This is a genomic window from Paralcaligenes ginsengisoli, from assembly GCF_054781135.1.
The window spans coordinates 1-56781 of sequence record NZ_BAAGUZ010000026.1 but is presented as its reverse complement, the minus strand read 5'-3'; the positions used below and the strand labels follow the sequence as shown (position 1 = coordinate 56781).

General features: G+C 58.3%; 55 protein-coding genes (1 of these 55 only partly in view). 19 read left to right on the top strand and 36 right to left on the bottom strand.

Annotation, left to right across the window (positions count from 1 at the left end; translation table 11 throughout):
• The 3 genes in view from ACYVIS_RS12775 to ACYVIS_RS12765 are tightly spaced (at most 34 nt apart) and all read right to left on the bottom strand, a layout consistent with a single transcriptional unit that may run on beyond the window.
• Nucleotides 1–190: the beginning of a Bug family tripartite tricarboxylate transporter substrate binding protein gene (locus tag ACYVIS_RS12775; RefSeq protein ID WP_460874129.1), read on the bottom strand. Its footprint begins 779 nt before the window's first position; the window shows 190 of its 969 coding nt (coding positions 1–190); it begins with the start codon at nucleotides 188–190; the stop codon falls past the left edge of the window.
• Nucleotides 191–224: 34 nt separating this feature from the next.
• Nucleotides 225–554, bottom strand: a complete 330-nt coding sequence (locus ACYVIS_RS12770; protein ID WP_460874128.1) for an AtuA-related protein — start codon at nucleotides 552–554, stop codon at nucleotides 225–227.
• A gap of 27 nt (nucleotides 555–581) precedes the next feature.
• Nucleotides 582–1925 carry an acyclic terpene utilization AtuA family protein gene (locus ACYVIS_RS12765; protein WP_460874127.1) on the bottom strand — a complete coding sequence of 448 codons (1344 nt, stop codon included), beginning with the start codon at nucleotides 1923–1925 and terminating at the stop codon, nucleotides 582–584.
• Between the two features lie 86 nt (nucleotides 1926–2011).
• Between ACYVIS_RS12765 and ACYVIS_RS12760 the strand changes: the two genes are divergently transcribed.
• The 13 genes from ACYVIS_RS12760 to ACYVIS_RS12700 all read left to right on the top strand — a co-directional run bounded on the left by ACYVIS_RS12760 (nucleotide 2012) and on the right by ACYVIS_RS12700 (nucleotide 14890).
• Nucleotides 2012–2914, top strand: a complete 903-nt coding sequence (locus ACYVIS_RS12760) for a LysR substrate-binding domain-containing protein (RefSeq protein ID WP_460874126.1) — start codon at nucleotides 2012–2014, stop codon at nucleotides 2912–2914.
• A gap of 172 nt (nucleotides 2915–3086) precedes the next feature.
• Complete coding sequence (locus ACYVIS_RS12755) at nucleotides 3087–4256, top strand: benzoate/H(+) symporter BenE family transporter (protein WP_232743417.1); 1170 nt, start codon at nucleotides 3087–3089, stop codon at nucleotides 4254–4256.
• Between the two features lie 16 nt (nucleotides 4257–4272).
• Entirely contained in the window at nucleotides 4273–4512 is a 240-nt protein-coding gene (locus tag ACYVIS_RS12750) for a DUF3820 family protein (RefSeq protein ID WP_232743418.1), read from the top strand.
• 79 nt (nucleotides 4513–4591) lie between these two features.
• The gene (locus ACYVIS_RS12745) at nucleotides 4592–5815 is read left to right on the top strand and encodes a PrpF domain-containing protein (protein WP_460874125.1); all 1224 of its coding nucleotides are present in this window, start codon (nucleotides 4592–4594) and stop codon (nucleotides 5813–5815) included.
• Nucleotides 5816–5824: 9 nt separating this feature from the next.
• Complete coding sequence (locus tag ACYVIS_RS12740; RefSeq protein ID WP_460874124.1) at nucleotides 5825–7345, top strand: MDR family MFS transporter; 1521 nt, start codon at nucleotides 5825–5827, stop codon at nucleotides 7343–7345.
• Nucleotides 7346–7353: 8 nt separating this feature from the next.
• A complete protein-coding gene (locus tag ACYVIS_RS12735; RefSeq protein ID WP_460874123.1) occupies nucleotides 7354–7776 on the top strand; it encodes a PaaI family thioesterase in 423 nt (140 codons plus the stop codon).
• Nucleotides 7777–7841: 65 nt separating this feature from the next.
• Entirely contained in the window at nucleotides 7842–8996 is a 1155-nt protein-coding gene (locus ACYVIS_RS12730) for an acyl-CoA dehydrogenase family protein (RefSeq protein ID WP_232743422.1), read from the top strand.
• Nucleotides 8997–9158: 162 nt separating this feature from the next.
• Nucleotides 9159–10631 (top strand): inorganic phosphate transporter, encoded by a 1473-nt coding sequence (locus ACYVIS_RS12725; protein WP_460874122.1) that lies wholly within the window; start codon nucleotides 9159–9161, stop codon nucleotides 10629–10631.
• A 141-nt stretch (nucleotides 10632–10772) separates the two neighbouring features.
• On the top strand, nucleotides 10773–11009 hold the full coding sequence (locus ACYVIS_RS12720) for an acyl carrier protein (protein WP_232743424.1): 237 nt from the start codon (nucleotides 10773–10775) through the stop codon (nucleotides 11007–11009).
• Complete coding sequence (locus ACYVIS_RS12715; protein ID WP_460874121.1) at nucleotides 10990–12174, top strand: D-alanyl-lipoteichoic acid biosynthesis protein DltD; 1185 nt, start codon at nucleotides 10990–10992, stop codon at nucleotides 12172–12174. Before ACYVIS_RS12720 ends, ACYVIS_RS12715 begins: the two co-directional genes overlap by 20 nt.
• On the top strand, nucleotides 12171–12296 hold the full coding sequence (locus ACYVIS_RS12710; RefSeq protein ID WP_255696629.1) for a hypothetical protein: 126 nt from the start codon (nucleotides 12171–12173) through the stop codon (nucleotides 12294–12296). The genes ACYVIS_RS12715 and ACYVIS_RS12710 overlap by 4 nt, the downstream gene beginning before the upstream one ends.
• Nucleotides 12297–12301: 5 nt before the next feature.
• A complete protein-coding gene (locus ACYVIS_RS12705; RefSeq protein WP_232743426.1) occupies nucleotides 12302–13429 on the top strand; it encodes an MBOAT family O-acyltransferase in 1128 nt (375 codons plus the stop codon).
• A gap of 9 nt (nucleotides 13430–13438) precedes the next feature.
• A complete protein-coding gene (locus tag ACYVIS_RS12700; RefSeq protein ID WP_460874120.1) occupies nucleotides 13439–14890 on the top strand; it encodes a D-alanine--poly(phosphoribitol) ligase in 1452 nt (483 codons plus the stop codon).
• 21 nt (nucleotides 14891–14911) lie between these two features.
• Here ACYVIS_RS12700 and ACYVIS_RS12695 read toward each other — a convergent pair whose 3' ends face one another.
• From ACYVIS_RS12695 to ACYVIS_RS12665, 7 genes are all read right to left on the bottom strand, one after another.
• Entirely contained in the window at nucleotides 14912–16306 is a 1395-nt protein-coding gene (locus tag ACYVIS_RS12695; protein WP_460874119.1) for a YVTN family beta-propeller repeat protein, read from the bottom strand.
• Between the two features lie 102 nt (nucleotides 16307–16408).
• Nucleotides 16409–17224 (bottom strand): creatininase family protein, encoded by an 816-nt coding sequence (locus ACYVIS_RS12690; protein WP_460874118.1) that lies wholly within the window; start codon nucleotides 17222–17224, stop codon nucleotides 16409–16411.
• A 122-nt stretch (nucleotides 17225–17346) separates the two neighbouring features.
• Nucleotides 17347–17967: a glutathione S-transferase family protein gene (locus ACYVIS_RS12685; RefSeq protein ID WP_460874117.1), complete on the bottom strand. Its 621-nt coding sequence runs from the start codon at nucleotides 17965–17967 to the stop codon at nucleotides 17347–17349.
• 76 nt (nucleotides 17968–18043) lie between these two features.
• Complete coding sequence (locus ACYVIS_RS12680; RefSeq protein WP_232743433.1) at nucleotides 18044–18850, bottom strand: ABC transporter permease subunit; 807 nt, start codon at nucleotides 18848–18850, stop codon at nucleotides 18044–18046.
• Complete coding sequence (locus ACYVIS_RS12675; RefSeq protein WP_460874116.1) at nucleotides 18847–19767, bottom strand: ABC transporter permease subunit; 921 nt, start codon at nucleotides 19765–19767, stop codon at nucleotides 18847–18849. The genes ACYVIS_RS12680 and ACYVIS_RS12675 overlap by 4 nt, the downstream gene beginning before the upstream one ends.
• Nucleotides 19764–20894 (bottom strand): ABC transporter ATP-binding protein, encoded by a 1131-nt coding sequence (locus ACYVIS_RS12670; RefSeq protein WP_232743435.1) that lies wholly within the window; start codon nucleotides 20892–20894, stop codon nucleotides 19764–19766. The genes ACYVIS_RS12675 and ACYVIS_RS12670 overlap by 4 nt, the downstream gene beginning before the upstream one ends.
• A gap of 5 nt (nucleotides 20895–20899) precedes the next feature.
• The gene (locus ACYVIS_RS12665; protein ID WP_370635947.1) at nucleotides 20900–21985 is read right to left on the bottom strand and encodes a polyamine ABC transporter substrate-binding protein; all 1086 of its coding nucleotides are present in this window, start codon (nucleotides 21983–21985) and stop codon (nucleotides 20900–20902) included.
• 267 nt (nucleotides 21986–22252) lie between these two features.
• Between ACYVIS_RS12665 and ACYVIS_RS12660 the strand changes: the two genes are divergently transcribed.
• Genes ACYVIS_RS12660 through ACYVIS_RS12650 form a run of 3 tightly spaced genes read left to right on the top strand, consistent with a single transcriptional unit; the run spans nucleotide 22253 to nucleotide 24001 of the window.
• Nucleotides 22253–22627 carry a COG4315 family predicted lipoprotein gene (locus ACYVIS_RS12660; protein WP_232743437.1) on the top strand — a complete coding sequence of 125 codons (375 nt, stop codon included), beginning with the start codon at nucleotides 22253–22255 and terminating at the stop codon, nucleotides 22625–22627.
• Nucleotides 22628–22640: 13 nt separating this feature from the next.
• On the top strand, nucleotides 22641–23165 hold the full coding sequence (locus tag ACYVIS_RS12655; RefSeq protein WP_460874115.1) for an RNA polymerase sigma factor: 525 nt from the start codon (nucleotides 22641–22643) through the stop codon (nucleotides 23163–23165).
• Nucleotides 23162–24001, top strand: coding sequence for an anti-sigma factor family protein (locus ACYVIS_RS12650; protein WP_232743439.1), 840 nt, complete (start codon nucleotides 23162–23164; stop codon nucleotides 23999–24001). The genes ACYVIS_RS12655 and ACYVIS_RS12650 overlap by 4 nt, the downstream gene beginning before the upstream one ends.
• A 49-nt stretch (nucleotides 24002–24050) precedes the next feature.
• Here ACYVIS_RS12650 and hpaH read toward each other — a convergent pair whose 3' ends face one another.
• From hpaH to ACYVIS_RS12625, 5 genes are read right to left on the bottom strand one after another with little or no spacing between them, the layout of a single operon-like run.
• The gene (gene hpaH / locus ACYVIS_RS12645) at nucleotides 24051–24833 is read right to left on the bottom strand and encodes a 2-oxo-hept-4-ene-1,7-dioate hydratase (protein ID WP_460874114.1); all 783 of its coding nucleotides are present in this window, start codon (nucleotides 24831–24833) and stop codon (nucleotides 24051–24053) included.
• An 8-nt stretch (nucleotides 24834–24841) separates the two neighbouring features.
• Nucleotides 24842–25702, bottom strand: a complete 861-nt coding sequence (locus ACYVIS_RS12640) for a fumarylacetoacetate hydrolase family protein (RefSeq protein WP_460874113.1) — start codon at nucleotides 25700–25702, stop codon at nucleotides 24842–24844.
• A complete protein-coding gene (locus ACYVIS_RS12635) occupies nucleotides 25699–26571 on the bottom strand; it encodes an amidohydrolase family protein (RefSeq protein ID WP_460874112.1) in 873 nt (290 codons plus the stop codon). Before ACYVIS_RS12635 ends, ACYVIS_RS12640 begins: the two co-directional genes overlap by 4 nt.
• Before the next feature lie 9 nt (nucleotides 26572–26580).
• Nucleotides 26581–26961, bottom strand: coding sequence for a RidA family protein (locus ACYVIS_RS12630; RefSeq protein WP_460874111.1), 381 nt, complete (start codon nucleotides 26959–26961; stop codon nucleotides 26581–26583).
• A gap of 30 nt (nucleotides 26962–26991) precedes the next feature.
• Complete coding sequence (locus ACYVIS_RS12625; protein WP_460874136.1) at nucleotides 26992–27936, bottom strand: Bug family tripartite tricarboxylate transporter substrate binding protein; 945 nt, start codon at nucleotides 27934–27936, stop codon at nucleotides 26992–26994.
• Between the two features lie 294 nt (nucleotides 27937–28230).
• Here ACYVIS_RS12625 and ACYVIS_RS12620 point away from each other — a divergent pair, with 294 nt between their 5' ends.
• Nucleotides 28231–28869, top strand: a complete 639-nt coding sequence (locus ACYVIS_RS12620) for a flavin reductase family protein (protein ID WP_460874110.1) — start codon at nucleotides 28231–28233, stop codon at nucleotides 28867–28869.
• Complete coding sequence (locus ACYVIS_RS12615) at nucleotides 28866–29657, top strand: IclR family transcriptional regulator (RefSeq protein ID WP_460874109.1); 792 nt, start codon at nucleotides 28866–28868, stop codon at nucleotides 29655–29657. Before ACYVIS_RS12620 ends, ACYVIS_RS12615 begins: the two co-directional genes overlap by 4 nt.
• Nucleotides 29658–30558: 901 nt before the next feature.
• On the opposite strand, the gene ACYVIS_RS12610 is transcribed toward ACYVIS_RS12615, so the two are convergent.
• The 21 genes from ACYVIS_RS12610 to ndk form a co-directional block, all read right to left on the bottom strand.
• Complete coding sequence (locus ACYVIS_RS12610; protein WP_232743447.1) at nucleotides 30559–31104, bottom strand: NADPH-dependent FMN reductase; 546 nt, start codon at nucleotides 31102–31104, stop codon at nucleotides 30559–30561.
• A 77-nt stretch (nucleotides 31105–31181) separates the two neighbouring features.
• On the bottom strand, nucleotides 31182–32126 hold the full coding sequence (locus ACYVIS_RS12605) for a pirin family protein (protein ID WP_460874108.1): 945 nt from the start codon (nucleotides 32124–32126) through the stop codon (nucleotides 31182–31184).
• A 137-nt stretch (nucleotides 32127–32263) separates the two neighbouring features.
• Entirely contained in the window at nucleotides 32264–34540 is a 2277-nt protein-coding gene (rpoD, locus tag ACYVIS_RS12600; protein WP_232743449.1) for an RNA polymerase sigma factor RpoD, read from the bottom strand.
• A gap of 266 nt (nucleotides 34541–34806) precedes the next feature.
• Entirely contained in the window at nucleotides 34807–36711 is a 1905-nt protein-coding gene (dnaG, locus tag ACYVIS_RS12595) for a DNA primase (RefSeq protein WP_460874107.1), read from the bottom strand.
• Nucleotides 36708–36920 carry a 30S ribosomal protein S21 gene (gene rpsU, locus ACYVIS_RS12590; RefSeq protein ID WP_013742464.1) on the bottom strand — a complete coding sequence of 71 codons (213 nt, stop codon included), beginning with the start codon at nucleotides 36918–36920 and terminating at the stop codon, nucleotides 36708–36710. The genes dnaG and rpsU overlap by 4 nt, the downstream gene beginning before the upstream one ends.
• 71 nt (nucleotides 36921–36991) lie before the next feature.
• Entirely contained in the window at nucleotides 36992–37534 is a 543-nt protein-coding gene (locus ACYVIS_RS12585; protein ID WP_232743451.1) for a phosphoribosyltransferase, read from the bottom strand.
• A 179-nt stretch (nucleotides 37535–37713) separates the two neighbouring features.
• Complete coding sequence (locus tag ACYVIS_RS12580; RefSeq protein WP_232743452.1) at nucleotides 37714–39009, bottom strand: adenylosuccinate synthase; 1296 nt, start codon at nucleotides 39007–39009, stop codon at nucleotides 37714–37716.
• An 81-nt stretch (nucleotides 39010–39090) separates the two neighbouring features.
• Nucleotides 39091–40251, bottom strand: a complete 1161-nt coding sequence (locus ACYVIS_RS12575; RefSeq protein ID WP_232743453.1) for an ATP phosphoribosyltransferase regulatory subunit — start codon at nucleotides 40249–40251, stop codon at nucleotides 39091–39093.
• Nucleotides 40252–40518: 267 nt separating this feature from the next.
• On the bottom strand, nucleotides 40519–41406 hold the full coding sequence (hflC, locus tag ACYVIS_RS12570; protein WP_232743454.1) for a protease modulator HflC: 888 nt from the start codon (nucleotides 41404–41406) through the stop codon (nucleotides 40519–40521).
• A 10-nt stretch (nucleotides 41407–41416) separates the two neighbouring features.
• Entirely contained in the window at nucleotides 41417–42727 is a 1311-nt protein-coding gene (gene hflK, locus ACYVIS_RS12565; RefSeq protein WP_460874105.1) for an FtsH protease activity modulator HflK, read from the bottom strand.
• Nucleotides 42702–43799 carry a GTPase HflX gene (hflX, locus tag ACYVIS_RS12560; RefSeq protein ID WP_232743456.1) on the bottom strand — a complete coding sequence of 366 codons (1098 nt, stop codon included), beginning with the start codon at nucleotides 43797–43799 and terminating at the stop codon, nucleotides 42702–42704. Before hflX ends, hflK begins: the two co-directional genes overlap by 26 nt.
• 74 nt (nucleotides 43800–43873) lie before the next feature.
• On the bottom strand, nucleotides 43874–44110 hold the full coding sequence (hfq, locus tag ACYVIS_RS12555) for an RNA chaperone Hfq (protein WP_217965235.1): 237 nt from the start codon (nucleotides 44108–44110) through the stop codon (nucleotides 43874–43876).
• Nucleotides 44111–44227: 117 nt separating this feature from the next.
• Nucleotides 44228–45307 carry a histidinol-phosphate transaminase gene (gene hisC, locus ACYVIS_RS12550; protein WP_460874104.1) on the bottom strand — a complete coding sequence of 360 codons (1080 nt, stop codon included), beginning with the start codon at nucleotides 45305–45307 and terminating at the stop codon, nucleotides 44228–44230.
• Nucleotides 45308–46738 (bottom strand): ribosome biogenesis GTPase Der, encoded by a 1431-nt coding sequence (der, locus tag ACYVIS_RS12545; RefSeq protein ID WP_232744557.1) that lies wholly within the window; start codon nucleotides 46736–46738, stop codon nucleotides 45308–45310. It abuts the gene before it with no gap.
• Nucleotides 46739–46743: 5 nt separating this feature from the next.
• Nucleotides 46744–47901, bottom strand: a complete 1158-nt coding sequence (bamB, locus tag ACYVIS_RS12540) for an outer membrane protein assembly factor BamB (protein ID WP_232743458.1) — start codon at nucleotides 47899–47901, stop codon at nucleotides 46744–46746.
• A 4-nt stretch (nucleotides 47902–47905) separates the two neighbouring features.
• Nucleotides 47906–48541: a YfgM family protein gene (locus tag ACYVIS_RS12535; protein WP_232743459.1), complete on the bottom strand. Its 636-nt coding sequence runs from the start codon at nucleotides 48539–48541 to the stop codon at nucleotides 47906–47908.
• Between the two features lie 3 nt (nucleotides 48542–48544).
• On the bottom strand, nucleotides 48545–49834 hold the full coding sequence (hisS, locus tag ACYVIS_RS12530) for a histidine--tRNA ligase (protein ID WP_232743460.1): 1290 nt from the start codon (nucleotides 49832–49834) through the stop codon (nucleotides 48545–48547).
• A gap of 45 nt (nucleotides 49835–49879) precedes the next feature.
• Complete coding sequence (gene ispG / locus ACYVIS_RS12525; protein WP_232744558.1) at nucleotides 49880–51166, bottom strand: flavodoxin-dependent (E)-4-hydroxy-3-methylbut-2-enyl-diphosphate synthase; 1287 nt, start codon at nucleotides 51164–51166, stop codon at nucleotides 49880–49882.
• The gene (locus ACYVIS_RS12520; protein WP_232743461.1) at nucleotides 51166–51657 is read right to left on the bottom strand and encodes a helix-turn-helix domain-containing protein; all 492 of its coding nucleotides are present in this window, start codon (nucleotides 51655–51657) and stop codon (nucleotides 51166–51168) included. The genes ispG and ACYVIS_RS12520 overlap by 1 nt, the downstream gene beginning before the upstream one ends.
• Nucleotides 51654–52808, bottom strand: a complete 1155-nt coding sequence (gene rlmN / locus ACYVIS_RS12515) for a dual-specificity RNA methyltransferase RlmN (protein WP_232743462.1) — start codon at nucleotides 52806–52808, stop codon at nucleotides 51654–51656. Before rlmN ends, ACYVIS_RS12520 begins: the two co-directional genes overlap by 4 nt.
• 40 nt (nucleotides 52809–52848) lie before the next feature.
• Nucleotides 52849–53274 (bottom strand): nucleoside-diphosphate kinase, encoded by a 426-nt coding sequence (gene ndk, locus ACYVIS_RS12510; RefSeq protein ID WP_232743463.1) that lies wholly within the window; start codon nucleotides 53272–53274, stop codon nucleotides 52849–52851.
• A 534-nt stretch (nucleotides 53275–53808) separates the two neighbouring features.
• Here ndk and ACYVIS_RS12505 point away from each other — a divergent pair.
• Nucleotides 53809–56655: a valine--tRNA ligase gene (locus ACYVIS_RS12505; protein ID WP_460874103.1), complete on the top strand. Its 2847-nt coding sequence runs from the start codon at nucleotides 53809–53811 to the stop codon at nucleotides 56653–56655.
• Nucleotides 56656–56781 lie beyond the last annotated feature (126 nt).

The following is a 56781-nucleotide window of genomic DNA, read 5'->3' as shown; positions in this document are numbered from 1 at the left end:
AAGATTGGCCCAGGGCCGACTGCAACTGCTTGCCAACCAGCCGAGCCGCCATATCGGTGGCGCTGCCGGGCGGAAATGGCACAATCATGTGCACAGGCCGGGCGGGATATCCTTGAGCGAACGACGCATGTACGGCAACGCTGGCCCCCAGGGCCAGGCCCGCCATCTTGAGCAGGTTCAATAGTTTCATGATGTCTCCTTTTATGTGTTATTGATATATGTACTTATGTCCGTTGGCAAGCGACCAGAATTGGCAATGCAAGCAGGTGAAACGACAATGTCTTGCCATGCATGTCCAGATTGAGTGAATCATTCACTCCACCGTCCAGGACATCGTCCAGAACAAAGTTCATGGCCCCGATTTTTGGCAGCAGATACCTCACGACTCTGGCGGGTCGGCGATACGCAAAATGTTCCGCTACCCGCGATTCGGTCACCTGCTCCACCAGCAAATCGAAATCTTCCGGCTTGTAGGCGATCAGGCTGATATTGATGCGATTGCCTTTATCGCCCGTGCGTGCATGTGCGAGTTCGTATAACTGAATTTCATTCATGGCCAAGAGACTCTCAAGTTATAAATTTCAGGCTAGGAATTCAAAAGTGGCTGGGGCCTGATCCCTGGGCACCAGACAGGACTGGGTCAATAATCGCTGGCGCTTGGCTACGCGCACTCCTCCTCCCCCCGCCGGCCCGCCCGTCCATAGTGCGGTCACATCGCGCAACAAGCGATCGATGACCCGCACGTCTTCATGCTTGCCTGCAACACGCAGGCGTATATCCGTAGATTGCCCATCTGGAATGCTTTGCAGCAGGCGACCGGCATCGTCTCCGATTATGCTCAGCACGCCAATCAGATCGAAGCGCAGGTCCAGAACCTTGCCCATCCGCTTTTGCATCATATCCATTGCCAGGCGCGCACGCGCCTGGGCATTCGGACCCGCGTATGAGATCTCGCCTTCGCCGAACCACCCTCCATCGAAGAACACATTGGCCTTGAGCGTGGCTGTTCGGGCATGGCCGCGCACACCACTCAGCCTTACGCAATCCGGGCCCAGTTCGGTGACTTCAGCCTCGCTGATATCTGCCACGACATCGGGAGTAATGTAAGCCGCCGGATCATGCAACTCGTACAGCAGCTGTTCCTTGACCGTGCGCGCGTCGACCAGTCCGCCGGTGCCAGACGCCTTGGTGATGACGCAAGCGCCGTCCGGGGAGATCTCCGCAATGGGAAAGCCCACATCATGCATGCCGGGCACATCTTTCTTTCCCGGATCGGCAAAGTACCCGCCTGTAACTTGAGTGCCGCATTCCAGCAAATGGCCGGCCATGGTTGCTGCGGCAAGCAGATCCCAATCAGTCCGGCCCCAGCCGAAATGCGCAATGGCCGGCCCCAGGGCAAGCGATGGATCGGCTACCCGGCCCGTAACGACGATTTGCGCTCCGGCCTTGATGGCCCCGGCAATCTCGAACGCCCCCTGATACACGTTGGCGCATACAAAGCGATCGTCGTCAAAACCGCCGGGCAGACAGTCTCTTATAACTTGCCTTCCTGCCTTGCTGGATAAATCGTCGCCCGATACTACGGCGATTCGTGGCGGCACAAGGCCCAATTCGCGAGCCAATCGCCGGATCATCTGCGCCGCTCCCCGAGGATTGGCTGCACCAAAATTTCCAACAATGGTTATCCCATGATTCAGACAATCGGCAAGAACGGGCCGCAACTCCAATTCCAGCAATGGCTCGTAGCCCAACTCGGGATCAAGGCGCCGGGCCAGCTGTGCCGTGGCGAGAGTCCGTTCCGCAAGCATTTCGAACATAAGAGCGGCGGGGCCTCCCCGCTCTATCAGCGTGCGCACCACCGGGCCGGCGGCGTCGACACGGTCGCCTGAAAAGCCGGCGCCGCACCCTATCAGTAAACGATCCATATCCCTGCTCCTTTTCCACGGCAAGCTTGAACCATTTGTTTTTGTATGTAAACTTAATATATCTTAATGTTTATACTGTTTTTTTAATGAATCTTTCCGGTCGTTTGATCGACGCTTTCCTGGCTCTGGAAGAAACCCGGCGCTTCTCGATTGCGGCGCAGCGTTGTCATGTGTCGCCCTCCGCCTTCAGCCAGATGATCGGCCGCCTGGAAGAAAAGGTCGGCACCCGCCTTTTTGATCGAGATACCCGCAATGTGGCTCTTACTCCCGAAGGAGAAGTGTTTTCCTCCGGCGCCCATCGCATAGCCGCCGAAATCCACGCTTCCATGGCGGAACTCAATGAGAGATCCCTGCTGCGCAAAGGCCGGGTTTCCATAGCGGCCCCGCCCTCTCTGGCTGCCGCCTGGCTGCCGCAACTGATGGCCAACTTCAAAGTGGATCATCCGGGAATCGATATACGCCTGCACGATGTCGTTTCGGACCGCTGCCTGGATATGATCGCCCGAGGCGAAGTGGATCTGGGCCTTAACGCACAACGCGGTAACGATCTCGAGTTCGACACACGGCTGCTGTTCAATGAGCGCTTGTATTTGATCTGCCGGGAAGACGATCCCCTGGCCCATCTAAAGCAAATCAGGCTAAGCCATCTCAAGGACCGCGACTTTATCCACACCGTGCGTTCAGGCAGCGTATGGCAACAGATGCAAGGCTTGCTAAGCGGAACCAAAATTCGCGACAGCGGCCTGGAGGTTGCGCAGTTCGGCACCTTGGCCGGATTGATCTCCAGCGGCTTCGGCATCAGTATTGTGCCCCAACTGGCAGTGTATCTCTGTAATCGCCCCGGCCTGCTTGCTTGTCCCATCAATGCCAGGAAAGCATTGCGCCCCATCTATATTATCAAGCGCAAGGACAGAAGCCTTTCGGCGGCAGCGCAGGCAATGTGGAATCAAATTGAAAAATCGCCCCCGGGAGGCATGCTGGACAAGTGAAATCAATGCAACTCGGCCGAATCGCGCCCAAGCATGGCGCCCTCCCGGACACCAGGCTCGGCGGCAGTGACCATCGGCTCATTCGTGAAGAAGCAGCCTTCAAGTGTTAGCATGCCGCTTTTGCGCCCGATAAAAGAATGGCGCCGCACGTTCTTAGCCAAGAAGGACCGCTGTGAGCAACTGGTTCAAGATTTCCCACATTTCCGCCGGCTTCATTGCGGTGCTTGTCGGCTACACCAGCTCGGTAGCCATTGTTTTCCAGGCGGCGCACGCTGCCGGGGCCACCCCGGCCGAACTGGACTCATGGCTCTGGGCGCTGGGCGTAGGCATGGCCGTAACCTGCATCGGCCTGTCCCTCTATTATCGCAGCCCGGTGCTGACGGCGTGGTCCACGCCCGGCGCCGCGCTATTGGCCACCAGCCTGTCCGGGCTGAGCATGTCCGAGGCGATTGGCGCCTTCCTGTTTTGCTCGCTGCTGATAACGGTATGCGGGATCACGGGCTGGTTTCAAAAGATCATGCACTACATCCCCAAGGCCATTGCCTCGGCCATGCTGGCCGGGATACTGATCCGCTTCGGGATGAACCTGTTTACCGCCATGCAGACTCAGTTGGTACTGGTGGGCCTGATGTTCCTTACCTTTTTGCTGGCCCGGCAATGGCTGCCCCGCTATACCGTTCCATTGGCGCTGGCGGTGGGTATTGCATGGGCGGCGGTGCAAAACCTTCTGCAGCTCGATGCCTTGAACTGGGCTCCGGCGAGCCCCGTATTCATGATGCCCAGCTTTTCCGTTTCAAGCTTGATCGGGGTCGGCATCCCCCTGTTCATCGTTACGATGACTTCCCAGAATGTGCCGGGCCTGGCGGTGCTGCGCGCCAACGGCTATCAGGTGCCGGCGTCGCCGCTTATCAGCTGGACCGGAATAACGGGTTTGCTGCTGGCGCCGTTTGGCGGTTTTTCCTTTAACCTGGCGGCCATTACCGCGGCCATTTGCATGAGCAAGGACGCCGACCCCAATCCTGAAAAACGCTATCTGGCCTCGATCTGGGCCGGACTCTTCTACTTGGCGACGGGTATTTTCGGTGCCACAGTGGTCGGGCTGTTCACGGCTTTTCCTTCGGAACTGGTGGCCGCCATCGCAGGCCTGGCGCTACTGGGCACTATCGGCAACAGCCTGGCCGGCGCACTCGAGGACGCGAACGGGCGCGAGGCAGCCCTGATCACCTTTGTAACGACGGCATCCGGACTTACGCTCATGGGCATAGGCAGCGCATTCTGGGGGCTGGTGTTCGGGACTGTTGCGCATGTGATAAGCCGTTCCATACGCATCAGACTCCATTAGCGGCAGGCAGGCGACGATGAATCCCGAAGACCTCCAGCTCCTGGTGACGCGCACCATGCCTTACGGCAAGTACAAAGGGCGCCTGATCGCCGACCTGCCGGGACACTACCTTAACTGGTTTGCCCGCGAAGGTTTCCCCAAAGGCGAGATCGGCCGCCTGTTGGCCTTGATGCAGGAAATCGATCACAACGGCCTGTCCCCGCTCCTGGCGCCTTTGCGAGGCCAAACAGGCGCCGGCGGCACTAAAGTAGAATAAGAAACGCTATGATCGTGTCCGCGACGCAAGTATCATGCATCGCTTGCGATAAAAACTTTGTATATAGAGCCGAGCCATAATGTTTGATGCTTTCCCAGACCCCCGCCTTGCGCATCTGGCCCCGCGCCTGCATGCCGGCGTGGTGGAGTTCCCCGTGTACCATATGCGCGGCGGAACTTCCACCGGGATAGTGCTTTGGCAACGCCATCTGCCGGCCACGCCCGAGTTGCGCGACGAACTGATCCGGCACCTGATGGGAGTCCCACTCGAGGGAGAACGCACCCAGAACAGGCAAATCACAGGACTGGGGCGCGGCCCGGCAACCAGCAACAAGGTTTTTATTGTCGATTTCAGCGAAGACGGCAAAACCCTGATCAGCACATTGGCGCAGCTGGCGGCAACAAAAAGCGCCATCGACTGGAGTGTCAATTGCGGCAATATGTCGGCCGCCCTGCCGCTTTATGCACTCGACACCGGACTGGCCCAATGGGGGCCGGAACCATCGGCTGCCACGCTGGACATATTCAATACCAATACCCAAACACGATTGTCGGCCGTCATGCAACTGCAACAAGGCCGGCTCGAAGCCAATACGGAAATCCCCGGTGTGGAAGGCGCCTTCCCCGGAGTCGACCTTTATCTGCATAAACCGGTCGGCGCCAAGACCGGAAGACTATTGCCCACCGGCGCAGTCATTGACCGCATCGCTGGCCTGGATGTCAGTTGCGTGGATGTCGCTGTACCCATGGTAATCGTGGCCGCGGCCGACCTGGGCAAAACCGGTTGCGAAACGGCCGGGGAACTCGATGCCGACCTCCAGTTCAAAGCCCGCCTGCGGGAGCTCTGGACGGATGCCGGGCACAAGATGGAGCTCAAGAACCGCGACGGCAGCCTGATGACGGCGGAACAATTGCGTGCCAGTGAAACCATCCCGAAAGTCTGCATTGTGTCGTCGCCGCAAGCCGGCGGAAACATCAACGCCCGTTACTTCACTCCCCAGCAGGCACATGCCTCGCTGGCCGTGTCGGGAGGCTGCTGCCTGGCCGCGGCCTGCTTGCTGCCAGGCTCCGTGGCGCACGGCATTGCCGCCGGGCTGTCGCCGGTAAGCGGTCAGTCGCAAACCCAGCGCGTCCTGATTGAAAACCCCGCCGGAATCCTGGAAGCCCGCGTCGACGCCGTCCTGGATGACGGACACACCCGTATTGAACAAGCCGCATACCGCCGCAGCGCACAGATTCTGCTGCGCGGTTCGATGCCTCTGTACCGGGCATCCAACGAACTGAAAGCCTACCTGTCTCAATAATCGCCAACAATGTCCAACACTAAAGAAGTTCCGCTTTATTCCACCCTGTCTCACACCGATGTACGTTCCGTAATCACAGGATTGATGCTGGCGATTCTACTGGGCGCCCTGGACCAGACCATTGTCTCGGTGGCGCTGCCCATGATGTCGTCCGACCTGCAGGGGGTCGACCTGCTCGCATGGGTTGTATCCGGCTACCTGATTGCGGTGGCGGTTGCCACGCCCATCTATGGCAAGCTGGGCGACCTGTACGGACGCCGCATCATGCTCTCGAGCGCCATCAGTGTGTTTCTGCTGGCATCCATAGCCTGCGCCATGGCGCCGTCCATGCCTTTTCTGGTGGGCTCGCGTATTGTCCAGGGCCTGGGCGGCGGCGGTCTGATTTCCGTTGCGCAGGCCATTGTGGCGGACGTGGTTGCGCCGCGCGATCGTGGCCGCTACCAGGGGTATATCAGCGGCGCCTTCGCCGTCGCCAGCGTAACCGGGCCGCTTGCAGGTGGATTCCTGACGACCTATCTTTCCTGGCGCTGGGTGTTCTGGATCAATCTGCCGCTGGGGCTGATAGCCTTGTTCATTTCACGCCGGGCCTTGAAACTGCTGCCTACCCCGAACATCAAACGGCCCATCGATTACCCCGGCGCAATCCTGCTGACTATCGGCCTGGCGACCTTGCTGATTGGCGTAACGCGTGTCGGCCAGGGCAGCGCATGGCTCGATGCAGGCAATCTGAAATTGTTTGCCGCCACCCTCGCCGCCTTGGCCGCCTTCTTTTGGCAGGAACAGCATACGGCCGAACCGATCGTTCCGCTCAATCTGTTCCGCAGCCCCACGGTCGCCATTTCCTGCACGATCCTGTTTATCGCATTCATCCAAATCGTCTCGCTTTCAGTACTGATTCCTTTACGCTTGCAGATGCTGACCACCGTGGGTGCCGACGGCGCGGCGCTGCAACTGGTCCCCCTGTCGCTGGCAGTACCCTTCGGCGCCTTTATCGGCGGCAAACTGATGACCAGCACCGGCCGCTACAAGCGCATCCAAATCGCCGGGGCCTCCATAGTGCCTTTGGCCGTGCTCGGGCTGGCCTTCATCAATCCGCACACTGTCGTGCCAGGCCTTGTATGCATGGCGCTCATCGGGCTGGGCATCGGACTGCAATTACCCACATCGACCGTCGCCGTGCAAAACGCAGTGGAACATCGATACGTAGGCATCGCCACCGCGGTATCGGCATTCTGCCGGTCGCTCGGCGCCGCCATCGGTATTGCCGTGCTGATGGCGCTTCTTCTGGCCACCCTGCAAGCCAAGGTTCCCGCGGCGGTCGCCTCATTTTCGGGGGCCGATATCATCAAAGCCATGATGGGCGACGCGCAGGTGCACATAGACGCCATGGTCAAGGCCCAGTTGGCCATAACCGTGGAAGGCGCTTTCCGGAAAATCTTCGTCATCAGCGCACTGATCGCTTTCGTCTCGTTTATATTGAGCCTGGTAATCGCCGACGAAACCCTCGAAGGGAAAAAACCCGCATCTTGAGTACAGCAATGACAGACATACCGGAAGGCTATCGCCCGCTTCAAAACCGTAGTGAATTCACCGATCTATGCGGCCCGCTTTTCGAAAAAATCGAAAATGGCCGGCGCTCGGAACTGGCCATACGCATCGAGAAAAAGCACGGCAATTTGCGCGGCATCACTCATGGCGGCTTGCTGATGACACTGGCCGACACCGCTCTTGGCGATGCAATCGTCCAAAGCTACTCTATGCCTGTAGGCTTGGTCACCGTCAGCCTGAACACCGATTTCATGAAATCGGCAAAAATAGGTGAATGGGTGGCTGCGCGCGTCAGCATACAAAAAACCGGCAAGCGCCTGGCCTTTGCAGATTGCACTCTGTTCGTGGGCGACCAGAAAATATTGCGGGCCAGCGGTGTGTTTGCAGTCATGGAACGGCAAGCAGGCCGCTAGGAACACACGCAATAAAAACTGTTCAATGTCCCAGGAAACAGACTTCATTACAGGAAAGAAATCCCATGATTCGCGACCCCGAGATTCAAACCATGCTGGAAGACAGCGTCCGCCGCTTTGTCCGCGAGGCGCTGGTACCCATTGAAGATCAGGTCGCCGAAACTGACCAGATCCCGCCGGAAATAGCTCGGCAGATGAAAGAGCTGGGCCTGTTCGGCCTGTCGCTCCCCGAAGAATACGGCGGGCTGGGCATCACCATGGAAGAAGAAGTCCGAATCGCCATGGAGCTTGGGCAGACTTCGCCCGCCTTCCGTTCCCTGATAGGCACCAACAACGGCATAGGCTCGCAAGGCCTGGTCATCGACGGCACGCCGGAACAAAAACAGCGCTATCTGCCCGGATTGGCGGCGGGTGAACTGATCGGATCTTTTGCGCTGACCGAACCCGAGGCCGGCTCGGATGCGGCATCGCTTAAAACCACCGCCGACCGCGACGGCGACTTTTATGTGCTGAACGGCACCAAGCGTTTCATCACCAACGCCCCCCACGCCGCCATATTCACGGTCATGGCCCGCACATCGCGGGAAGCCAGGGGCGCCTCGGCCATTTCCGCTTTCATAGTCGAGGCCAACACTCCGGGCCTGTCGCTGGGCAAGATCGATAAGAAAATGGGCCAGAAAGGCGCGCATACCTGCGATGTCATTTTCGAAAACTGCCGCGTTCCCGCGGCCAACCTGATTGGCGGCAAAGAAGGAGTTGGCTTCAAAACCGCCATGAAAGTGCTGGACAAGGGGCGCCTGCACATCGCAGCGGTAGCTATCGGCGCCGCCAAACGCATGTTGCGGGATGCCGTGCAATACGCGGGACAGCGCAAGCAATTCGGCCATGCCATCGCCGACTTCCAGTTGATCCAAGGCATGCTGGCCGACAGCAAAACCGAAATCTATGCCGCGGAATGCATGGTGCTCGACGCGTCGCGCCGCCGCGACGATGGAGAAAATGTGTCGGTCCTGGCCTCCTGCGCCAAGTACTTCTCCACTGAGATGTGCTGCCGTGTTGCCGATCGCGCGGTACAGATCTTCGGCGGCGCCGGCTACATTACCGAATACGGCATCGAACGTTTCTATCGCGATGTACGCCTGTTCCGCCTGTACGAAGGCACCTCGCAGATCCAGCAGGTTATTATCGCCAAGCACCTGATCAAGGAACAGGACGTGTAAGCAAGGCCGGCAATTCCGCATAAACAGGGCCGGGTACGGATGCCCGGCGGGCGCAGCGAACAGTTGGCTGACACGGATGTAACAAATTTTCTCACCCTTCTGTCATAAACAATTCATAAATCTGCCATAATCGCAGCACTTTCTCCCCTGCGCCCCCGCCCCATGTTCGACATTTTTTCCGGCCTGCATTTCTGGCTAGGCTTTAGCCTGGTGCTGGCACTGGCTTTCGTGCTGGCCTTCGAATTCATCAATGGCTTCCACGACACCGCAAATGCGGTTGCCATGGCGATTTCCACCAAGGCCATGCCCCCACATCTGGCGGTAAGCCTGTCGGGAATTTTCAATTTCTTCGGAGTGCTGATGGGCGGTGTAGGCGTGGCTTATGCCATCGTGCACTTGCTGCCGGTAGAGATGCTGGTCAACGTCGACACCGCGCGCGGTCTGATCATGGTGTTCTCGATGCTGGCCGCGGCAATCGCCTGGAACCTGGGCACCTGGTATTTCGGCATACCGGCATCCAGCTCTCATACGCTGATAGGCTCGATACTCGGGGTCGGCATGGCCAATGCCTGGTTGACACATACGGCGCTCAGCACCGGCGTGAATTGGGGCAAGGCGGCGGAAATCGGTTTGTCGCTGGTGATATCGCCGATTACGGGCTTTGCGCTGGCCGGATTCCTGCTCTGGGCCGCCAAACGCTGGATGCCCGACTCCAAAATGCATAAAACGCCCGAACAGCGCCGCGAAGTCGATGGCAAAAAACACCCCCCTTTCTGGCATCGCCTGGTACTGGTCCTGTCGGCAATGGGCCTGAGTTTCGTCCACGGCTCGAACGACGGGCAAAAAGGCATAGGCCTGATCATGCTGGTGCTGATAGGCATCGTACCCGGGAAGTTCGTGCTGGACGTCAACGCCAGCAGCTATGATATCGACTACACGCGCAACGCCGCCATTCACCTGACGCATTTCTTCGAGCGCGATGCCATGACGCTCGAGCAATACCTCGCACAATACCCCCAGCGAGCCACCGACGGCATATCCGGAGACGCGGCCTGCGATCCACGCAAGACACCGCAAACGACCGCCTTGCTGATCCAGGATCTGGCGGGCGTCGACAATTACCGGCAGCTCGATAACCGCAAACGCATCGATGTGCGCCACTACCTGTTGTGCCTGGACAATACGGCCAAAAACCTTGCCGGCATGAAGGGTTTGCCATCCTCGGATCGCACCGACGTGCTGCGCATACGCAAAGACCTGACCGCCACGACCGAATACGCTCCTTTCTGGGTGATCGCCGCGGTCGCGCTCGCTCTGGGCCTGGGCACGGTGGTAGGCTGGCGCCGCGTGGTGGAAACGGTCAGTGAAAAAATCGGCAAGCAAGGCATAACCTATGCCCAGGCCATGGCGGCGCAGTTGACCGCCGTCGCATCCATAGGCATGGCCAACGTCTTCAGCCTGCCGGTATCGACCACCCACGTGCTGTCGTCGGGGGTGGCCGGAACCGTGGTGGCCAATCGCAGCGGCCTGCAACGCGGAACTGCGCGCAATATCGTGCTGGCGTGGGTATTGACCTTGCCCGCCGCGATGATTCTGGCAGCCGGGCTATTCATCCTGGGTATGAAACTGGTCTGATCCTGTGGGGAAAAAAACACAGCATGCCGGAAAATAAGCCTTTTGAAAAAAGATTAAGCGGCAATTCAGACATTTTCAACGATAATGCCAAGTTGTTCTTTTATGGTTTTTTTTCGGCTTTGCCGAAGGGGTTTACCTCGAATGTTAGTCGCTCAGAATATAGAAATAGAAATTCTGGCTATCGTCGAATCGGTTATTTTCAAATCTGTTGCGCCTGACACATCGCTCGTCAAATCGGGCTTGGTCGACTCAATGGCCGCTGTCGATATAGCGTTGGCCATTGAAGACAAATTCGGTTGCGGCCTTCCCGCCCCCGAAATCGCGCAGATTCTAGAGTCGGTCAAAAGCATCACGGCCTATGTGGCGGCGAATACTTAACAGATCCCTGGTCCAGCACCTGCTCGCTGCACTGACTGCCTTAAGCATTGCGTTTTTGATCGATATGGGCCTGAGCCCATATCTGACACGCACACTCAAGCCTGTTGCCACCGACGGACTGAACGCCAAGGCAGGTGTTTACCTGCCGAATATGGGCGACAACTGGAATGAGCAGTCGGTCAATTTCGAGCGCATGCGCACGGCCCTCGGCAACGGCACATTGGTCATCATGGGCTCATCCGAACTATCGAGCCACGATTTGCGTTTTGTGCCCTATCGTTTTTTCCCGACCGAACTGGGTGTCCCCACATTGGCCTATGGCCATGCGAAATTCCAATCCTACGGAATTTTCCGGGTACTGCAATCGCTGTCCTCGGCCTTTACCCCCGAAACCAAGCTGGTCATCATGCTCTCGCCGGCCTGGTTTGCCGCCGAAGGAGAATTGCCTTCCAGCGCGTTTGCCGAACATATCTCGGGCCCGGTGCTCAGTAATCTTTGGGATAGGCCCCAAGCCCGGAAAAACCTGATTTACTGGGCGCGCCACCATGAAACCTGGGGCATACTCGGCCTGTTGGCCCAAGCCCGGCTTGCCCAGTTCCGCGATCAGCTGCAGATGTGGATCAGCGGCAAGCCCATCGTCAGCGGCGCCGCCTACACTCCTACGCCGGCGGCCATAGAAGCCACGCGCAACGCCGTATTCCCCATCCCGCCCGCCCTGCCTGAGGCCAATTGGCCCGAACTGCTGGCCCAGGCGCGGGCCACGGGGCTGCTGCTGAGCAACGACAATCCCTACGCCGTGCGCAATCAATATTACAAATCACACCTGTCCCTGGTCGAAGATCCCACGCACCAGGAGTTCGCCCGCGGCGACCCGCTGGCCGCCCACGAATTTACCGACCTGTCGCAATTGATGGAATATTTGCAGCAAAAGAAAGTGCGTGCGTTCTTTGTCATGCAGCCCCTGAATTCAAAGCTGGTGCTGGATTCAGAACGATTCATCCCCACGGTGCGCAGCATCATGGCCATGTGCCGGCGCTATCAAATGTCCTGCCTGAATCTGTACCCGCTTCGCCCGGTACCCGGCATTTTCCACGACGATATGCATTTGGCCGAACTGGGCTGGGCCCTGGTGGACCAGGGTATCGATAAGCACTTTTCCAAATGAAACGATTCATCAAACTGGTCTGCCTGTATCTGGGCCTGATTCTCGTGCTGACGCTGCAGGCGCGCGCGCCGTCCGATCTGGGCGGACCGATGAAAGTCGAATACGAATACCAGCAGTTCTGAACATAATGGAATTGTTCGCGAGTTTCGATTTTTTCCTCGACGCGCTGCTGGCAAGCCTGGCTTTGTCGGTGCTCGGCCCGTTGGCAATGCGCGCCAGGATCAGCCTGCGCTATGTACTGGCATTTTTCAGCATACTGACTTCAGCGCTGGTTTTCTGGGATCGCCCGTTGCAGGCGGTCATTGTGCTCGTCGTGCAGTCCGCCGCGTTATGGCTGTGCCGGCGAGGCTACATCGCAACCCGGGTAGCCGTTGTCCTCACCATGCTGCCCTTGCTGCTGGTCAAGACGCACGCACTGACTTTCCTGGGGATGATAGGTCTGTCTTTCGTCACATTCAGGGCCGTCGACGTGCTGCTGTTTGCCCACAAAAACGAAACCATTCATCCGCTGGACTATGTCACCTATCTGTTTTTCCCTCTGACTCTGCTGGCCGGCCCCATGTACCGCTGGCGCAATTTTCAGGCCGATCTGCAGAAAGGATTCGGCCAGATCAATATGGGCCACTGGAGAGCCGGCTTCGAAACCACGCTCCTGGGCATCGTGCAGAAGTTCGCCATCGCCCACCTGATCTGGCTTTATGGCCTGAATGTCGTTTCCCCGCACGATTATTCCCTGCGTGGAGTCGTGCTCAATGCAGTGCTGTACAGCGCCTATCTGTATTTTGATTTTGCCGGCTATTCGAACATGGCCGCAGGCATAGGGAAAATGTTCGGTGTAAACCTGCCGTCGAACTTCAACAACCCGATCCTGAGCAAAAACCCCCAGGATTTCTGGCGGCGCTGGCATATCAGCCTTTCGGAATGGTTGCGCGATGTGGTTTTCATGCCCATTTACAAAGCCTTGTCGAAAGACTCCTTTTTTTCGCAGCACCGCTTCGCGGCGCAGAACATAGGCATCTTTGCCACACTGTTCTGCATGGGAATATGGAACGGCCTGCAACTGCACTACATCGTCAGCGGCATGATGTTCGGTACCTACTCGGTCGTGCATAATCGGCTGGTATTTGCCGCAAAACAGCGCCCGGCGCTCCAGCAATGGCTTTCAAGCCGGCCGGCGCAATGGGGCGGACGTGTTCTTACCCTGGCATTTGCCATGCTCGCCCTGTATGTCTTCAGCGGTCGCAGCCCTATTTGAGAGGTTCCCATGCATTTGGATCTGCGTACCATGCAATTCGCCGACGCCGCCCATAATGCGGACCGTCTCGCCGTGGCCGGCAGCGATCGCAGCCTGAGCTGGGCCGAACTCCAGGCTGAAGTCGCGCTGTGGGTCCAGCAGGCTCGCGACCTGGGCATACAAAAAGATATGCCCGTTGTACTTGGGGGCCACAAGCAGGCCGGCTTCTTTGTCGCCATGACCGCATGCCTGACGCTGGGCGCGCCTTTTGTTCCCGTCGATACCATCTATCCCGACGAACGCCGCCGGAAAATCGTCGACATCGTCGGCGCTTCACTGGTCTACCAGGCCACGACGGGCACGTTTATGCCCACTGGCAACAGCCCGACTGCCCTGCCGGAAAAAGATCTTGCCTATATCCTGTTTACCTCGGGAAGCACGGGCGAGCCCAAGGGGGTGCAGATTGGCCGTGAAAGCGTCAGGCTGCTGGGCGACTGGATGCAATCCCGCTTCAATCTGGGGCCCGCTCCGGTTTTCATGAACCAGGCGCCTTTCAGCTTCGACCTGTCGATGTTCGAAGTCTTCGATACCTTGGCCAGCGGCGGCAGTTGCATACTTAATTCACGCGAGCAAATCCAGGACGGCCCGGCCTATCTTGCTCGTCTGGCCGAGCATCACGTGACATGCTGGGTGTCCACCCCTTCTTTTGCTCACCAGCAGCTATTGAATAAAAACTTCTCGGGCGAATTTCTACCCTCGCTGGACACTTTTTTATTTTGCGGCGAAGTGCTTCCGGTCGCTCTGGGCAAGCGTCTGAAACAGCGGTTTCCGGCCGCCAAAATCCTCAACACTTACGGCCCGACCGAAGCAACCGTCGCCACCACATCCATAGAAATCGACCAGGCCACGCTGGATGCGCATGCCGTGTTGCCGGTGGGTTATGCCAAGCCCGATTGCGAAATCCTGATCCAGGATGGCGAAATCTGCATCGTCGGCGATCATGTGATGCGCGGCTATCTGAATCGCCCCGATCTGAACGCGGAAAAACTGTTTGTGCATGGCGACGGCCGGCGCGGCTTCAAAACCGGCGATCTGGGGCAGATAGACGAAACGGGCCTGCTGTGGTGCAACGGTCGCCGCGACGATCAGGTCAAGCTCAACGGCTATCGAATCGAGCTATCCGAGATTTCATTGGCGCTGCAAGCGCTCGACACGGTCAAGGCGGCTATTTGCCTGGCATTGCGGCGCCCCGACCATACGGTGGTGCGTTTACTGGGCTTTGTGGAACTGGAATCGTCTGGCAAGCAAAACTCGATCGCGGAATGGTCGCCATTCCCGGCCGGGCAGTGGAAACCTCAGTTGGAACAATGCCTGCCGCCATACATGCTGCCATCCGAAATTCTGACCGTGACCTCGTTTCCGATGTCGGTCAATCACAAGATCGACGGCAAGGCCTTATTGCAGGGTTATCTGGCGAAATAAGGCCCGCCCGCGTAGCGTCCCCTACCGCATATTCCCCGTATGCCCCAGGGAATACCGGCCCGGTTGCGGCCATACGGTCAAGCCGTGCGGTTCGGTGCCAACCGGAATGATCTTCACCGCGCCGGTATTGGTATCGATGGCATAAACCACATTGTCGAAACGGCCGGATATCCACAAATATTTACCATCGGCGCTCACATTGCCCATGTCCGGACTGCCGCCGCCGGGGATCGGCCAGGTGGCCACAACCTTGCGCGTGGCGAAATCGAGCACTGAGATGCTGCCCGGCCCCTTGGCTTTGCCGTGAATCTTGTTGGAACCGCGGTTCGTAATATAGAGCTTGGAACCATCGCGGCTTGGGTAAAGCCCATGAGTGCCCACACCCGTCTTGATGAAGCCGATCTTCTGGAAGCTCGCACCGTCAATCACGTAAACACCGTCGGCCATCATGTCGGCCACATAGAATATCTTGCCGTCCGGAGAGCTGCGTATGTCCTGGGGCATGCCGCCCTTGGCCAGCTTCAGATAACCCATCACTTTGTGTTCGACCATGTCTATCTTGACCAGGCCTCCATCGAACTCGCAAGTGAAGATCGCAAATCGGCCGTCTATGGAGTAGTCGGCATGATTGATGCCGCCGCACCCGGGCGTCGCAATCGAGAACTGCAGCTTCATCGTATGCGGATCCCGGAAATCAAGCCGCTTGAGCGCCTCGGCCACGACAATCGCGGACTTTCCGTCGGGAGTGAAGTACATATTGTAAGGATCGTCCACAGGCAGCGCCTTGCCGGGCTTGCCCGTGTCGGGATCGATCGGCGTGAGGCTGCCGTGGGCCGTACCTTCGGCGTTATTGGCCACCCATAAGGTCTTGAGATCCCAGGCGGGAACCACATGCTGAGGATTGGCACCCACCCTGAAACGCCCCACCACCTTGAAAGTCGCCGGGTCGATCACATACACATCGTTCGATTTCACGTTGGGCACGTACACCCGCGCCAGCGCATCCTTGACCACAGGACTGAGCTTGCCGGCCGTAGTCTCGCTGTACAGGTTTTCGGGATTGACGACAGGCGGCATGCCCTCCACTGTTTTGATCGCTTGATCGCTGGCCGTCGTGCCGGAGTCGGCCACGGCAGCTTTCTGTGCCGCGGCAGGCGGCTCGGCCGGAGTGGGCTCCTTGTCCGCCGCGGGATCGGCGGCCGGCGCCGCCGCTGTGCCGGCTGAAGAGGCATTATGAAGCGCCATCGCATCGCCCGACGAGTGCCCGGGCATCGCCGGCATCGACTCTGTTGCGGCGGCCGCCGGCCCGGAGGCTTGTCCGGAATCGGCCGCAATGGCAGTCGCGGCATAAATACCACCCAGCGTCAGGCTGAAGGATAAGGCGGTTCGAATAAATTGACGCTTGGCGTGTCTCATTATGGCAATTCCACAAACGTTATGATGAATATATTGAAGCGGCCGATAGCCCGCCCGGAAGCTTTGCATCAGGCCCCCGAAAACACAAACGGAAATACATGCTCATTGCCTCGCGGTATCCTTGCGAATCGCGGCAATGGTCCGGGCCACAATGGCATCGACCCCCAGACGCCCCAGGTCCGCGCTGGAGCGGCGGGGATCTCCGCCGTAAACGCCATCGGCGGCTCCCGGTTTCGGCCCGCCGCGCATGCTGTCCTGACGCACCATCTGCGGCGCCACCGCCATAAGCAGCGAGGTATCCGCCAGGCCCGCATGTGTCCCGATCTCGTCATTGCGGTAGCCATGTTCACGCAGTATCTGGGCAAACCCCTGGGAGCTTGCCTGATAGTACTCCGGAGGCGCAAAGGCACGCGCCGGCAGCTTTGCCCAGGCCTTGTTCAAACGGGCTACCGCGCGATTCACGTCGTTCTGGTAGCCGCCATGATCGCCCAGAAAGACGATAGTGCGAAAACCGTGGACCCTGAAACTGTTGGCGGCGGACTCCAGGGTTTTTTCAAACACATCGTCCGGAATGGTAATCGTGCCGGGAAAGCGCATATGCGAAGTCGGCGGGTTGTATCCGCCTTCAGGCACATAAGCGATGACCGGGGCGACAAGGGCATTGCCCAGCCCCAGCGCAATCTTCTGCGACAAGGCCAGCGCGCGGGCATTGTGCTTGCCCAAGGCGACATAAGGCCCGCTCTGCTCGGTGCCGCCAATGGGAATGATGATGATGGTCTTGCCCGCCTGGATTTGGTCGCGCAACTCGGTCCAGGTCAGGTTTTCAAGCAGGACCGTCCGGGGAACCTGAGCGCAAGCCATCTGTATGCCGGCAAAGAAAAAAAGGCTTGCAAGGAACCGTTTCAGAACTAATGACATGGAAGTAGCCGGTCTTGGGATTTGACGAATCATACTGTAAAACGCCCGGAACCCTTTCAAAGGCTGCCCCGCCGGCGCATCGATCCCACGCACCGGCATCCGGGGCAATGCCAAATCCGGTTCTATGTAAGGGCTATCATGACGTTTTTCCGATAGGCGGGCCGCTGCGTCAAGCGCTGGTACCAGGCCTGCAGGTGCGGAAATTGCGGCCGCTCGATGGGCATCTCGAACCAGGAATACGCAAAACAACCGAGCGGAATGTCGCCCACGCCAAAAACATCGCCCGATAAAAAAGGAGTTTTGGACAGCGCGGCATCGACAATGCCGAATTGGCTGATGCAGGCCTGCAAGCCTTTCTCGGCCACGTCCTGCTTTCGCTGCTCGACAGGAAGCCGCACGGCATTCAGAAAAAGGTCGCGATACGGCGCGGCAAGGCTTGAGGTCGCCCAGTCCATCCATTGCTCCGCCCTGGCGCGCTGCGCCGGATCCTGCCCAAGCAAAGCCTCGGCTCCGTGCTTGGCGCAAAGATAGCGGACAATGGCATTGGACTCCCAGAGGACAAAGCCCTCATCCCTGATGCACGGCACCAGGCCGTTCGGATTCATGGCCCGATATTCGGGCGTGTCTACCACACCAAACGGGCCGCCCGCATTGATATGCTCGTAATCGATGCCCAACTCGTCGGCGCACCAAAGAACCTTCTTCACATTGGTGGAATTCTGCCGCCCCCAGATTGTCAACATGCCTGCTCCTTGTTCCTGTGTCGAATCGACGAATTGAAGTATACGTCCTGGCAGGCCCTATGGTGGCCTGCCATAACTAACTAGCCGACGTCCTGCGCCACTGCATGCGATTGGCCACGATCACAAAAATACCCACGACCAGGATGAACAGGGTTGCCAGTGCGTTCACCTCGGGGCGCAGGCCCAGGCGCACCCGCGAAAAAACTTCAAGCGGCAAGGTGGTATAGCCCGGTCCGGACAAGAACGACGAGATGACGACATCATCGAGCGACAAGGTAAACGACAGCAGCCAAGCGGCGGCCAGGGCGGGAGCGATCAAGGGGACGGTAATCACGAAAAACACCTTGAGCGGAGTGGCGCCCAGATCCAGGGCGGCCTCTTCCAGGGATCGATCCAGATCGCGTATGCGAGCCTGAATCACCACAGCCACGTAGGCCACGCACAAGGTGGTATGCCCCACCCAGATCGTAAACATGCCATTGCCGTCGGGCCAACCCAGCACTTTGCTCATTTCCACGAACATCAGCAACAGGGAAATCCCCAGCACGACCTCAGGGATGACCAGCGGAGCACTCAACATGCCTATATATAACGCAAAGCCCCGGAATCGCCCCATCCGCACCAACACATAGGCGGCCCAGGTCCCGATCACCATCGCCGCCGTGGCGGTCAGGGCCGCAATTTGCAAGGACAGCCACGCGGCGCTGAGCAAGGCTTGATCGCGGAACAGTTCGTGATACCACTTGAAGGAAAAACCCGACCACGACGTCATCAGCGACGATTCGTTGAAGGAAAAACCCATCAGGCACAATATAGGCACATACAGAAAGAGATAGCCTAGTGTCAGGGCCAGGGCGCGCCAGATGCGATTGGGCTGTATCATTGCTCTCCTCCGTGCCGCCCTTCAAGCTGCCGAACCTGGTTGTATTGGAACAGCGCCAAGGGCACCAGCAACAGCAGCACCATGACGCAGGTTACAGCGGACGCCATGGGCCAATCGGCATTGTTGAAAAATTCCGTCCACATGACCCGCCCCATCATGAGCGTATTGGCTCCCCCGAGCATCTCGGGGATCACATACTCACCCACCGCGGGGATGAACACCAGCATCGCACCGGCTATCACACCGGGTATCGACAGCGGCAGGGTTATGCGCAAAAAGGCCTGCCAGGGGCGCGCACCCAAATCGCAGGCGGCTTCCAGCAGGCGGTCGTCGAGCTTGACCAGGCAGGCATACAAGGGCAGGATGAAAAAAGGCAGATAGCCGTAGACCAGACCTATATAGACCGCCAGATCGGTGCGATAGATTTCAAGCGGCGCCTTGATCAAGTCCAGCCACAGCAATACCTTGTTGAGCAGGCCGTCATTGCGCAGGATCCCCACCCACGCGTAAACGCGCAGCAGCAGCGAAGTCCAGAACGGCAGTATGACCCCCAGCAACAGGACATTGCGCACGACGGGATCGGATCGGGCTATGTAATAGGCCATGGGATAGCCGATCAGGGCGCAGCAAAGCGTTGTGATCGCCGCAATCTTGACCGAACTCAAATAGGTCGCAATGTACAGGCTGTCGCTGAACAGCAATGCGTAGCCGCGCAAATGCAAGGCGATCGAAAAGGTTTGATCTTTCAGCTCGGCCAATGCCGTATAAGGCGGAATCCCGAACTTGAGATCCGCAAAGCTGATTTTTAAAACCAGCACAAACGGCAGAAGCAGAAACAGCAGCAACCAGACAAAAGGCGGGACAATCGCCAGCGAACGCGTCGACCACCATGTTCTGTGCGGCAACAGGCTTTTCATGCCGGCAACACCGTTGCGCTATCGCTGGCCCAGTTGACGAACACTTCGTCATCGATGCCTGGCGCATCCGCCTGCGCCAGCATCATGCTGGGCACGCTCGCATTGATCACCATGCCGGAATCGAGGCGGATCTGGTACAGCGCGTAGCTGCCCAGCCAGGCCACATGGCTTACCATGCCATGCCCCCAATTGGACTCCGCTTCGGGCTGTTCGCGCAGCACACGTATCTGTTCCGGGCGTATCGATACATGCACTTCCATGCCCAGGGGTTCGCTGATGCCGTGGCTGACATAGAGAGGACGCATCAGCTCGGCGCTTTCAATCAGCACGTGATCGGGCTCGTCGACCACGATGGTGCCGCTGAACAAATTGGTCGAACCAATAAAGCCGGCCACAAAGCGCGAATTGGGAAAAGCATATACATCGTGCGGCGTACCGCACTGCACGATCTGCCCTTCGGTCATGACCGCCAGCCGGCTGGCCATGGTCATGGCCTCTTCCTGATCGTGCGTTACGAGAATGCAGGTCACGCCCACCTGATCGAGGATCTTGACCAGTTCGATCTGGGTTTTCTGGCGTATCTGCTTGTCCAGCGCCGACATGGGTTCGTCAAGCAGGAGCAGTTTGGGACGCTTGACCAGGCTGCGCGCCAAGGCCACCCGCTGCTGCTGGCCTCCCGACAGCTGGTGCGGCTTGCGGCGTGAAAAACCGGCCATCTGCACCAGGTCCAGCACCTCGAAAACGCGTTCGTGTATTTCGTTTTTGGGCACCCCTTCCTGCTTCAAGCCGAACGCAACATTGGCTTCCACCGTCATGTGCGGAAACAGGGCATAAGACTGGAACATCATATTGACCGGCCGCCGGTATGGCGGAAGATCGGTGATGTCCTCGCCATCCAGGTAAATCCGCCCCGAAGTAACGGCCTCGAAGCCCGCCAGCATGCGCAGCAAGGTCGACTTGCCGCAACCCGAACTACCCAGCAGGGCAAACAGCTCATTGCGCCGCACGGACAAATCCACCGACTTCACGGCCACTGTATCGCCGTATATCTTGACCAGATCGCTCACCCGGACGAATTCATCCGGATCGGGCGACCAGGCTTGCGGCCCCACGCGGCTATCGACCATGGCGTTTAGCGTCCCGACTTGAGTTCGGCCCACATGCGCGTTTGCAAGCGCTGAATTGCCAAGGGCTGGGGCTTGATGACGAACAAGGTCTTGGCCACCTCGGGAGGCGGGTAGATCATGGGATTATCGGCAACTTCCTTGAGCACATATTTGCGCGCCTCTTTGTTGGCATTGGGATAAAACATGGTATTGGTGATGGCGGCATGAACCTGCGGAGTTTCAATGTAATTGATGAACGCCAGCGCTTCGGCAACATGGGGAGCATCCTTGGGGATGGCCATGGTGTCGAACCACGCAGGGGCGCCGCCATTGGGAATGTAGTAGTTGATGTCGTAGGTTTTCTTGGCTTCCTGGGCGCGGTGGCGGGCAATCATGACATCGCCCGAATAACCATAAACCATGCACAAATCGCCGCCTGCCAGTTCGTCGATATAGCCTGAAGAGCTGAACTGCCGGATATAAGGGCGTATTTTCTTGAGCAGATCGAGCGCAGCCTTGTAATCTGCCGGCTGGCTGCTGTTGGGATCCTTGCCCAGATAGTGCAGTACCGCGGGAAACACCTGAGCCGCCTCGTCGAGCATGGAAATACCACAGGCCTTCAGCTTTGCGGCGTTTTCCGGTTTGAACAGCATATCCCAGCTGCCCAGCGGCGCATTGGCGCCCATGATCTCCTTGACTTTGGTCACGTTGTAACCCAGGCCATTGGTGCCATAACCCCAAGGTACCAGATATTGATTGCCCGGATCGACCGTGGCAACCAGTGCCATGATGTCGGGATCCAGGTACTTCAGGTTGGGCATCTTCGATTTGTCGAGCTTCTGGAAAATCCCCCCTTCAATCTGGCGCGCGGCGTAATGCGTTGAAGGTACCACCACGTCATAGCCCGATTTGCCGGTCAGCAATTTAGCCTGCAGCGTATCGTTGCTGTCGTAGACGTCGTAGCGCGCCTTGATGCCCGTGGCCTTTTCAAATCCCGAAATCGTGTCCGGCGCCGTATATTCCGCCCAGTTATACACATTGACAACTTTTTCCTGGGCCCAGGACGAGCTGGCCAGGACGGCAACGGCCGCACCCATTATCAATCGCGGCATCAGACAGAACTTCATCGCAGGCGCCCTCCGGCTACAAAACAAAGTACGAAAAAACGTGATGATAAAGCCTTTTTGGGCTCGAAAGTCGGTTTTAAATACACGGAATGCCCTGGCAAACCCGTATATCCTCGCACAATGCCGTCCGATAAGTTTCCCAGCCGCCCGACGCCGCATATTTTTCATGCCTGCGGAATAAAGCCGCTACCCGGTCCGTATACCCAGGAGTAAGCTCACCATCAATCCACCCCACCCTCTGGAGAATCCACAATGAAGAAACTACTGATCATTTCAGCATTTGTCCTGGCCGGTTGCAGCACTTTCGGCAGCGCCAGCGCCAACGAACCGGTCAGCAAGAACGGCATGCTGCTCGACAAGGCAGGCATGACTCTCTACACTTTCGACAAGGATACCGCCAATAGCGGCAAAAGCGCTTGCAACGGGCCTTGCGCCGCCAATTGGCCGCCTCTGGCAGCCGACAAGAATGCCAGCGCCAAGGGCGAATACACGGTCATTACCCGCGACGACGGCACCAAGCAGTGGGCTCACGAAGGCAAGCCGCTCTACCACTACAAATCGGACCAGAAACCCGGCGACCGCACTGGCGACAATTTCAAAAACATGTGGCATGCTGCCAAAGACTGATACCTGAACGGCCATGAGGGCTCAACCGCCCATCAATGATGAAAGCGCGCAGATGGTGGCATGCCTGCCCCGTCTGCGCCGCTATGCGCGCGCCCTGGTTGGCGAGCGCAGCGGCGCGGACGACCTGGTGCAGGATACCTGTGAACGCGCCTGGGCCCGGCTTCATACCTGGCGGCAAGGCAGCGACATGCGCGCATGGCTATTCGGCATCATGCACAATCTGCATGTGGATCAGCGGCGCAAGCCGGGATTGGCCACGACGCCCATCGACGATACGGGTTTCGAAGCATCGACCCGGGCAACCCAGGCCGATGCGCTCGAAATCCGCGATCTTGAAACGGCGCTCGCGCAGTTGCCCGTCGAACAACGCGAGGTACTGTTGCTGATTGCATTGGAAGACATGTCGTACGAGGAAGTGGCGCGCACGCTGGGGATTCCGTCAGGAACCGTCATGTCGCGCTTGTCGCGGGGAAGAGAAAAGCTGCGTGCGCAGATGCAAGGGCGCCCTCAGGTCAATTCGTTGAAGGTGGTGAAATGAAACCCCTAGTGGTGACTGAATCCGATTTGCAGGCTTATGCAGATGGTGTGCTGCCGGAATCGCGTCACGCCGACATCGAGAGCTACCTGGCGACCCGTCGCGACGAAGCCGAACGCATACAGGCTTACCGCGAGCAGAAACTGGCCATCAAATCGCTTTACAGCCAAGTGCTGGACGAACCAATTCCCGAACGCCTGCATCGGGCTGCCGTCACGCCCCCCGGATTTGCCCGTCAAGCGGCCGGGCCGTGGCGCCTGCGGCCCGCATCCCTTTCGCGCATTGCTGCTGGTTTCGTGCTTGTCTTTGTCGGAGCCGCCGCGGGCTGGGTCGGGCGAGGATCCATCGAACCAGCCCAACTCCATGCCCAGGCGGGCGATGCCGCGTCATCTCAGGTAGCGGAAATGACAGGCCTGGCACGCCGGGCCGCCATGGCGCATCTGGTCTACAGCCCCGAGGTGCTGCATCCGGTGGAAGTCGGATCGGCCCAAAAAGATCATCTGGTCAAGTGGCTGTCCAAACGGCTGGGTTCTCCCCTGCACCCTCCCAAGCTCGACGCGCTGGGATACGATCTGATGGGCGGGCGACTGCTGCCGGGCTCCCACGGGCCGGTCGCGCAATTCATGTACCAGGACACCTCCGGCCGCCGATTGACACTCTATGTCTCCACCGAAAACACCGACAACAAAAACACCGGCTTTCGCTTTGCCCAGGAAGGCCCGGTCAATGTCTTTTACTGGATAGACGGCAAGTTCGGCTACGCGCTCTCGGCCGGTATCGATAAAAGCAAGCTGGTGGCTATAGCCACCGCCGTCTACGAGCAACTGGAGCCCGGTTAGAAGGCAGTGGCTGGTTCAAGCCGTGTGCCCGGGTGCCTCGTATTCAGCTCTAGGAAAAATGAACCGAAATACTGCCCAGGGGCCCATAGTCGGCATGAATGGTGTCGCCTTTGGCGACAGCCACGGTACGGGTGAACGATCCCGCCAGCAGAATATGCCCCGCCTCCAGTGTGGTGCCATAGGCACCCAATTTATTCGCCAGCCATACTATCCCCATTGCCGGATGGCCCAGCACAGCGGCCGATACGCCCGACTCTTCAATAACCGCATTTTTGTATAAAAGCGCGGCCACCCAGCGCAAATCGACATCGAGCGGCCGCACGGTCCGCCCTCCCAGGACAACACCGGCCGAGGCGGCATTGTCTGCAATATTATCGACAATTCTTCGTGGGTACCGGCTGCGTCCATCGATCAGCTCAAGAGCCGGCTGCACATAGTCGGTGGCGCTCAGCACGTCGAAAAGAGTCACTCCAGGCCCTTTCAATGCCTTGCCCAGGACAAACGCAAGCTCCACCTCGACACGGGGAACAATAAAACGATCGGCGCAAATGGTATCGCCGTCGTGATGGAACATATCGTCCAGCAAATGCCCATAATCGGGTTCGTCAATTCCCACGGTGGCTTGCATGGCTTTGGAAGTCAGGCCGATTTTATGGCCGCGCAATTTGGCGCCCGCCGCCATTTTGACGGCAATCGTTTCGCGTTGTATTGCGTACGAATCGGAGATCTCAATGCCAGGAAAGGTTTTGTCCAACTGCGTTATCGGCTTCGCCTCGCGCTCAGCCTCGATCAACTGGCGGGCGGCTTCTGTGATATCGGCATCGCTAAGCATGATTCCACCTATTGTTCGTCAGCCACCACATTCGACAATACCCCCAAGCCGGGAACCTCGACCTCCACGACATCGCCCGCCTTCAGGAATCTGGGGGGATCGAAGCGGACCCCCGCCCCGATAGGCGTCCCGGTGGAAATGATGTCGCCCGGCCGCAGTGTGGTCCAGGTCGAGATGTAATGTATCAGGAAGCCAAATGAAAACATCAGATTGGCCGTGGTGTCGCGCTGACGTTCTTCGCCATTGACGCGCGTAATGACCTCCAGATCGTCATAACGCTCGAACTCATCTGCCGTTGCCAGCCAAGGGCCCATGGCGCCGCTCGCATCGAAATTCTTCCCTTGGGTCACATTGAATTTGCCGTGCCTGACCCAATCGCGGACAGTCCCTTCATTGAGGCACATCAAGCCGGCAATATGGCTCTCGGCGTCTGCCAACGCTATGCGGCGGCCGGGCTTGCCTATGACCAGGGCGATCTCGCCTTCATAATCGAGCTGTTCCGATTCGGGCGGCCGCATCAGCGCATTGCCGTGCCCCACAAAAGACCCCGGAAACCTTGGAAACACGCTGGGATACTTGGGTGCCGCGGAACCGTCTTTGTATTCTTCATTGCGATGGCTATAGTTGACACCCACGCAAATAATCTTCTCGGGACTCGGAATGGGCGGCAACAACTTCACCTCACTCAAGGAGAATTCGGGCTTGGCCTTGTCAGCAATACCCGGCACAAGCTTGAGCCCATCGCCAGCCAGTGCGTCGCGCAAGGAGAAAACCCCCGGCCCAAGCCTGTCGGTCAGGTCGATAATACTGTCGTCCCGCACTACGCCAAAACGCCGCCTGCCTTGTGCTTCATACGAAATGAGTTTCATGAATCGAATCCAAACAATGCGGCAGGGTTATCGACCAGGATTTTCTTGAGTACCGCGGCATCCGGCGCATAACGATAAAGCAGTTCAAGCAGATCGCCTTCGTTCGGAGGCTGCTTGACCGATACCGGATGCGGCCAATCGCTGCCCCATATGACGCGATCGGGCGCCGCGCCGATACAGGCACGCGCCACCGGCACTACGTCGTCCCAGGGGAATCCCTGCCTGGAGAGCTTCTCGCTCAAGGACAGCATGACCCAAAAATTGCCGCGTCCCAGCAATTCGACCAGTTTGCGCAAGCTTGCGTCTTGCGCCCCCTTGGACGGGTCGGCCCGCCCCATATGGTCAATGATCACCGGGATGTCCAGCGATTCGAACAGGGAAACCTGATCCATGATGCCACCGGGTTCAGGCTGAAACTTTGCATACCAGCCCAGTTCCCTGACGCGTCCGATGGCGCGATCGAAATCGGCTGCGGACATGGTGATGCCCAGCCCCTGCCGGCTGAAACGCGCGCCGCGCACCCCGGCCCGGTGCAGAGTATCCAGGTAGGCGTCATCCCGCTCCAGCAAGACCGCCGCGTTGGCGCACCCCCGATAATTCGGCCCCGCCGTGGCCAGGCCGTCCAACACAATCTGGTGGTCCGCGCCATAGGTCGTAGCCTGCACGATGACCCCGCGCTCTATCCCCAGTGTCTTGTGCAGCCGCAACGCCACCTCGATGGTCGCCGTAGGCATCTCATAAGCGGCACCGGGGCGGATTGGATATTTTTCCCGCGGCCCGAAGACATGGAACTGGCTGTCGCAGCTGTGGGGCGGCGGCAGCGGGCTGGGCGTTTTGGGATGAGGGTTGAAGGGTAGGTATTCTGGCATGCCGCTCTCTCAATCAATGACCGCAATAAAATCGCATTCAATAAGCTTCCCGCCATCGAGGCTGGCCTGCATGGTGTGGCGGGCGGGCCGGGCCGCGGGGTCCGGAAACATCGCCAGCCATACCGTATTCAACGCCGCGCGCTGCGAGCGATCATTCATCCATACCGTCATTTTGACGATATGGCCGGTCGTTCCTCCACCGGCCTCGACGATGCGCCGTACATGGGCGAACATCAGCTCGCACTGGGCTTCCAGGGAAGGCCCGTACGCTCCGGTCGCAGGGTCGGTGCCTTGAATACTGCCGGAATAAAGCATTTGTCCGATTCGGCAGGCGGCCGGAATGGGATTCTTGTGGCTGAACCCCTGGGCATACACGCTGGTTCTCTTCATGATGACTCGCTCCATCCTTAAGCTTGAAAATCAATTGGCCCTGATATGCGCACGCTTGATGATGGGAGTCCACCGGGCGTCTTCGCTGGCGAGATAATCGGTGAATTCCCGAGGCGTGGCAGCACGCGCTTCGGCGCCGAGCCCATCAAATTTATCTATGACATCTTGCTGCCCGAGTATCTTGTGCAGGGCCGCGCTGAGGCGATCCACAACGTCCTTGGGAGTTCCCTTGGGAGCCAGCAGGCCGGTGAAGGTCGTTGCCACCATGTCTTTGACACCGGCTTCGGCGAAAGTGGGGACATTGGGCAGGGACTTTACCCGTTTGTCGGTCGTGACGGCCAGCGGGCGCAGCTTGCCCTGCTTGATGAACGGCAAGGCGACTGAAATCTGATCGAAATCGAAATCCACCTGGCCGCCGAGCAGATCGGTCATTGCCGGCGCATTGCCTTTGTACTGCACGGTAGTCCAGTGCGCTCCGGTGACCGACTGCAGCAGCTCGCTGACCAGATGATTGCTCGTGCCGGCGCCTGGCGCCGCCATATTCAATTTACCCGGCTCCTTTTTAGCCAGCGCAATCAAATCGGCCACCGTCTTGACAGGCAGGGAGGGACGCACCTGCAAGACCATAGGTGTATACGACACGGAACTGATAGGCTCGAAACTCTTTTTCCATTGATAAGGAGTGCGGCCGAAAATAAGCGGGCTGTAAAGCAAAGGTCCATTTGCGGCCATGAACAAGGTGTATCCATCGGGCGCCGAGCGCGCCACATATTCACCGGCAATCATGCCGCCCGCCCCTGGCTTGTTTTCCACAATAAAAGGCTGGCCAAACGCCTCTTGCAAACCTGGCGCAATAATTCTGGCAGCCACATCGACATTGCCACCCGGTGGATATGGCACGACGATCTTGACTGGTTGGCTTGGCCATTGTCCGGCGTTGGCGTTGATGCCATACGTCAATGCCAACGACATCATCAGCAATGCAAATTTTTTCATGCCTGTCTCCTTCATGCCTGTCTCCTTATTGTGTTGTGCTGCGAATCACGATAGCAATGGGCATCTGTCACGACAACAATCATTTCGAAAAAAAGTCCGATATTTGGACTAATATTCAAAACAAAAATAAAATAAGAACATAAAACCTATGATTTATTTGAGAATCGTATTTTCAGCCAAATTAAGTTCGTCACAATGTGGACATTAAAATAACTCCGTCAAACAGGCTATCCACGGGACGGGAATCAGCCACCGTTTTCAAGGGCACCTTCAATGCAAATACGCTCGACAGACATCAATCCCGAACAAACCTACAAGCTCCTGACAGGAATCGTGGTGCCGCGCCCCATTGCCTGGGTAAGTACGCGCTCGACCGCCGGGCTGATCAACCTGGCGCCATTCAGCTGCTATACCATCGTTTCCAACAAGCCACCGATGATAGGCATCAACATCGGCCGCAAAGCTGGGGTCCGCAAAGACACCTCGCGCCACATTCACGAAACCGGCGAGTTTGTCGTCAACATCGGCGACGACACGCTGATTGACGCCATTCATCAAAGCGCAGTGGAACATCCGCCGGAAATCAGCGAGGCGGCCCTGCTGGGCCTGGAACTGATAAAAGGCCAGGCGATTGCGGTGCCGCGCCTGGCTATCGCACCTATCAGCATGGAGTGCCGCCTGCATTCGGTTACGCCGTTCGGCGACACGGGTGCCGAATTCCATGTTGGTGAAATCATGCTTTTTCACGTGCGTGACGACTTGCTGCATAACGGCAAAATCGATACGGCTCAATTGCGGCCTGTCGCGCGCCTGGCCGGCCCCAATTACGCCACACTGGGAGAAATCATATCCATGCAGCCCATAGCTCAAACACCCAAGTCCATCATCGGCTCCAAAGTCGAGCCGCAATGATCAAGTCCGTCGACGACAAGGACACCACGCATGGTGCGCAGACCGTGCGCCGCGCCATGGCTATTTTGCGCTTGCTGGCCTGCGGGCAGGAGCGCGGCGTAAGGCTGACCGACATCGTGCAGATGTCCGGTCTGAACCGCCCCACGGTGCACCGCATCCTGAAGGCCTTGATAGAAGAAGGCGCGGTCGAACAGCATTCCGATACGCGGCACTATCTTATCGGGCCTGAACTGACGCTATTGGGAATAGCCAGAACCAAGCGATTCCCTTTGCTGACGATTGCCGACACCTATCTGAACAAACTGGCGGAACAGGTGGGCGATACGGTATTTTTAAGCGTGCGCCATGGCCACGATTCGATTTGCATAGGTCGTAAAACCGGCGATCATCCGATACAGGTGCTATCGATCGAAGTCGGCGTGCGCCGGCCGCTCGGAGTCGGCGTGTCGGGAGTGGCGCTGCTTTCGTGCCTGACCCAGGAGGAAAGCGAAGCCATCGTGCACGAGAATGCCCGCCGCCTGGCCGTGCATCATCTGGACCCGCAAGAATTGCTGGAGCGTATTCGAACTGCCCGTGCAACGGACTATGCTTACGCCGCTGCCGGTGTCATGGCAGGTACCAGCGCCCTGGCGATTCCGGTGCGGGCCAAAAGCGGCGAGCCTCTAGCCGCGGTAACCATTACGGCGATGGCCGAGCGGCTCAACCCGCAACGCCTGCCAGTCGTGCTGGGCATGATGCAGGAACAGGCGCGCTTGATAGCGCGGCACCATGCCGAAGTAAACCATTAGCGCATTCTTTCAAATGTTTACGGGGCTGGACGTGTTTCAGTGACTTTTGTTTTGAGCTGTTTTTAGGCTTGATCTGTGGCTTTGGGCTGGGTTGGCTGGGTTGGCTGGGTGTAGTTCTATAAAGACGCCGCAGGGTGGGCGGTGCTGTGTAGTCCGGCACGTCTAGCGGTCGGCTAGCTGCGCTAGCCGACTGCCCGGGTCTGCCTCGTCCAGGCGGGCGTCGGGCGAACTCGCCCGGCCTCGCGAGGCCGGGCTCAGACAGCGCCCGCCGAAAGCCCCCGCCTTCCCTTCGTCAGCACCCGGCGCTGGACTACCGCCGGACTACACAGCACCGCCCACCCTGCGGCTCGCGTTGAGGCAATGCATAGAGAGCAGCGTTAGGGTCATGCATCGAGGTATACGTTGGGGCTGTGGGCATTTAGTCAATCGAGTCATCAATCTCGGTAGATGTGGCCACGTGATAAAGGTACGGGTGCACGCACGTTACCGGTTTTATTGATGCAGGCCCATTAACAGTAGGTGCAAGCAGGTAAATTCCGGGCATCCCGTGATGCAATTCCAGGCATGCCCTAACGCGAGCCGTCTATCGGGGCTTGGGGTCAGGGCCGGCGTAAGGCGTGCGCCGGATGCTACCGTAGGGAAGGCGGGGGCCTTCGGCGGGCGCTGTCTGAGCCCAGCCTCGCGAGGCTGGGCGAGTTCGCCCGACGCCCGCCTGGACGAGGTAGATCCGGATCAAGCACGCCGTGCCGGCCCTGACCCCAAGCCCCGATAGACGGCGTCTTCAAATACCAAACCGTAAATACCAAAGCGACCAAAACATCGAATCCCGTAAACACATTGATCAAACAGCACACAAGGCAAGCCACCTCTCCGATAATCCGCGGCGCTCAGCAGCCTTTGATTAGAACTTACCGATCCAATCCGCATAGGCGTCGATAAAACGCTGCAGGTAGACATTGCCATCCTTGCTTGGCACACCCGCCTCGTCGAACAGCAAATGCGCCTGGCTCAAATACGTTTCGGGCTGCCCCATGCAATACACATTCAGGCAGGCCAGCGACTGGCGCAAGTGATGGCTGGCGCCGAATCCGCCCTGCAAAGAGGGCGAAGCGCTGAGGATCGCGCCAGGCTTTTTATTCCAGACGCTATGGCCGGATGGCCTGGATCCGATATCTACGGCATTTTTCATGGCAGCGGGCATCGAACGATTATGCTCAGGCGTGACAAAAATGATGCCGTCGGCATCCAGGATTTTCTGGCGAAATTCGGTATAAGGAGCCGAAGGCGGTTCCAGATCGAAATCCTGGTTGTAGAGCGCCAACCCACCTATCTCGACTATTTCGAGTGTCAGCGACGGAGGCGCCAGCCGGATCAGGGCCTGCGCCGCTTTGCGATTGAGGGAATCCCGACGCAGGCTGCCTACGATGACGGCTATGTGTTTACTCATGATGACAAATTCCTTTCCAAGTAACAGGCGTTGTTGTTGCGGGCAAGTTTATCCGCATTCAGGCCAACGCCGGGTAATCATTCAATACCGGGCCATGGCAGCGGCGGCGGCATCAGGCGCGGCCCGGAAAGGCCCGCCACATTCCCGTACCGCTCGCCGCCGCGTTCCCAGTCGTGCTGCGCTCTGGCTATTTCAACTTTGTCGTGCCCGACAAAATTCCACCAGATCAGGATTTCTTCGTTCAAGGGCTCGCCACCCACCATCAAAACGCGCCCGCCGCGCGACATGCTGAACTCGACGCTGCTGCGTCCGATGCCCAGATACGCCAATTCGTTCAAGCCTATGGCTTCCGTGCCGACTTGCAGCGAACCTTCAAGCGGCAGCATGGCGTATTCGAAATCCGGCCTCAATGGCAATGTCAGGGAAGCCGGCTCCGAAGCCAATAGCTCGACTCCCAGCAAAGGAGAAAAGGTGCGCGCCGGCGCCGTATGCCCGTTGAACTCGCCAACAAGCAGAGTGCAGGCCACGCTTTGCTCGGTCCAGCTGGGCAAATGGGGATAGTGATCAAAAGCCGGGGCGATCTGGCTGTGTTCAGCAGGCAGGGCAATCCAGAGCTGGGCGGCATGCAAACGAGCCTGCCCAGGCAAGGATTGCTCGGCATGCGCAATGCCGCGGCCGGCCGTCATGAGATTCACCTGGCCCGGACGTATGACCTGGCTGTTGCCCAGACTATCGGTGTGCAAGACCTCGCCTTCTATCATCCAGGTGAAGGTCTGCAGGCCGATATGGGGATGCGGCCCCACCTGCATGCCAGGCTCGCCTTTCGCAAAATCGGCAGGGCCGGCGTGATCCAGAAAGCACCACGCGCCCACCAGGCGGCGCTGTCGCGACGGCAGCGCCCGGGCAACCGGAATGCCGCCTACATCGGCAATGCGCGCGCCGATCCGCTGCAGTGCCTGGAAATTTCCATTGGTCGATGCTGTTTGCGATACGGCTGCAATACTGGGGTCGGGCTTGCTCATTGCTTACTCCAATTGAGGTTCCGGCGGCCGGGGCGCATAAAAAATCCCAGATACCGTACAAGGCTATCTGGGATTCTACTCTGGGCGACTCGACAGGGGCCTGATCGTCCAGAGCCTAACGAATTACCGCGCGCTGCTTACTGCCCTTCCAAAAAGCTCTTGAGCTTGTCGGCCCGACTGGGGTGACGCAATTTGCGCAGAGCCTTGGCTTCTATCTGACGGATACGTTCGCGAGTCACGTCGAACTGCTTGCCGACTTCTTCCAGGGTCTGGTCGGTGCTCATTTCAATGCCGAAGCGCATGCGCAGGACCTTGGCTTCGCGTGGAGTAAGCGAATCGAGGACCTCCTTGACGACGTCGCGCATGGAACCATGCAAGGCAAACTCGGACGGAGACAGAGTGCCCGTATCTTCAATGAAATCGCCCAGATGCGAATCGTCGTCATCGCCTATGGGGGTTTCCATGGAGATAGGCTCTTTGGCGATCTTGAGGATCTTGCGCACCTTGTCTTCAGGCATATCCATTTTTTGCGCCAGCGTAGCGGGATCGGGCTCGGCGCCGGTTTCCTGCAGAATCTGGCGATTGATGCGGTTCATTTTATTGATCGTTTCGATCATGTGAACCGGAATCCGGATCGTGCGGGCCTGATCGGCAATGGAGCGCGTGATGGCCTGGCGTATCCACCATGTCGCATAGGTGGAAAACTTGTAGCCGCGACGGTATTCGAATTTATCAACCGCCTTCATAAGGCCGATATTGCCCTCCTGGATCAGATCCAGGAACTGCAGACCGCGATTGGTATATTTCTTGGCAATGGAAATTACCAGACGCAAGTTGGCCTCGGTCATTTCGCGCTTGGCTTTGCGTGCCTTGGCCTCGCCGGTAGCCATGCGTTTGTTGACGTCCTTCAGATCTTTCAGGGGCAGCACGACGCTGACCTGCAAATCGATAAGCTTTTGCTGCAGCTCCTGTACCGCCGGGATATGACGTTCGAGCGTTTCGGAATACGCATGGTTGGCGGCCACCTCGGCCAGCACCCAGTCGAGATTGGTTTCGTTGCCGGGAAAGGCCTTGATGAAATAGGCGCGCGGCATGCCGGCGCGATCGACGCAGGTATGCAGCACGGCGCGTTCGAGCTTGCGCACTTCGGCAACCTGATCGCGCAGCGTATCGGCAAGCCTTTCGACCATTTTCGCCGTAAAGCGTATGCCGATCAGTTCGCTCAGGATCGCTTCCTGGGCCTGGATATAGGAATGCGCTTCGTAGCCTTCTTTTTCGAAGGCCCTGCGCATTTTTTCGAACCAGTCGGCAATCACCTCGAATTTTTTAAGCGACTTCACGCGCAAGTCTTCAAGCTGCTTGCTGCTCATGCCGCCCGCCGGGCCGTCTTCGTTCTCGTCGCTTTCCACCGTGACGCCCGCACCCGCGTATTCTTCGCCTTCCTGGTCGATCAGGCCATCGACGATTTCATCGATTTGCGCCGTACCTTCACGCACGCGCTGAATGTGATTGAGGATTTCGTTGACCGTGGTCGGGCACGCGGCAATCGCCATGACCATGTGCTTGAGGCCATCTTCAATGCGCTTGGCGATCTCGATTTCGCCTTCGCGAGTCAGCAATTCGACCGTACCCATTTCACGCATGTACATGCGCACCGGATCGGTCGTGCGACCGAAATCGGAATCCACGGTCGTCAGCGCGGCTTCGGCTTCGTCTTCGACATCGTCGTCGTTGGAGGCCACTGGAGCATTGTCGCTCAGGAGCAGCGTTTCAGCATCGGGAGCCTGGTCGTAAACCGAAATCCCCATGTCGCTGAATGTGCTGATAATGCCATCGATGGCCTCGGCATCGACCAGGTCGTCGGGCAGGTGATCGTTGATCTCGCCATAAGTCAGGTAGCCGCGGTCTTTGCCCAGCTTGATCAGGACCTTGAGCCGGTTGCGGCGAGCCTCCTGCTCTTCGGGCGTCATCTGATTGCGCGCAGGCGCATCCTTGTCGGCCTTGGCACGTTTTCCACCGCGCTTGGGCAAGGGTTTGAGATCGGGAATGACTTCGGCCTCGCCTTCAACGTCGTCGTCGCCGAAATCGGGCGCATCGTTGTTGGCATTCTTTGCGGGGCGACCGGGGCGGCGTCCGCTGGGAATCGGGCGAGCAGCGGCAGCTTTGGGCGCTTTTTCGGTTTTTCCGGACTCACCGGCCCCTGCCGCTTTTTTAGCAGCCGCTTTTTTTACCGCTTCCTGTTTGGCAGGTGCTTTTTTCACTGCGGCTTTGGTATCGACAGCCGTATCGGCCTTAGCGGCCCCCTTTACCTTGACTGCAGCCTTGTCGACACTTTTGGTCGCAGCGGCAGTTCTAGTTTTTTTTGCGGCGTTTTTCTCAGCCGCCAAAGAGGTTTTACCAGTAGCTTGGGTCATAGTCGCTTCCGTAGGCGCAAACGCACTCGGTTAGTCAAAATGCCAACCGAATGTTGCAGGGCAGAACTTACTTATCACAGAGACTCGGCATAAAGAGCAGAATTCGGATGTTGAACGCGAAGCCCGTAATTTGGAATTCCTTGACACTATGGTTGCAAGGCACGGGGGAGCTTCGAATTCAAAACACCATCACTCGGCGATGGCGTGGCGGCAAAGAGCCACAACAATATGCAAAGACCCTGCGAAAACTCTCTATTTTACAATAATTAGCGCGAAGAGGCATTATTTAACAGCGCAATTCGTCGCGTCAATTCCTGATACCGCTTGCGGGCGGCATCGTCTTGCAAACCGGACTGTATCAGGGCGGATTGCTCGGCCTTGATGGCCTCGAGCTCGATACGATGCAAAGCGTCGTTCCACTCGGTTTGCGGATCCGGCAAATCGTCCTGATCGAGCAATTCGGTCGACAGGGAGCTCAATACGCCAGCCAGATCGGATTCGGGATCGGCGGCCTGGAACAAGGCACCCACGTGCCGGGCACCGCTGGTATGGGCCAGGACGATCAGCTCCCTGACAAGTACCAGATGGGGGCCCTGCTCCAGAATTTCAAGCTGTTGGTCGCCCAGACTGTTGACCAGTTCAGGATGCGCCAGCAGCAGGCGCAACAAACGCTTCGCCATGGGAGTGACCGAACGGCGGTTATTACCGGTCGGCGCTGCGCGGTTTGCGCGGCCCCGGCCAGCCGAAACATTGGGACTATAGGGTTCACTATCGTCAGCGGCAAAAACAGGTATATCGGCCCACTCGGGCGGTGCATCGCCGCCCGATATCCCGGTTTCGCGGGGCGCCGCCGGCACAGCCAAAGGCTTGGGAGCCGGCATGGCGGCCAGCATTGCAGCCAGTTCTTCCGGAGTAAGCTGCACCCGCTTGGCAAATTCACGTTCAATCTGCATGCGCAGCGTAGTGCCTTCCGGCAGCATCGCCAGCAGCGGCTTGGCCTCGTGCACGCACGCAGCACGCCCCTCGGCTTCGTCCATGGGATGACGCCCGGCCAACTCTTCCAGCATGAACCGCGACAAGGGCACGGCCTCGCCCACGGCGGCGCGAAAAGCCTCGGCACCGAATTCACGCACGTAGGAATCCGGATCATGCTCGGCGGGCAAAAACAGGAACCGGACCGACACATCGTCGCGCAGCATTGGCAAAGAGGCCTGCAGGGCACGCCAGGCCGCACGGCGGCCTGCCGCGTCGCCATCGAAACTGAAAATAATCTTGTCGCTTGTACGCAACAATTTTCGGATATGCTGCGAGGTCGTTGCCGTGCCCAGCGTGGCAACCGCGTTCTCTACGCCCTGCTGCGCCAGCCCGACCACATCCATGTACCCTTCGACCACCAGCACATAGCCTTCAGACCGTATACCCGTGCGCCCTTCCCACATGCCATACAATTCATGGCCTTTTGAAAACAGTGAAGTTTCAGGCGAATTCAGATACTTGGGCTCGCCTTTGCCAATGATGCGTCCGCCAAACCCGATCAGGTTCCCACGCGTATTGCGAATGGGAAACATGATCCGTTCGCGGAACCGGTCGTACCGACGTCCGTCTTCGGACTCAATCACCAGTCCGGACTCGATCAGGAGCGGATCTTCATAGTGGGGAAAGACGCTGGCCAGGCCACGGCGATCGGTTCCCGACCAGCCCAGGCCAAAACGCGCGGCAATCTGGCCGCTAAGCGCCCTCTGTTTCAGGTAGCGAATCGCCGCTGGAGACGCCTTGAGCTCACGCAAATAATGCGCTTGCGCCAGATCCAGTATTTGCTGCTGGCGTGAAACTTCTTCCTTGTGGCGCTGGGACGCCGCGCGCTGCTGCGGGCTGCGGGATTCTTCAGGCACCGTCATGCCAACGGCTGCAGCCAGGGAACGCACCGCTTCCGGGAAGCTGGCCCCGGTGTGCTCGATTAAAAATGTAATAGCGCTACCGTGGGCGCCGCAGCCAAAGCAGTGGTAAAACTGCTTGGTCGGACTTACGGTAAAAGACGGACTTTTTTCGTTATGAAACGGGCACAAGCCAAGCAGATTGGCTCCGCCCTTGCGCAGCTGTACATATCGCCCGACGACGTCAACAACATCAACTCGGGCGAGCAGGTCCTGAACAAATGATTCAGGGATCAATACAGGCGCGGAGGCAGCTGTTGGCTGCGAATACGCTTGTAATGGCGCTTGACGGCCGCAGCATGCTTGCGCTTACGCTCAGCCGTAGGCTTTTCGTAGAACTCACGCGAACGCAGCTCGGTCAAGAGGCCGATTTTCTCGATAGTGCGCTTGAAGCGGCGCAAGGCGGCTTCGAAGGGCTCGTTTTCTTTCAGACGAACGATAGGCATGTAGTCTTTTGTATTAAATTAGTTAAAAATAAATGATGTAAACGACAACCAAAGAGTTTAACACGAAACACCTAATTGCGGACACCTTTTCTCACCCAGGCCTCGAGCTGATGAGGCCGCAAACTATCGTAATCTTCAAATGGCTGATGAATCCAGGGATTGGTCGGGAGTTTCTCGACAAAGTAATCGGGCGTTGCCCTGGCGTGGCCTTTCCACCATAACACCGCGCTCTTGAGCTCGGTGATTGCCGGAAACTGCGAGCGCAAGTGTTCTCCCACCTTGATGAAGGTAAGGCCCGTGTCCACCATGTCGTCGACCAGCAACACCCTTCCTTCGAGAGTGCCGCGGGTAATCGTGATGAACTGGGCGATATCGAGCTGCCCCTGCTGCGTACCGGCCGCCTCGCGATAGCTGCTGGTAGCCAGGATGCCCAGCGGCACATCGAAAATGCGTGAAAGCACATCGCCCACGCGCACACCTCCGCGGGCCAGGCACACTATATTGTCGAACTGCCAGCCAGCTTCGTGGACATTCAGGGCAAGCCGCTCGACCAGGCCGTTATATTGGTCCCAGCTAACCCAAAGATCGCGATCCGTGCTTGGGGGCAAACTCATGTAGATAACTCCTGTAGATACGCGATTTTAGCCGCCTCATTTGGCCAAGCACAATAAGCAAGACGCCGCAGGCAGGCACAATACCCGAGGCGAAAAGAACGAAACCCCCGATCGGCGACAAGCGGGGGTTCGATCGAAACCGGATATTCCGGCGTCGGCCCGCAGGCCAACGCCATGCCTCAACCTTTGAAGGGATGCCGCAACACGATGGTTTCCAGGCGATCGGGGCCTGTGGAAACCATATCGATAGGCACCTCGCACACGTCGGAGATGCGCTCGAGGTAACGGCGTGCATTGATAGGCAATTTGTCGTATTCGGTAATGCCCACTGTCGATTCGGACCAGCCCGCCATTTCTTCGAGCACAGGCTCGGCTTCGGCCACAGCGTGGGCGCCGTAGGGAAGCAAATCGAGAAACTCGCCCCGGTAGCGGTATCCCACACCGATTTTTATATGTTCGAGGCCATCGAGCACATCGAGCTTGGTGATGCACAGCCCCGAAATGCCATTGATCATGACCGAACGCTTCATGGCGGCGCCATCGAACCAGCCGCAACGGCGAGGCCGCCCGGTAACCGACCCGAACTCTTTGCCGACCGTCGCCAGGTGCGCGCCGGTTTCATCGAGAAGTTCGCTGGGGAAAGGACCCGATCCGACGCGCGTGGTGTAGGCCTTGGCAATTCCCAGCACATAGTGGAGGGATTGTGGCCCGACGCCGGCTCCGGCGGCGGCGGCACCCGACACGCAGTTGCTGCTGGTCACGAACGGATAGGTGCCGTGATCGATATCGAGCAGGGAGCCCTGCGCTCCTTCGAACAGGAGGTTGTGGCCGGACCGCTGGGCTATATGCAGGTTGCCGGATACGTCGGCGACCATGGGCTGGATGGCGGGAGCCAGGGACATGGCCTGTTCACGCACCTCGTCGGCGGAAACCGCCTTGGCCCCCAGGTACTGGGTCAGCACAAAGTTGTGATAGTCGAGCGCCTCGGCCAGCTTGTCGTCGAACACGGCCGGGTCGTACAGGTCTTGTACCCGCAAAGCGCGGCGCGCGACCTTGTCTTCGTAGGCAGGCCCAATGCCGCGGCCCGTGGTACCGATCTTGCCCGCCCCTTTGTGCACCTCGCGCGCCTGGTCGACGGCAATGTGATAAGGCAAAATCAGTGGGCAAGCCGGAGATATCTGCAGACGCGAACGGACATCGAGACCGGCCTCTTCGAGCTCGGCGATTTCCTTCAACAAGGCTTCGGGCGAAAGAACCACGCCGTTGCCGATATAGCAGGTCAGATTGGGGTGCATGATTCCCGATGGAATCAGGCGCAATATGGTTTTCTTGCCATTGATCCACAGCGTATGGCCGGCATTATGTCCGCCCTGGAAACGCACGACCCCTTGAGCCGACTCGGCAAGCCAGTCAACGATTTTCCCTTTCCCTTCGTCACCCCACTGAGTGCCGATCACCACAATATTCTTGCTCATGTTACGTATCAAAAAAGTTTTAGCCGTATGTATAGACTAAAAAGGGTTTAAACCACACGATAAAGCCGACAGCCCGGCATGCTAAATCGCTCTTACCTTCCATGCCCCGTTTTCGAGAACCAGTTCCCGATCAACGATGAATTCATCCAGCCGCTGCGACTGCCCAGGCAAGGCCTGGACCACGATCTCGCCCGCCTCGCGCAAGGCGCGCAGGGCATCGACCAGCAAAGGATCGGTGCCCCAGGGGGCCCGGACCGCCTTGGCCACGGCAGGCGCCTCGAGCCCGGACGACAGCTTGCGCAAATCGAGGCTGAACCCCGTTGCCGGCCGGGCCCGGCCGAAGGCCCTGCCTATGCCGTCGTAGCGACCGCCCTTGACCAGGGCATCGTGCCAGCCTTCGGCATAAATTGAAAACACAACACCGGAGTGGTAGCCATATCCGCTGCCCAGATCGGCCAGATCGATGCCGAATTCGTACTTGGGCATGGCATGCACAAGGGTTTCGAGGTTGGCCAATGCCGCATGCACGGCAGGCAGTCCGGGCAAGGCGCTTTTGGCCCGCGCAAGCACTTCGACCCCGCCATACAAAGACGGAAGCACCAATAATGCCTGCAAGCTGGCGTCTTGCATATCGGGCAAACGCTTACTTAGCTCGACCAGGCCGGGTACGTCCTTGATGCTGAGCAGCGCGAAGATCTCGTCGGCCGAGCCGGCCAGGGCCGGATCCGCATCGATAATGGCATGCGCCACCCCCGGATGGCTCAGGTCCAGTCTGGCGTTGTCGACACCGGCGCGCCTTACGCTTTCGAAGGCAAGCTGGATGATTTCGATGTCGGCCTCGACGCCGGCATGGCCGAATAATTCGGCGCCAATTTGCAATAACTCGCGATCGGACAGCAGCCCCGCCGGCCGGGCATGCAGCACTGAACCGCAATAGCAAAGCCTGGTAACCCCCTCGCGATTCAGTAAATGGGCGTCAATACGCGACACCTGCGGTGTCATGTCGGCGCGCACTCCCAGAGTGCGGCCGGAGAGCTGGTCAACCAGCTTGCAGGTGCGCAAATTGAGATCGCCGCCGGTCCCCGTAAGCAAGGAGTCTATGTATTCCACCAGAGGCGGAGCCACAAGCTCGAACCCGTACGTGCGGTACAAATCCAGCAAATCGCGTCGCAGTTCTTCTATGCGGCGAGCCTCGGCGGGAAGAATATCGGCCAGGCTTTCTGGCAACAACCAATTGGACATATGTCGTTCTGAAAAAGGCCTTTGAAAATAGCGTCATTTCCGCATCGATCGCGCACATCGGGCACGCACCGTGCCCGATGTGCGGCAGGCGAAGCGGCATGTGGATCCAGAAATGAAATGTGACAGACAAACAAAAAGCGACTGGAGGCGTAAGCCCGCCGAGTCGCTTGCGGAATAATCTGTCAACTTACATGGCATTGTACCCTGTTGTGGCGTACCGCCCAAATGGCGAATCCGCTTTTGTGGCGGATTCGCCATTTGCAGGAATCAAGGCGTGGCGGGCTTGACTCCGGAGGCCGAATTCCAGTATTTGAAAAAATCGGACTTGGGGCTCAGCACAAGCATGTCACCAGGCTTCGAGAACGCCGCACGATATGCCTCGAGGCTTTTGTAGAAGCTGAAAAACTTGGGATTCTTGCCATAGGCCTCGGAATAAATCGAGTTGGCCTTGGCATCGCCCTCGCCTTTGATCCCCTGCGCCTGGGCATAGGCCTTGGCCAGAATCTCTTCACGCTCCCTGTCGGCCTGGGCACGGATTTTTTCACTATCCGCCGCCCCGGTTGCACGCAATCGATTGGCCTCTTGTTTGCGTTCCGCTTCCATGCGCCGGTAAACCGATTCGGAAATTTCAGGAGCAAACTCGATACGGCGCAAACGCACATCGACCACCTGGACGCCCAGCGGCTTGGCACGCGCCTCGACGGTCGTCAGCACCTCGTCCATGATTTTGTCGCGTTCGCTGGAAACCACATCTTTTACAGTGCGCACGTTGACCGAGGCGTTCAGGGCATCGCGGATCTGCGCTTGCAGACGTTCTTGCGCGGCACGGTCATTGGCACCGAAAGTAACGTAAAACAGGCGGGGATCGGAAATCCGCCATTTGACGAAGGAGTCAATCAGCAGGTTTTTCTTTTCGGCCGTTTGAATGCGCTCGGGATCGGTGCTTTCTATGGTTTGCAGGCGTTTGTCGAGCAACACCACGTTTTCAAACGGCGGCGGCAGCTTGAAATACAAACCTGGCTGGGTGATGGTTTCACGTACCTCGCCCAGGGCAAACAGCAAGGCGGAGTCGCGCTCGCGCACCACAAATACGCACGAAGAAAGAACGGCCAGGACGATCACCAGGCCAACCAGAGCGGGAAATAAACGTTGCATGATGGCCTCCTTAGCGTGAGAAACGATTGATCGACAAAGAATCCTGCAATGAAGCAGGCGGGTCTTTGCGCCGAACCGGCGAAGCCGCAGGTTTGGTCGTCGTGGGGGCCGGAGTGGTGGCGGCGGCCGCGGCCGCCGCTATGGGTGCATTGGCGTCGGTTTGCGCGCGCGACACCTGCTGCATGATTTTATCTAGCGGTAAATACAACATATTGTTACTCGACTGCGTATCGATCATGACCTTGCTGGCACGCTCCAGGATTTCTTGCATGGTCGACAGATACAGGCGTTCACGCAAGATTTCAGGAGCCTTGGCGTATTCGGCTTCAATACTGTTGAAGCGGGCCGTGTCGCCCAGGGCGTCGCCCACGACTTTGGCGCGATAACCTTCCGCTTCCTGAACCAGACGGGCCACCTGCCCCTGCGCTTCGGGCAAAACCTTGTTGGAATAGGCATTACCTTCGTTGATCTGGCGTTCCCGGTCCTGACCGGCTTTGACCGCGTCGTCGAAAGCCGCCTGTACCTGCTCGGGCGGTTGTACGTTCTGAATCGCCACCGTACTGATTTGTATGCCTGTTTTATAACGGTCGAGTATGCTCTGGGTGAGTTTTTGCACATCGGCCGCCACTTCGGTACGGCCCGAGTACAAAATGAAATCCATGGGCTTTTTGCCCACGATTTCGCGCATGGCCGTTTCAGCAACCTGGCGCACGGATTCGTCGGGATGGCTGGTTTTGAACAAATAATCGGGCGCCCCATCGGACATCAGCCGATACTGCACGACAAACTGCACATCGACGATATTTTCGTCGTTGGTGAGCATAAGCGACTCAGGCAGAATCTTGTTGCGCGACGAGCCGCGAAAACCGACTTCAAACGTGCGCAATTGCGAAATATTGACCATTTGATGGTCTTCAATGGGATACGGCAAGCGCCACTGCAGACCCGGAGGCAGTGTGGCCTTGTACTTGCCGAATTTGGTTACCACGGCAACCTGGCCTTCCTGCACAATGAGAAAACCGCTGGCAAGCCACAAGCCCAGAGCGATGATCAGGACGATGGCGATGACCTTGGGCGTGTTTTTGGGCATGGGCAGGAAACTGCCGTTGTTGCCGCCGCCGCTGCCGCCATTGGAGCTGCCGCCGCGTTTGGGTTTACGGCCGAACAGAGAACCAATGCGGTTATTGAAATCGCGCCAGACTTCGTCGAGATCGGGCGGCCCCTCGCCTTTGTTCGGACGGCGCGGTGGCTCGGAACCGTTATTATTGCCACGCCCCCAACCGGGGTCATTCAAATTAAATATTTTCGACATTAAACGCATTATTTCCCGCGATTTGATCTGACTCGACAATAGCCCCGCGCAAACCATCCAGGCCCGCACGCTTCAGGGCGCTCACAAAGACTCGCGCAATGGTACCATGTTCGTTACGCTCGACGCGGGGCTCATAACCCGCCTCGTCTATCTTGTTATACACCAAAATCCGCGGGGCCTCGTCCGCGCCGATGTCCGCAAGCACCTTGTCGACCTCGGCAATTTGTTCGTCACGCTGGTGGCTGGAGGCATCCACGACATGCAACAGCAGATCGGCCTGAATGGTTTCCTCGAGCGTAGCCCTGAACGCCGCAATAAGCGTGGGGGGCAAATCCCGGATAAAACCCACGGTATCCGAAATCACCACCTGCCCCGCCCCTTCGATCCAGATCCGACGCGTCGTGGTGTCGAGCGTGGCAAAAAGCTGGTCGGCCGCGTAGGCATCGGCACGCGTCAGGGCATTGAACAAAGTGGACTTGCCCGCGTTGGTGTAGCCTACCAGCGAAACCGACAATATGCCGCCACGCGCCCGGGAACGCCGCTGGGTGGTGCGCTGCCGCTGCACCCGATCCAGGCGCTCGCGCAACAGGCGCACTTTGGCGCCTATCATGCGGCGGTCCATTTCTAGCTGGGCCTCGCCTGGCCCCCGCATGCCTATCCCGCCGCGTTGCCGTTCCAGGTGCGACCACATGCGGGTCAGGCGCGTGGAAAGATGCTGCAGCTGAGCCAGTTCAACCTGCAGCTTGCCTTCATGGCTTTTGGCACGCAAGGCAAAAATATCCAGGATCAGGGCAACCCGATCGACCACCCGGCGATTGAAGCCACGCTCAAGGTTGCGTTGCTGGGCCGGGGTCAGGGGCTGGTCGAACAGGATGATTTCCGCCTGCGTTTCGTCGGCAAGCAGAATTCCTTCTTCGAGCTTGCCCGAACCTATGAAATGCGCCGCGTCGGGGCGAGAACGGCGCGCAATCAGCGTTCCTGCAATCTCGGCTCCGGCGCCTTTGGCAAGCATGACGAATTCATCGGCATGCGCCTGGAAATCGGGACTGCCCAAATCAACGCTTACGATCAAAGCTTTCATGGAGACCTTATAAACGAAATGCCCGCCGGCGCATGGCACACGGCGGGCGTTTCATCAAGCGGATGAAAAGCTGATTACTCAGCGGGTTCGTCCACTTGGAAGCTGACTGGTCGGGCCGGTACAACAGTGGAAATCGCGTGCTTATAAACCATTTGAGTCACGGTATTACGCAACAGGACGACGTACTGATCGAACGATTCGACTTGTCCCTGCAATTTGATTCCGTTGACGAGATAAATTGATACGGGCACGTGATCCTTACGTAAAGCATTGAGGAATGGATCTTGTAGTGTTTGCCCTTTGTTGCTCATTGGCGAGGCTCCGATTGTGTTGTTATTTAAACTGACTTCTGAATGCATAACTTTACAGGGTTTTCCCGCAATACGCCATGCGAGGGGTCAGGCAAATTAATTTTTTTGTGTATCACATTAATGTTTATTCAAAATTTCAGACAAGGCATTACATAGACGCTCGCATTCGCCGGGAGTTCCCACCGAAATGCGCAAAAACTGCTCAATGCGCTCTTGCCTGAAATGACGCACCAGAATGTGACGCTCACGCAGAGCCTGGCTCAGGCTGAGCGCCGAATGGGCCGGATGGCGGGCAAACACGAAATTGGCCAGGGTCGGCAGCACGTCAAAACCCAGCTCGGTCAAACGCGCCACAAGCTGTTCACGAGCGGCGATGACGGCCTGGCGAGTCTGCTCGAAATAGGCGGTATCCTGAATTGCGGCCAGCGCCCCCACCTGGGCCAGGCGGTCGAGCGGATAAGAATTGAAGCTATCCTTGATGCGCAGCAAACCATTGACGACCTGCTTCCCGGCCAACGCAAACCCCACCCGCAGGCCCGCCAGCGAGCGCGATTTGGAGAGGGTCTGGATCACGACCAGATTGTCGTAGCGAGCCAGCAGCGGAATCGCGGTCTGGGCGCCAAAATCGACATAGGCCTCATCGACCACGACGGCGGAATCAGGATTGGCCTTGAGAATCAGCTCGATTTCAGCCAACCCCAGTGCTATGCCGGTGGGCGCGTTCGGGTTGGCAAAAATAATGCCCGCCGCCGGTACATCGCGTCTGGCCGTGTAATCGGCAACCCGAATCGAAAAATCGGCGGCCAAAGGAATGATTTCGTGCGGAACCTGATACAGGCGGCAATAGCTGCGATAGAAACTGTAGCTGATGTCGGGCATCAGCAAAGGCCGGCCGGCCTTCCTGAACAGACCGTTAAAGACATGGGCCAGGATTTCATCCGAGCCATTGCCCAGAAACACCTGATCGGCCTCGACATCGCACAGGGCTGCAATCGCTTCACGCAGAGCGGTGGCGGCGGGATCCGGATAAAGCCGCAGGCGATCGTCGGTGGCCGCCTTGATGGCGTCGACAACGCGCGGCGACGGGCCGTACGGATGCTCGTTGGTATTGAGTTTGAGCAGATCGCTGATCCCGGGTTGTTCGCCGGGTGTATACGGTGCAAGATCGGCGACGTGGTCGCTCCAGAAGCGGCTCAATTAAGACCCCTGTACATACGGGTTGTGAGAAGATTTGAATTCGATGCGCAACGGCGTGCCGTCAAGTTTGAACGCCGCGCGAAACCGGGTTTCGAGGTAGCGCCGGTACGAATCGGAAATGGCATCGAGCGCATTGCCGTGTATGACGATAAGCGGCGGATTCTGCCCACCCTGGTGCGCATAGCGCATTTTGGGGCGGAATATCCCCTTGCGCGGCGGCGGCTGCTGTTCGACGGCCGCCTGCAGTTCGCGGGTTAGCTTAGGTGTGGACAGCTTGGCAAACGCAGCCGCATGCGCGGCATTGACCGACTTGAGCAAGGCATTGACACCCTGCCCCTTCAGCGCCGATACCGTATGCATTTTGGCAAAAGACAAAAACCGCAGTTTGCGTTCGAACTCGCGTTGTATGCGCTCGCGCTGCTCGCCATCCAGGCCGTCCCATTTGTTGATGGCCACGACCAGGGCCCGGCCGGTTTCAAGCACGAATCCGGCAATATGCGCGTCCTGGTCGGAGATTTCCGTTTGGGCATCGAGCATGAGCAAGACGACATTGCAGGCTTCGATGGCTTGCAGGGTCTTGATGACGGAAAATTTTTCGATCGCCTCGAATACCTTGCCGCGGCGGCGCAAGCCGGCCGTATCGATCAGGGTATAGGAAACACCTGCGCGCTCGAATTCGATTTCGATGGCATCGCGCGTAGTGCCTGGCAAATCGAACGCAATGACCCGTTCTTCGCCCAGCAAAGTATTGATGAGAGTGGATTTCCCTACATTGGGCCGCCCTACGATCGCCAGCTTGATGCGGTGATCGTAGGCTTCGTCGCTATCGTCAGCCTGACTGCCGGGCTCGTCGGAATGCACCAGATGCGAGCCTTCGTCCAGGCCGAATTCGGCCAGCTCCGGTTTCTCGGCTTCGGCAGACCCCGGGGCCTCGTCGAGATAAGACAAGGCCCGTTCGATCAAATCGACCACGCCATCGCCATGCGATGCGGAAATCGCGTAGGGCTCGCCCAGGCCCAATTCGTGAAATTCGCCTGTCGCCGACCCATAGCGCATGCCTTCGGCCTTGTTCACCGCCAGATAGATCCGCTGGCCCGAGCGGCGCAACAAACGCGCGATTTCATGATCGTGGGCATTGACACCGGCACGCGCATCGACCAGGAAAATCACCACGTCGGACTCGGCGATCGCCTGCTGCGTCTGGCGAGCCATCTCGAGCAAAATGCCGTCTTTGGCGACCGGTTCGAAACCGCCGGTATCAACGGCAATGAAAGGGTGATCGCCAACCCGCCCTTCACCGTAATGACGATCGCGGGTCAATCCTGAAAAATCGGCCACCAGAGCGGCGCGCGAACGCGTAAGCCGGTTGAACAACGTGGACTTGCCTACGTTGGCCCGGCCTACCAGGGCCACTACCGGCTTGAGCGTAATATTGTTCAATTGACACCAACTAATACTAAATTGCCGCTGGCGGTCTGCACCAGCACGCCATGGCTGCTGGCCACCAGCGGAGACGTAATGGGGTCGCTGCCCAGCTGAATACGGCCAAGCAGATGGCCATCGGTACGCGACAGGAAATGCACATAGCCCTGATAGTCGCCTACTGCCACGGCCTGCGGAACTACAGCCGGCCCGGACAGTTGTCTGTAGCGCAACCCGTCTTGTTTCCAGATCTGATGGCCGTCGGCCAGGCTGAACGCATAAACCACGCTGCGCTGATCGGAGGCATAAGCCTGCTGCGAATCGGTGGTCATGCCGGTTGCACTGGAAAACCGCTGTTCCCAGACCTGACGGCCACCTTGAGCGACGTCAAAGCACGTCATGCGCCCCTGATAGGTAACGCCACACAGCAATGATCCCTGAATCTGCGGCGAGCCAACCACATCGTTGATGCGCTCCAGGTCGGTAGCCCCTTGTGAGGTCGACACGGCCCCTTCCCATTGCACATTGCCATTGCGGACATTAATGGCAATCAATTTGCCGTTGGGCAGGCCGGAAATCAACAATCCTTCGGCTATGACCATTTGCATATTGGTCTTGAGCGCGAGAGCCGGCCCAGGGCGCTGGATATTCCAGAGAGGGGCGCCGGTATTCTCGTCGAAAGCCTGGATACGGTAATCGCTGCTGCGAACCACCACGACTCCAGCCCCGACCGCAGGAGGAATGTTCACCTCGCTGGTGGCCTTGGCCCGCCATTTTTCCTTGCCCTGCTCGTCAAAGGCTATGACCGAACCGTCGGGCGCGGCCACTGCTGTGACCTGACCATCCGAACCCACTCCCGCCGATAGCCCGGATTTGGCGCTGGCCTGCCACAGGACACGCCCCGAGGAAATATCCAGCTTGGCCACCGCTCCATTGGGCGCGGCAGCATAGACCGCTTCGCCCACGACGAACGGAGCGAAACCGTAGCCGCCGCCACTGCCTATGGCAGTGGACCACGCAATATGCGCCGAAATCCCCGCCGCGTATTCGGTTAAGGGCACGGGATCATAGCGCGGGTTCCGGTTGGAGAACATGGAACATCCGGCCAGGGCCGCAACACTCAGCACCAGCACGGAGCTGCGCAAGACACGACGAACACGGGAAGTCGACATAGAGTTAAGCTCCGCCTAAGGCATCTATTTTCAGTTGAATGATTTGAGCAACCGGGTCGACGCCGAACGCTTTCAGCGCCGTCTCCCAGGCAGTTTTCGCCTCGGCCTTTTTACCCTGAGCCGCCAGAATATCGCCGCGACGATCGGCAAACAAGCCCGCAAACGCAGCCGGTGCATTGTCAAGCTGCGCCAGGGCCGAATCGTATTGCTTTTGCTCAAGCAGCACACCGGCCAAGCGCAATTTGGCCAAGGGCACCAGTGCCGCGTCCGAACTGTTCTTTATGAGCCATTCGAGCTGTTCGCGCGCACCATCGAGATCATTGCGGGCCTGCAAGGCCTCGGCGGCGATCAGCAAACCACGCGAGGTATAGCCCGATTTGGCAAACTCGGTGCGCAAGGTCTGGCTGGCCGCCTTGATGCGGGCCAAGGCGTCGCTGCCCTGCTGTCCGGTGGCATTTTCAAGGGCCTCGAAGTAGCTCATGGCCTGGGTGGCCTCGTGGCCCTGGTACCACTGCCAGCCGCGCCACCCGACAACCGACGCCACGGCCACAAACAGCAGGGCCGCACACAAAGTGCCGTAGCGGTCCCACCATGCACGCAATGCGTCCAGTTTTTCCTGCTCTTCCAAATCGTATGCCATGCGTCAAACCTTTAATTTCAATTCTGTAACCAAACGATCCAGGGGAATCGTCTCTTGCTGAGACTGGGGATCCAAACCCTCGGCTCTCAACCATTTAACACTCGCCGTGCGAGAGCTTAGCTCATCGGCGCCCAGAATAACCGCAACCGTCGCCCCACTGGCATCCGCGCGCCTGAACTGCCCCTTGAAGCCGGCAGATCCGGCGTGCACGATGACGCGCAAACCCGCATCGCGCAAGCTTTCTGCCACCTGGGCAGCCTGGCGCTGCGCCTCATCGGACTGATAAATCATGTAGACCTGGCACTCGGCATGTGTTGCCTGCGCCTGAGCCTGTTCGCATAAATCGAGCAGGCGCTCCATGCCGATGGCAAACCCTACCGCCGGTGCCGGCTTGCCTCCCAGCAACTCGATCAAGCCGTCGTAGCGGCCGCCGCCGCAAACAGTACCTTGCGCCCCGAGACGGTCGGTGACCCACTCAAAAACTGTCAGATTGTAATAGTCCAGGCCGCGAACCAGGCGAGGATTCAGACTATAGGCAATACCGGCGTCGTCGAGGCGCTTGCACACGCCATCGAAGTGCGCCAGGGACTCGGCGCCCAGAAAATCAAACAGGCGCGGAGCATTGTTGGCCATTTCCTGCATGGCCGGATTCTTGGTATCCAGGACGCGCAGGGGATTGGTGTACATGCGGCGCTTTGCCTCATCGTCGAGCACGTCTTTATGCTGCTCGAGATATGCGATCAGCGCCGTGCGATGCGCGGCCCGCTCATCGGCCTGCCCCAGCGAGTTCAGTTCCAGGCGGATATCCCGCAGCCCCAGCACTTTCCACAAGCGGGCCAACATGACGATGAGTTCGGCATCGATATCGGGGCCGGCCAGGCCCAGGGCCTCGACGTCGATCTGATGAAACTGGCGGTACCGCCCGCGTTGCGGCTTTTCGCGGCGAAACACCGGCCCCAGGGCATATACCCGATGCGGACGATCGTACAGAATATTGTGCTCGATGGCCGCCCGCACCATGCCGGCCGTGAACTCGGGGCGCATGGTCAGTTGCTCGTCGCTCAAGGCATCGGTAAACGAATACATTTCTTTTTCGACGATATCAGTTACTTCGCCAATACCGCGGGCAAACAGGCGGGTTTGCTCAAGCACAGGAGTACGCATATTGCGATACCCATAGCTGGCAAGCCACGAGCGTACTGTTTCCTCGAGCAGTTCCCATTGGGAGCTGGTATCGGGTAGAACATCTTTCATGCCGGTCAGGGCACGAACCTTCTGAAACGACTGGGTCATAAACTCTCTGTTATTAAAGCCCATGGATCTGAAAAAACGGGCCTTTCAATGCGAACCCGAAGCGCCGTAACGGCGTTCGACGTACTTTTCGACGATAGCCAGAAATTCCTGCGCAATCGATGCCCCCTTGAGAGTGACAGTACGTTCGCCATCGACGAACACAGGCGCGGAAGGAACCTCGCCCGTGCCGGGCAGGCTGATGCCTATGTCGGCATGACGGCTTTCCCCGGGACCGTTCACCACACAGCCCATCACAGCCACATTCATGGTTTCAACCCCCGGATAACGGGTTTTCCACACAGGCATTTGCTGGCGCAGGTAGCTTTGAATACTGTCGGCCAGTTCCTGGAAAAACGTACTGCTGGTGCGCCCGCAGCCCGGACAAGCAATGACCATGGGGGTGAAGGCGCGCAAGCCCATGCTTTGAAGAATTTCCTGCGCCACAATGACTTCGCGAGTACGGTCCCCACCTGGTTCCGGCGTGAGAGAAATACGGATCGTATCGCCTATGCCCTGCTGCAACAGCACCGACAGTGCCGCCGTCGATGCGACGATTCCTTTGCTGCCCATGCCGGCTTCGGTCAGGCCCAGGTGCACGGGATAGTCGCAACGCGACGACAGATCCCGATACACCGTAATCAGGTCCTGGACATGGCTGACCTTGCACGACAGCACAATGGCGTTGGGCGACAGGCCGAGCTCTTCGGCGCGCCGGGCGTTGCTGATCGCCGAAACCACCAGGGCATCGCGCATCACGGCCTGAGCGTCCCGGGGTTCGGCGCAGCGATTGTTGTCGTCCATCATGCGCGCCAGGAGCTCATGATCGAGACTGCCCCAGTTCACGCCTATGCGCACCGGCTTTTCGTAGCGGCAGGCAATTTCGATCATTTGGGCGAAATTGTCGTCGCGCTTTTTGCCTCCCCCCATATTGCCGGGGTTGATGCGGTATTTGGAAAGCGCCTGGGCGCAATCCGGGAACTGCGACAACAGTTTATGACCGTTGTAATGAAAATCGCCCACCAGCGGCACATGCACGCCCATGCGGTCGAGCTGTTCGCGGATCGCCGGTACTTCCTTGGCCGCCTCGGGGGTATTGACTGTGATCCGTACCAGTTCCGATCCCGCCTGAGCCAGCTCTTTGACCTGTATGGCCGTGGCAATGGCATCGGTGGTGTCGGTATTGGTCATGGATTGCACCACAACGGCCGCCCCGCCGCCAATTTGCACAGACCGGTCGTTCCACTTGACGATGACCGGACGCGTGGTGCGGCGCGCCGCCGTACCCAGAGATGAGGCGACGGGTTCCGAGCTTGCCCCTTTTGGATCTTGCATCATTTCTTTAAAGACTTCAGCCAATCGAATACCAGCCAGGAGTCGGGCACCCAGTTGCGCTCGATCGCGTAAAAGCCGGCAACGATCAATAAAATCAGGATAATGATCAGCCAGCCCCAAGGTCGATGCACAGGCTCGCTTTGCACGGAAAGATCGGCAGACCCCAGGGACGCCGGGCTGCTGACGGGAATAGGCCGAGCCCCGGTTGAACCAACCTGGCTGTCGAGCATCGACACCAGCGCATCGGTATCGGTCTCGAGAAAACGGCCGTAGTTCTTGACGAATCCCCGCAACGACACGCCCGTAGGCAAATCATCCCATTGTTCGCCTTCAAGCGCGCCGAGCTGGCGCGTGGAAAACTTCAGACGAGCGGACACATCGCCCAAGGAAAGCTGCTTGGCTTCGCGCAGGGACTTGAGCGTAGCGCCCACGCCCATGGGAGCCAATGCTGCCGGGCTCGACTCGGCTTCGTTGCGTAAAGGTTGAATCATCCTCGTTCCTCTTTGATGACGATGGCCGCGCGATTGGGCAAACGTTCATTGATGCGTGTACGGTCTTTGACGTCTCCGGCCAATTGTCCGCACGCCGCGTCGATATCGTCGCCGCGAGTTTTCCGTATCGTGGTCACTACGCCGGCGTCCATGAGGCGCTGCGCAAATAAACGCACACGCGGCATGGGCGAGCGCTTCAAACCCGATTGCGGAAATGGATTGAACGGAATCAAATTAAACTTGCATCGCACTTGTTTTGCAATAGCGACAAGTTCATGGGCGTGCTGGTCGGCGTCATTGACGCCGTCCAGCATAATATATTCGAATGTAATGAAGTCACGCGGAGCGTGCTCCAGGTACCGATTGCAGGCGGCCAGCAATTCAGCCAAAGGGTACTTGCGATTCAGCGGCACCAGCCTGTCGCGCAAGGCATCGTTGGGCGCATGCAGCGACACCGCCAGAGCCACCGGACAGTCGCGCCCGAGGCGGTCCATCATGGGAACCACCCCCGAGGTCGACACCGTGACTCGCCGACGCGACAGCCCATAGGCATTGTCATCGACCATCAGGCGCAAGGCGCCCAGCACCTGATCATAGTTGAGCAGGGGCTCGCCCATGCCCATCATGACCACATTGCTGATGACCCGATTGGCCCCCGCCCCGGCCGCTGGATCGCCGGTCCGCGCGCTTTGCGCATCGGCTTCGAGCACGCGTTTGGCATACCAGAGCTGACCGATGATTTCGGCCGTGGTGAGGTTGCGGTTGAAGCCCTGATAGCCAGTCGAGCAAAACGGGCAGGCCACGGTGCAACCGGCCTGGCTCGAAATGCACAAAGTGCCCCGATCGTCTTCAGGAATAAAAACCGTTTCGATTGCATTGTTTTTACCGACGTCGAACAACCACTTGCGGGTTCCGTCGGTTGAGCGCTGTTCGACCGAAACCGGCGACGCGGCAATCGCGCAATGCGCGGAAAGCTGCTCGCGAAAACCACGCGCCAGGTCGCTCATGTCGTCGAACGAATCGGCCCCGCGCTGATGAATCCAGCGCTGCAATTGTTTGGCCCGAAACGGCTTGCCGCCCCACTGGCCGACCAACTCGACGAGTTTGGCCGAGTCCAGTCCAAGGAGATTGATGGGTTCGACGGATGACATGAGTAATTCAGTAGTGACTTACTTTATTGTGCAAAAAAAATCAACGGCTGTGGATATTGCTTTCGGGAAAGAAAAAGGCAATTTCAACAGCCGCTGTTTCGGCTGCGTCGGAACCGTGCACGGCATTGGCATCGATGCTGTCGGCGAAATCGGCGCGTATCGTGCCGGCGTCGGCTTTTTTAGGATCGGTGGCACCCATCAGGTCGCGGTTTTTCTGGATGGCGTTCTCGCCCTCGAGTACTTGCACGAACACTGGGCCGGAAATCATGAAATCGACCAGGTCTTTGTAAAAAGGACGCGCTTTGTGCACGGCATAAAAACGCTCTGCATCGGAACGCGACAGTTGTTTGAGCGTAGCGGCGATAACTTTAAGATTGGCTTGCTCAAAACGAGCTACGATTTGACCAATGACGTTTTTTGCCACTGCGTCGGGTTTGATGATGGACAGGGTGCGTTCGATCGCCATGTAAGCTCCAGAAAATAAAATCGTTGGTTTTTACCACCCGGCGGCAGGCGGGCTGCGCCCGTCGATAGAGGTAAATACCGCGGTTATGAAATCAGTTACAAAAATTCCTTGCACGAATCAATTGCCAAAGCCGGCTACGCGGCGACGCGGCAAAGACCCAATTGCGCAGATCCCATTGCAAGGACCTTTTATGCAACCTTTTGTGCAACATTTATGCAAATTGGTTTTTCCAATAAAAACAACAACTTTGCTCGAGTTTTTGTTAACCAAGCATTTTAACATGCCGGCGGCGCACTGCTCCATCGTAAAATCATCATTGAAATCTCCGGGTCAGGTCTTCTTATTATCGCCAGCTTCGATAACTGCAGGATGACAGGCCAGGCGCCGCGCATTGCGCCCGTTTCATATATAGTCAAGCCTTTGCGTGCCGCCGGGGCGGACCGCCGGCCCCGGCACGGCCCGTCCGTCGCGGCCCGAACATAATGAATTTTCTGGCGCCCCGGGCGCTCCAGCTTCCGTATCGACTTTTTGATCATGACCACGAACTCCGCACAGAACGACCCTTCCCAACTTTCCAAGAGCTTCGAACCCAGCGAAATCGAATCACGCTGGTACGCAAAATGGGAGCAGCGCGGCTATTTCGTGGGAGGCCGGCATGTGGCTCCGGCACCTGGTTATGCCAGCCAACCCTATGCAATCCAGTTTCCGCCGCCGAATGTAACGGGCACTTTGCACATGGGCCACGCCTTTAATCAGACAGTCATGGACGGCCTGGTGCGCTATCACCGCATGCGGGGGGACGATACGGTTTTCGTTCCCGGCACCGACCACGCGGGAATTGCCACGCAAATCGTGGTGGAACGCCAGCTCGACGCACAAAAGATATCGCGCCACGACCTGGGGCGCGAACGCTTCGTCGAAAAAGTCTGGGAATGGAAACAAAAGTCGGGCAATGCCATCACCGAACAGTTTCGCCGCCTGGGTTCATCGGCGGACTGGAAACGTGAATATTTCACGATGGACGACAACTTGTCGCGTGGAGTCGTCGAGACCTTTGTCCGGCTGCATGAACAAGGGCTGATTTACCGCGGCAAACGCCTGGTGAACTGGGATCCGGTACTGGGCACCGCGGTATCCGATCTGGAAGTCGTCAGCGAGGAAGAAGACGGTTCCATGTGGGAAATCCGCTACCCGCTCGTCCAGCCCGAAGGCGGCCTGACCCACTTGGTGGTCGCCACCACCCGGCCCGAAACCATGCTGGGCGATGTAGCCGTCATGGTCCACCCCGACGACGAGCGCTACGCGCACCTGGTCGGGCGCAAAGTCATGCTTCCTTTGTGCAATCGGGAAATCCCCGTGATTGCCGACGACTACGTCGACCGCGAATTCGGCACCGGTGTCGTCAAGGTTACCCCGGCGCACGATTTCAACGACTACGCTGTGGGACAGCGCCATGGCCTGGACATGATCAGCGTGCTGACGCTCGATGCCAGGATCAACGACAATTCCCCCGCTGCCTACCAGGGGCTGGATCGCTTCGAGGCGCGCAAAAAAGTGGTTCAGGACCTGGAGGCGATCGGCGCCTTAAATGGCGTCAAACCGCATAAACTCATGGTGCCGCGGGGCGACCGCACGAACACGGTCATCGAACCCATGCTCACCGACCAGTGGTTTGTCGCCATGAGCAAGCCCTCCCCCGAAGGCACCATCAACCCGGGCAAAAGCATTACCGAGGTAGCGCTTCAGGTTGTGAGCGACGGCCGCATCAAGTTCTATCCCGAAAACTGGACGACCACCTACAACCAGTGGCTGGAAAAAATCCAGGACTGGTGCATTTCGCGTCAACTGTGGTGGGGCCACCAGATACCAGCCTGGTACGCCGAAGACGGGCAGATTTTCGTTGCGCACAACGAAGAGGAAGCCGCCAGGAAAGCGGCGCAGGCCGGCGTCAGCGGCACGCTGACTCGCGACCCCGACGTGCTCGATACCTGGTTCTCTTCGGCCCTGGTGCCGTTTACCGACCTGGGCTGGCCCGAGCAATCTCCCGATCTGGCGCGCTACCTGCCGTCCAGCGTATTGGTAACCGGCTTCGATATTATTTTCTTCTGGGTCGCCCGCATGATCATGATGAGCATGCACCTGACCGGCGAAGTGCCGTTCCGCGATGTCTACGTGCACGGGCTGGTGTGCGACATGGACGGCAAGAAAATGAGCAAATCCAAGGGCAACACCATAGACCCGGTCGATCTGATCGATGGCATTGGCCTGGACGAGCTGCTGGCCAAGCGTACCACGGGCCTGATGAATCCCAAGCAAGCGGCCAGCATCGAAAAGAAAACCCGCAAGGACTACCCCCAGGGCTTCCCTGCCTACGGCACCGATGCCTTGCGCTTTACCATGGCGGCTTATGCCACGCTGGGGCGCAATATCAATTTCGACCTGAAGCGCTGCGAAGGCTATCGCAACTTCTGCAACAAGCTCTGGAACGCGACGCGCTTCGTCTTGATGAATACCGAAGGACACGCCTTGGGCGGCGCCGGCCAGGGCGAGCTGTCGTTTGCCGACCGCTGGATCGTCAGCCAATTGCAGCGTCTCGAAAGCGAAATCCAACGCGGTTTCGACGATTATCGCTTCGACAATATCGCCAATGCGCTCTATCGCTATATATGGGACGAATACTGCGACTGGTACGTCGAACTGGCCAAGGTACAGATTCAGAGCGGCACTGCGGCCCAGCAACTGGGTACTCGCCGTACCCTGATACGCGTGCTGGAAACGGTATTGCGGCTGGCACATCCGATTATTCCGTTCATCACCGAAGAGCTTTGGCAAAAAGTCGCTCTGGTGGCCGGAAAGCGCACGGCCGCTGAAGAAACCAGTATTTCGGTACAGCCCTACCCGATCGCCGATTCCGATCATCTCGATGAAGGGGCCGAGGCGCAAATTGCCGAGCTCAAGGCGCAAGTCGAAGCGGTACGCGCCCTGCGCGGCGAAATGAACCTGTCGCCGGCCCAGCGTGTGCCGCTTATAGCCTTGGGTCACCAGGACACGCTGCAGTCCAATCGGCCGTATCTGGCTGCGCTTGCCAAGCTGAGCGATGTGTCCATCGTCGAGCATTTGCCCGATTTGGGAGCGCCGGTGCAAGTCGTCGGCACGACGCAGCTTATGCTGCATGTGGAAATCGATGTAGCCGCCGAGCGGCTGCGCCTGGGCAAGGAAATCAGCCGCCTCGAGAACGAAATTGCCAAGGCCAATGGCAAGTTGTCGAACGCAAGCTTCGTCGAGCGCGCTCCGGCGGCAGTCATCGAACAGGAAAAAGCTCGGCTGGCACAGTTCACTGATACGCTGCACACGGTCAGCGCGCAGCTTGGCAAGCTGTGATGTAGAACTCGTCCTGGAGACAGTGGCGTGGGGGCTGGCCGTCAAACGTGTTCTTGAGTGTTCCTCGTTCTTGAGGCGCGGGGGTGGCGGCCCAGGCGGGGTGGGGCTCGCCTCGTCCGGTCCTGG

Excerpts from the sequence above, each read along its gene's own strand:
- ACYVIS_RS12770 (WP_460874128.1), bottom strand. The coding sequence starts at position 554 with ATGAATGAAATTCAGTTATACGAACTCGCACATGCACGCACGGGCGAT.
- ACYVIS_RS12765 (WP_460874127.1), bottom strand. The coding sequence starts at position 1,925 with ATGGATCGTTTACTGATAGGGTGCGGCGCCGGCTTTTCAGGCGACCGT.
- ACYVIS_RS12760 (WP_460874126.1), top strand. The coding sequence starts at position 2,012 with ATGAATCTTTCCGGTCGTTTGATCGACGCTTTCCTGGCTCTGGAAGAA.
- ACYVIS_RS12750 (WP_232743418.1), top strand. The coding sequence starts at position 4,273 with ATGAATCCCGAAGACCTCCAGCTCCTGGTGACGCGCACCATGCCTTAC.
- ACYVIS_RS12745 (WP_460874125.1), top strand. The coding sequence starts at position 4,592 with ATGTTTGATGCTTTCCCAGACCCCCGCCTTGCGCATCTGGCCCCGCGC.
- ACYVIS_RS12740 (WP_460874124.1), top strand. The coding sequence starts at position 5,825 with ATGTCCAACACTAAAGAAGTTCCGCTTTATTCCACCCTGTCTCACACC.
- ACYVIS_RS12735 (WP_460874123.1), top strand. The coding sequence starts at position 7,354 with ATGACAGACATACCGGAAGGCTATCGCCCGCTTCAAAACCGTAGTGAA.
- ACYVIS_RS12730 (WP_232743422.1), top strand. The coding sequence starts at position 7,842 with ATGATTCGCGACCCCGAGATTCAAACCATGCTGGAAGACAGCGTCCGC.
- ACYVIS_RS12725 (WP_460874122.1), top strand. The coding sequence starts at position 9,159 with ATGTTCGACATTTTTTCCGGCCTGCATTTCTGGCTAGGCTTTAGCCTG.
- ACYVIS_RS12720 (WP_232743424.1), top strand. The coding sequence starts at position 10,773 with ATGTTAGTCGCTCAGAATATAGAAATAGAAATTCTGGCTATCGTCGAA.
- ACYVIS_RS12715 (WP_460874121.1), top strand. The coding sequence starts at position 10,990 with ATGTGGCGGCGAATACTTAACAGATCCCTGGTCCAGCACCTGCTCGCT.
- ACYVIS_RS12710 (WP_255696629.1), top strand. The coding sequence starts at position 12,171 with ATGAAACGATTCATCAAACTGGTCTGCCTGTATCTGGGCCTGATTCTC.
- ACYVIS_RS12705 (WP_232743426.1), top strand. The coding sequence starts at position 12,302 with ATGGAATTGTTCGCGAGTTTCGATTTTTTCCTCGACGCGCTGCTGGCA.
- ACYVIS_RS12700 (WP_460874120.1), top strand. The coding sequence starts at position 13,439 with ATGCATTTGGATCTGCGTACCATGCAATTCGCCGACGCCGCCCATAAT.
- ACYVIS_RS12695 (WP_460874119.1), bottom strand. The coding sequence starts at position 16,306 with ATGAGACACGCCAAGCGTCAATTTATTCGAACCGCCTTATCCTTCAGC.
- ACYVIS_RS12690 (WP_460874118.1), bottom strand. The coding sequence starts at position 17,224 with ATGTCATTAGTTCTGAAACGGTTCCTTGCAAGCCTTTTTTTCTTTGCC.
- ACYVIS_RS12685 (WP_460874117.1), bottom strand. The coding sequence starts at position 17,967 with ATGTTGACAATCTGGGGGCGGCAGAATTCCACCAATGTGAAGAAGGTT.
- ACYVIS_RS12680 (WP_232743433.1), bottom strand. The coding sequence starts at position 18,850 with ATGATACAGCCCAATCGCATCTGGCGCGCCCTGGCCCTGACACTAGGC.
- ACYVIS_RS12675 (WP_460874116.1), bottom strand. The coding sequence starts at position 19,767 with ATGAAAAGCCTGTTGCCGCACAGAACATGGTGGTCGACGCGTTCGCTG.
- ACYVIS_RS12670 (WP_232743435.1), bottom strand. The coding sequence starts at position 20,894 with ATGGTCGATAGCCGCGTGGGGCCGCAAGCCTGGTCGCCCGATCCGGAT.
- ACYVIS_RS12665 (WP_370635947.1), bottom strand. The coding sequence starts at position 21,985 with ATGCCGCGATTGATAATGGGTGCGGCCGTTGCCGTCCTGGCCAGCTCG.
- ACYVIS_RS12660 (WP_232743437.1), top strand. The coding sequence starts at position 22,253 with ATGAAGAAACTACTGATCATTTCAGCATTTGTCCTGGCCGGTTGCAGC.
- ACYVIS_RS12655 (WP_460874115.1), top strand. The coding sequence starts at position 22,641 with ATGAGGGCTCAACCGCCCATCAATGATGAAAGCGCGCAGATGGTGGCA.
- ACYVIS_RS12650 (WP_232743439.1), top strand. The coding sequence starts at position 23,162 with ATGAAACCCCTAGTGGTGACTGAATCCGATTTGCAGGCTTATGCAGAT.
- hpaH (WP_460874114.1), bottom strand. The coding sequence starts at position 24,833 with ATGCTTAGCGATGCCGATATCACAGAAGCCGCCCGCCAGTTGATCGAG.
- ACYVIS_RS12640 (WP_460874113.1), bottom strand. The coding sequence starts at position 25,702 with ATGAAACTCATTTCGTATGAAGCACAAGGCAGGCGGCGTTTTGGCGTA.
- ACYVIS_RS12635 (WP_460874112.1), bottom strand. The coding sequence starts at position 26,571 with ATGCCAGAATACCTACCCTTCAACCCTCATCCCAAAACGCCCAGCCCG.
- ACYVIS_RS12630 (WP_460874111.1), bottom strand. The coding sequence starts at position 26,961 with ATGAAGAGAACCAGCGTGTATGCCCAGGGGTTCAGCCACAAGAATCCC.
- ACYVIS_RS12625 (WP_460874136.1), bottom strand. The coding sequence starts at position 27,936 with ATGATGTCGTTGGCATTGACGTATGGCATCAACGCCAACGCCGGACAA.
- ACYVIS_RS12620 (WP_460874110.1), top strand. The coding sequence starts at position 28,231 with ATGCAAATACGCTCGACAGACATCAATCCCGAACAAACCTACAAGCTC.
- ACYVIS_RS12615 (WP_460874109.1), top strand. The coding sequence starts at position 28,866 with ATGATCAAGTCCGTCGACGACAAGGACACCACGCATGGTGCGCAGACC.
- ACYVIS_RS12610 (WP_232743447.1), bottom strand. The coding sequence starts at position 31,104 with ATGAGTAAACACATAGCCGTCATCGTAGGCAGCCTGCGTCGGGATTCC.
- ACYVIS_RS12605 (WP_460874108.1), bottom strand. The coding sequence starts at position 32,126 with ATGAGCAAGCCCGACCCCAGTATTGCAGCCGTATCGCAAACAGCATCG.
- rpoD (WP_232743449.1), bottom strand. The coding sequence starts at position 34,540 with ATGACCCAAGCTACTGGTAAAACCTCTTTGGCGGCTGAGAAAAACGCC.
- rpsU (WP_013742464.1), bottom strand. The coding sequence starts at position 36,920 with ATGCCTATCGTTCGTCTGAAAGAAAACGAGCCCTTCGAAGCCGCCTTG.
- ACYVIS_RS12585 (WP_232743451.1), bottom strand. The coding sequence starts at position 37,534 with ATGAGTTTGCCCCCAAGCACGGATCGCGATCTTTGGGTTAGCTGGGAC.
- ACYVIS_RS12580 (WP_232743452.1), bottom strand. The coding sequence starts at position 39,009 with ATGAGCAAGAATATTGTGGTGATCGGCACTCAGTGGGGTGACGAAGGG.
- ACYVIS_RS12575 (WP_232743453.1), bottom strand. The coding sequence starts at position 40,251 with ATGTCCAATTGGTTGTTGCCAGAAAGCCTGGCCGATATTCTTCCCGCC.
- hflC (WP_232743454.1), bottom strand. The coding sequence starts at position 41,406 with ATGCAACGTTTATTTCCCGCTCTGGTTGGCCTGGTGATCGTCCTGGCC.
- hflK (WP_460874105.1), bottom strand. The coding sequence starts at position 42,727 with ATGCGTTTAATGTCGAAAATATTTAATTTGAATGACCCCGGTTGGGGG.
- hflX (WP_232743456.1), bottom strand. The coding sequence starts at position 43,799 with ATGAAAGCTTTGATCGTAAGCGTTGATTTGGGCAGTCCCGATTTCCAG.
- hfq (WP_217965235.1), bottom strand. The coding sequence starts at position 44,110 with ATGAGCAACAAAGGGCAAACACTACAAGATCCATTCCTCAATGCTTTA.
- bamB (WP_232743458.1), bottom strand. The coding sequence starts at position 47,901 with ATGTCGACTTCCCGTGTTCGTCGTGTCTTGCGCAGCTCCGTGCTGGTG.
- ACYVIS_RS12535 (WP_232743459.1), bottom strand. The coding sequence starts at position 48,541 with ATGGCATACGATTTGGAAGAGCAGGAAAAACTGGACGCATTGCGTGCA.
- hisS (WP_232743460.1), bottom strand. The coding sequence starts at position 49,834 with ATGACCCAGTCGTTTCAGAAGGTTCGTGCCCTGACCGGCATGAAAGAT.
- ispG (WP_232744558.1), bottom strand. The coding sequence starts at position 51,166 with ATGCAAGATCCAAAAGGGGCAAGCTCGGAACCCGTCGCCTCATCTCTG.
- ACYVIS_RS12520 (WP_232743461.1), bottom strand. The coding sequence starts at position 51,657 with ATGATTCAACCTTTACGCAACGAAGCCGAGTCGAGCCCGGCAGCATTG.
- rlmN (WP_232743462.1), bottom strand. The coding sequence starts at position 52,808 with ATGTCATCCGTCGAACCCATCAATCTCCTTGGACTGGACTCGGCCAAA.
- ndk (WP_232743463.1), bottom strand. The coding sequence starts at position 53,274 with ATGGCGATCGAACGCACCCTGTCCATCATCAAACCCGACGCAGTGGCA.
- ACYVIS_RS12505 (WP_460874103.1), top strand. The coding sequence starts at position 53,809 with ATGACCACGAACTCCGCACAGAACGACCCTTCCCAACTTTCCAAGAGC.